The sequence below is a fragment of the Corynebacterium dentalis genome (genome assembly GCF_900232865.1).
Lineage (GTDB): Bacteria > Actinomycetota > Actinomycetes > Mycobacteriales > Mycobacteriaceae > Corynebacterium > Corynebacterium dentalis.
The window spans coordinates 115,344-173,014 of the sequence record NZ_OCTS01000004.1; the positions used below are offsets into that span (position 1 = coordinate 115,344).

The window sequence follows — 57,671 nt, forward strand, 5'->3', positions numbered from 1 at the left end:
CCCAGAAAGCGCAAGAATACGCCTCCACGCGCTCTACAGCGACTGGGAAAACACCCTCGCCACCCTCAGCCCCAGCAGCATCACAACACGCAAAAACACCTACAAAAACCACGTCAAACCACACTGGGGAAACCACGAAATCGGCTCCATTACAAAAGCCGACATAACTAACTGGGTAGCTGAACTAAAACGGAATGGCATAGGAACACCAACAATCAAGAACGCCGTAGTCGTACTACGCCAAATCCTCGGATACGCCGTAGACCACAACTACCTCCACGCAAACCCAGCCCAACAAATCAAAACCCCCAAAAACACCACAAGCAGACACATCTATCTCACCGTGGCACAAGTCGAACAACTCGCTAACAACATCACCTACCTACCCGACGCGATCCGCGTCCTGGCCTACACAGGCCTGCGTTGGGGCGAACTAGCAGCGCTCCAAGTGATGGACGTGGACACCATCACACGGACGCTCTACATCTCTAAATCAACCTCAGAGACAGCAGGGAAGGCATACAGCGGCTCCACCAAAACAGGTCACACTCGCATCGTGCACTACCCACACGTGCTCCACAACGCCCTCCTAGAGGCCGTCAAGGACAAAGCACAGCAAGACCTCGTGTTCACTTCCATTTACGGCTCAACGCTCCGAGGAGGTAACTACCGAAAGCGGATCTTTGTACCCGCCGTTGAAGCCTGCCAGCAACAAGCGAGCGACAACAACGCCCCCGAGTTCCCAACACTCACGCCACACGATCTACGCCACACTGCCGCGTCCCTAGCGATCAGCTCGGGAGCCAATGTGAAAGCTGTTCAAAGGATGCTAGGACACGCTAGCGCCGCCATGACGCTAGACACCTACGCAGACCTGTTCCCGAATGACCTTGAAGCGGTAGCCGTGTCGATGGACGCGAAAATCAGGGCGGAAATGAACAGTAGCGAACCCATAGCGGACTGAGAGCGGACTGGCACAAGAAAGACCACCTTCCCTACCGGAGAGAAAGTGGCCTTTACCTGGTCATTTAGTTGAGCCGCTTGCGAGAATCGAACTCGCGACCTTTTCATTACGAGTGAAACGCTCTGCCGACTGAGCTAAAGCGGCGCGCATCACGGGTACCCGAGATACAAGCGGCTATGTTACTCGACCCGCCCGTCCACTCACAAAACAGGCCCTTACCTGCATTGGACTAAAGGGCCACTGGGCACGGATACTGGTAGTCATGTTTGCACGCTCAGCCTGGACCCCGCCGGAAGGTTGGGCGCATGCCCTCACTGAGGCTTTGGGGATAGAGCTCTGGCGAATCCCCATCGTCATCCTTTCCGCCATGGGCATCTACCTGGCTTTCCTGGTGTTCGTCCGCTTCTTCGGCCCGCGCATCTTGGGGAAATTGGCCAGCTTCGATGCGGTGGTCATCATCATGTTCGGCGCCGTGGCGGGCCGTGTGATCATCGGCCACCCTCCTACGCTGGCCGCTGGAGCGATCGGTCTATTCACACTGATGTGTATGGAAGCTGCATTCGGTTCCGTTCAACATCTCCGCATGCTGCGACACACGCTCACGGGCTATCCCATCGTGTTAGTTGCCCACGGCGAGCTCATTCCCAATGCCATGCACAAAGCGCACATCACCCGCGTAGAGATCATCACCGCGGCGCGCAGGGCGGGCCTCGCCCGGCTCAGCCAGGCCAAATGCGTGATTCTGGAGCCCACGGGAGACCTCTCCGTCATCCGTGAAGGCACTCCCATGGAGCCGGAACTTCTAGAAGGCGTGATCGGCAAGGAGCTCATTCAGACCGATGAGTGCACCGAGCGCAGCAAACGCCCACGCAGCGAATAACCAGCCGCTCACACCACTCCGCAACACTCCCGCAGCCGTCCTGCCATGGCATCCAGCGCCACTTCCGGCCGCACGTTCAGCTTCAATGTCTCCCGGCACTCCGTCACCGCATCAATGCAGCGCACCATGGCCTCGCCCGAGTTCCTCCGCGCTAACTCGCGTGAGGTCGCGGCCATGTCCGGGTGCTGGAATCCGCCGATGGGCACACCGTCACCATCCACAGCCCCGGCAGAGATCATCATCGCGTCCCGATACAGCCCCGCTACGTCGATCAACGCCAAGTCCAGGCTGTCCCGCATCATGCGCTTGCGTCGCGCATCCTGCTCTTTCTCCAAGGCCTTGACCTGCCCGGCCGCTCCGCGCTGCGCCTTCGCCACTCCCCGGCCCTTCGACCCCATGCCCAGGGATGCCTCCAGCTCCGCCAGTTCGCGCTCGTCCCGCTCGGTCATCGAGGATGCTGCCTCGGCGGTAGCCTGCGCCACCAGCTCCGCAGTAAAGCGGTACACAGCACCAGGCTCGTAAACCATCTGCGGAAGCTTCAGCGCCGTGGCGCGCTTCGACCGCGAGGTCTCGTCTTGCGCTAACCGGCGCGCCCGCCCAATATGCCCGCCGGACACGCCAGCAGCCCAGGAAGCTTGTTCGGCGGATAGGCCCAGGGTGGCGTCGGAAAGAAGAACCCGCTCCACCTCTTGCCGGGAGGGCGTGGGCACGTAGATATGACGGCAACGAGACCGCAAAGTAATCGCGATATCGGAAGGATCCGTGGACGGGGTACACAGCAGAAACACGGTGTGCCGCGGCGGCTCCTCCACGGACTTCAACAGGGCGTTCGCACCAGACTCGTTGAGGCGATCCGCATCCTCGATGACCACCACACGCCACTGCGCCACGCCCGGCAACTTAGCCGCCTCCAGCACCACCTCGCGGACCTCGTGCACCGGAATCACCGATCCCGTGGTGGAGACCCACAAAATGTCCGGATGGGAACCGGCTGCAGCGCTCCGACACTGCTCACACTCCCCACAACCTCCGTTTGGGCACATCAAAGCGGTGGCAAACGCCTTGGCTGCCACGGAACGCCCAGACCCAGGAGGCCCGGTAAACAGCCACGAATGAGTCATCGCCGTGGGGTCTTCCACCGCGGCAAGCAACGCGGCACGCACCGATTCTGCGGTGACCTGCCGGAGGACCTTCGGAGTACGAGGCGCTGTTTCATTCACAACTCATCAGTCTATATACCCCGCAGACAGCGCTCAGTTAGGCTGTTATGCATGACTCAGTTCCTCCGCTACCTCGCATGGGCCGGCAAGACCGCTTGGCCCTTGTACGCAGCGTCGGTTCTGACCACCAACGTGATCGGTGCGCTGGGCGTGGCCACGTTCTTGCGCTTTTTGATTCCTCTCGACGAAGCGCAGGCGCTGACCAACCCGGACACCATCACGGCGGCTCTGTATTTGGGCTACTTCTTGTTCGCGATCATCGCGGGCATCACCGCCACACTCATTTTCTTCGCGCCGGTGCTGCGATGGCAGCGCTCGCCGAAAGCCTATGACCCCAACATGGTGCGGGATCTGGTGCTGCGCATTCCTGCGTTGCAGACGGTGACCGGCGCCGTGTTGTGGAGCATCGGTGTGGTGGTCTTTACGCTGGTCGCGCTGCAGGATTCCACCCGGTGGGCGATGGCTGTGGGCGTGACTGCGCTGATGGGCGGCCTGCTGGTGTGCCTGATGACGTACATGGAGGCCGAGCGCCTGGTGCGTCCTGTGGCTGCGCGCGCCCTGCAGCGTGGGGCGCCGGGGCATTCGCATCTGACACCCATGTCCCGCCGCCTGCTAGTGACGTGGATCCTGACCTCTGCGGTGCCTGTTGTGGGTATTTTGTTGTTGCTGTTTGCGGAGTCTGTGGATTTTTTTCCTGGCGACGCCAACTCCTTAATTCCCGCGCTGACCGCCCTGGCTCTAACGATGTTGCTGACCGGGTATGCGGGCACGCGGCTGTTTTCCATGGCGGTGGTGGATCCCATCCGCGAGCTGCAATACGCCATCAATCGGGTGCGCCGTGGCGAGAACGATACGACCGTGCGGATCTATGACTCCTCCGAGATCGGCGTTCTGCAGGCCGGTTTCAACGAGATGATGCGCGGGCTGCGGGAGCGCCAGCGCGTCTCTGACTTGTTCGGCCGCTACGTGGGCACGGAGGTGGCGCAGCGGGCGCTGGAGGAAAAGCCCGAGCTAGGTGGCGAGTCCCGCTATGTGGCGGTGCTGTTTGTGGACGTGATTGGCTCCACCGGCTTCGCCACGGAGCGCGATCCTGAGTACGTGGTCAAGGCGCTCAATGAGTTCTTCGACCGCGTGGTGGAGGGTGTGCACCGGAACAAGGGCATCATCAACAAGTTTGAGGGCGATGCAGCGCTGGCTGTGTTTGGCGCTCCGCTGCCCTTGGATGACGTTGCCGGGCACGCCCTTGCCGCAGCGCGCGAATTGCACGAGGAGCTCAAGGACCTGGAGTTCGAGGCGGGCATTGGCGTGGCAGCTGGCTCTGTGGTGGCCGGTCACATCGGCGCCCGCGACCGCTTTGAATACACGGTGATCGGGGACGCGGTAAACCAGGCAGCGCGCCTGACCGACTTGGCCAAAAAGACCCCGGGCCGCGTGCTCACCAGTGCTGCGACCGTGAAGCAGGCCAACGAGGCCGAGCAAGCCCGTTGGGCCATGCTGAAGTCCGTGGAGCTGCGCGGACGCCGCCAGATGACCCAGATCGCCCGCCCCGTGCGCAAGACTCTCGCGGAGGCTGAGGGCTCCTAGCCCTATTTAACCGCTTTACCGGAAGAAGTTTCACCCCTTCAGCGGCTCTCCGGCGGCATTGCTACGGTATCTGCATGTCCACTCTCCGCCACAGAGCCTTTACCCACCTGCGTCATATCGCCAGCCCTGAGCGCACGCGAGAAAACAACACCAGCCTGGCCGCAGGTTTGGCATTCACCGCCGGCATCCTCAACTCTGTGGGCTTTTTGGCCGTGGCGATGTACTCCTCGCACATGACGGGACTGACCGCCACCCTGGCCGATCAGCTGGTACTCGGCGAGTTCACAATCGTATTCTTGACGGCGATGGGAATCTTTTCCTTCATGACGGGCGCAGCCATGTGCTCGATCATCTTCAACTGGGGGCGCCGCCGCAATCTGCCGAGTCGCTTCGCCATCATCCTGGTCATCGAGGCCCTAGCCATGCTGCTGGTGGGCTTGATGGCGGAGAAAATCACGGACTAGGGTCTCGGCTGGTCCGTGCTGGCGGTGCTGTGCTGGACCATGGGCTTGCAAAAGGCCGTGATCACCAAGATCACCGGCTCCCAGATCCGCACCACGCACGTCACTGGCATGGTCACAGATCTCGGCATTGAAATTGGCAAGTTCTTCTACCGCAACAAGCCCGGCGACCCTGATCCGGTGGTGCACAACAAGCCGCAGATGCGGCTGCACACCTTGATTGTCCTAGCCTTTTTCTTCGGCGGGATCTGTGGCATGGCCACAGTACTATTGATCGGCTATTACACTGTGATCCCCGCGGCCACGATCCTGCTGGTGTTGGCTTCCTTCCCCATCATCGACGATCTCCGCGATCACTTCGGAAGCCAACCCGAGCTGATGCCTCACAGCTCCTAGGAGCGCTTCGTCGCCTTCAACGTGCGCTTGGTCAGGTTGCGGTTGCTGGCCTTTTTCGAGGCCTTCTTGGAAGCCTTCTTCGTGGTCTTCTTCGCGGTGGACTTCGTGGTCTTCTTCGACGCCTTCCGGTTAGACTTCGCCGCACCGTCACCGTCTGCCGCTTCCTTCGCCCGCCGCTCAGACAGCAGCTCGTTGGCGCGCGAATCCGTCAAGGTCTCCGGGGTATCGCCCTTGCGCAACGACGCATTGGTGGTGCCGTCCGTGACGTATGGACCAAAGCGACCGTCCTTGACGCTCATCGGCTTGCCGGAAACGTCGTTATCACCCAACTGCTTCAGTGGCGGCTTGGCAGCCGCCCGTCCACGGCGCTTCGGCTCCGCGTAAATACGGCGCGCCTCGTCCAAGGTGATATCGAAGATCTGCTCTTCGCTGTTCAGGGAACGAGAGTCGCTGCCCTTCTTCAGGTACGGACCATAGCGGCCATTCTGCGCCGTGATCATCTCTCCGTCGGAAGGGTCCTCGCCCACTTCGCGCGGCAAGCTCATCAGCTTCAGTGCTTCCTCGAGGGTCACCGAGGCGGGCTCCATGGACGCAAACAGGCTGGCGGTCTTTGGCTTGAGCGTCTCATCGACGATCTCCTTGACCCGCTTGGCCTTCTGGTTCTGTGCCGTCTTGGTCTCCCGGCTCAGCGGCTTCTTGCCTTCCTTGGCACGCTCCGCGTCCTGCTCGTCGCGCTCGGCCTCCCACACGGCCTCGGCCTTCGCCGCGGCCTTGGCTTCCTCGTCCTCACCCAGCTGCTCGGTGACGTACGGGCCAAAGCGTCCCTCGCGGGCCACGATGGCGCGCCCGGAATCGGGATTAACGCCCAGCTCGCGGCCGGATTGAGGAGTAGCGAACAGCTTCTCCGCAACCTCCAGGTTGAGCTCGTCGGGCGTCATAGACTCGGGCAGGTTGGCACGCTGAACTTCAGGCTCGGCATCGGGCTTGGCGTCGGAAGGAAGAGGAAGAATGCGCTCCAGATACGGGCCATAACGACCCACCCGGACCACAATCGGCACGCCGTTTTCGTCGTCGAACAGGTGCAGGGAGTTCACGCGGCGCGCGTCGATCTGCTCCAGATTCTGGCCGACGATGTTCCTCAGGCCACCCAGGCGGTGGACCTGCTTGCCATCGTTGGACTTTTCCGCAGAACCTGGCAGGTCATCGCCGAAGTAGAAGCCCTTGAGCCACTGGCCACGGCTTTCCTCGCCCGCAGCGATGCGGTCCAGCTCATCTTCCATGGCGGAGGTGAAGTCATAGTCCACCAGCGAGCCGAAGTTCTGCTCCAGCAGACCAACCACCGCGAAGGCCACCCACGAAGGAACCAGCGCGTTGCCGCGGGCGTAGACGTAGCCGCGGTCCTGGATGGTGCGGATGATCGAGGCGTAGGTAGACGGACGGCCAATACCCAGCTCCTCCATGCGCTTGACCAGGCTGGCCTCGTTGAAGCGGGCCGGTGGGTTGGTGGTGTGGCCGTCCGCGGTGACGTCCACGGCAGAGAGCTCGTCGCCCTCTGTCAGCACTGGCAGGCGCTTTTCCGCGTTATCTGCAACATTCTTGCCATCGGCGGTGGCAGAGACCTCCACGTAGGCCTTCAGGAAGCCCTGGAAGGTCACGGTGCGGCCGGTGGCGGTGAAATCACAGGTCTCGCCGCTGGAGGCCATTCCCGTGACGGTCAGCTTCATGGACGTTCCGCGAGCATCAGCCATCTGGGAGGCCACCGTGCGCTGCCAGATCAGCTCGTAGAGCTTGAACTCCTCAGCGTCCAGCTGGTTGGACAGCTGTCCTGGGGTGGAGAATTGCTCTCCAGCAGGGCGGATGGCCTCGTGGGCCTCCTGGGAGTTCTTCACCTTGCGGGTGTACTGACGTGGCGCATCCGCCACGAACTGCGCTCCGTAGAGCTCCTTGGCTTGAGCGCGGGCGGCCTTGATGCCTGCGTCGGACAAGGTCGTGGAGTCCGTACGCATATAAGTAATGTGGCCGTTTTCGTACAAACGCTGCGCGATGCGCATGGTGCGCTCAGAGGTAAAGCGCAGCTTGCGGCCGGCTTCCTGCTGCAGCGTGGAGGTCATAAACGGCGGGTAAGGGCGGCGCGTGTACGGCTTTTCCTCAACCCCGGTGACCTTCATGCTGGTGCCGATCAGACCGTCGGCCAAGTGCTCGGCGCGCTGCTTGTCCAGCACGATCGCCGAGCCCACCAGCTCGCCGGCGTCAGAGAAATCGCGACCTTGCGCGACCTTCTTGCCGTCGATGGCAGCCAACTTCGTAGAGAACTTGTCCGGCTGGCTATCCGGCGCGTACATCTCCGCAGCTAGATCCCAGTATTCGGCGGAGACGAACGCCATGCGCTCGCGCTCGCGCTCCACGATCACGCGGGTGGCCACGGACTGCACACGTCCGGCGGACAGGCGTGGCATGACCTTCTTCCACAGTACGGGCGAAACCTCGTAGCCGTACAGGCGGTCCAGCACGCGACGGGCTTCCTGCGCATCCACCAGGTCCTGGTCCAACTCGCGGGTGTCCTCCGCTGCGGCCAGGATGGCGGGCTTGGTGATCTCGTGGAAGACCATGCGGCGCACGGGAACCTTGGGCTTGAGCACCTCGAGCAGGTGCCAGGCAATGGCCTCACCTTCGCGGTCGGGGTCTGTTGCCAAGTAGAGCTCGTCGACTTCCTTGAGCTTGGACTTGAGGTCAGAGACCTTCTTTTTTTTGTCCGGGCTGACCACGTACAGCGGCGCGAAGTCTTCGTCCACGTTCACGCCGAGGCGCGCCCATGGCTCTTTCTTGTACTTAGCTGGCACGTCTGCGGCGCCTCGAGGAAGGTCGCGGATATGTCCGACAGAAGCCTCAACAATGTAGTTGGGGCCCAAATAAGGAGCGATCTTTCGCGCTTTGGTCGCGGACTCCACGATCACCAAACGCTTGACGTCGCTTTTTGCCATCGGAGTTGATCACTCTTCCTTGATTCTTGTCAGTCATAGTTGCGGTGTACCGCAGGCGCGCTTGTGCGACCTTTTCTCGACAATCTGGTTTATATCACCAATGTGTGGAGACTCTACATAATTCCTACAGACCGGCTGCGTTAAACGGAGAGTTGGGGGCACCGTAAGGCCCCTCGTTGCCCTCGATCTGTTGTTTTGTTTCGACGCCAACCTCGCACCGTGTGCCGCACATGCAAAAACCACCGGGAAGTACCTGTTGAAGAGCGCTTTCGCGGTGGTTTTTTAAAGCGTGCGAGGCGGTGAATTCACCGCCTTCTAGTCAGCACTCTTAGATAGCGATGACGTTCTGAGCCTGCAGGCCCTTATCGGACTCGCCGATCTCGAACTCAACCTTCTGGTTCTCCTCGAGGGAACGGAAACCGTTGCCCTTGATCTCAGAGTAGTGAACGAAGACATCGTTGGATCCGTCGTCTGGAGCGATGAAACCAAAGCCCTTTTCAGCGTTGAACCACTTCACAGTTCCCTGTGCCATATTCTTACTTCCTTAAATCTTGGTTCGTGCAGCGACTTTTTCACCACACTACTGGTGTATTTCAAAAGAGGTCCCCGTAATGGCGAAGCCTCCACCAGCTAAAAAAATGAAGCAAGTGGGCCCGACTGGAAACGCACGTTGGAAATTGCGACCAGTCACCAGTGTGCCACGAACCAACCCCAAATGACGAGAGATACCCAAAAATAGCCCACCCCGCCGAACACGATTGGGGGCTGTCTTTCGCCCGAGTATGCTCCAATACTTGCGATGACTCCCGCTGCTGACCTCCCCGAAAACGGCTCGCCTGCCGCTAGCTCTGCGCCCTCCCCCGCGCCAGGCTCTGGGCGGCGTGTCAGCCTGGGTGAAGAGCTCATCACAGAGCTCGCGGCCACCATGCCGCGCAGCAGCGTGACCCATATTCGGCACGAACCACCCCGGCATTCAGTCACCACTCCCTGGCCGGACTGGGCACATCCGGAGCTGGTCAGCCACCTAGCGGAACAAGGCCTGACCAGCCTGTGGGCACATCAAGCGCGCACCGCGGAGCATGCGCATGCGGGCGAAGATGTGATCGTTTCGACAGGCACGGCGTCGGGAAAGAGCCTGGGTTACCAGCTACCCATCCTCAGCGAACTGGCCCACGGTGGGAACACGGCCACCGCCCTGTACCTCTCGCCTACGAAGGCGCTCGCGCAAGACCAGCGCACCGCGATCGCGCAGATGTGCGCGGGGGTAGACGCGCTGAAAGATGTCATGGTCGCAACCTATGACGGTGATACCCCCGCTGAAGCGCGGAGGGTCATCCGCGAACAAGCGCGAATCGTGGTGACGAACCCGGATATGGTGCACGCGTCAATCCTGGGCAACTCCGGCTCGTGGACGCGGCTGCTGCGGACGCTGAAGTACGTGGTGATTGACGAGTGCCACGTTTACCGCGGGGTTTTTGGCGCGCACGTGTCCATGGTGTTGCGGCGGCTACTGCGCCTAGCTGCGGAGCCGCCTGTGGTGATTCTGGCCTCCGCGACCAGTGTGGATCCCGCCGCGCATGCTCAGCGATTGACGGGGAGGAAAAGCGTGCGCGCTGTGACGGAAGACGGCTCGCCCATGGGACAGCGGACCATCGCCCTATGGGAACCAGGCTTCTTGCCCGACGTCACCGGCGAGCACGGCGCGCCCGTGCGGAGGGCCGCCACCACCGAAGCCTCCGAGGTGATGGGGCGGATTATCGCCACGGGCGCGCGCACCCTGACGTTTGCGCGGACGCGACGCGGCGCGGAAACCATCGCGATGGGCGCGGCCGAGCAGCTCAGCGTGATGGGCAGGCCGCACGATGCGCAGCGGATCGCGGCATACCGGGCCGGCTATACCCCGGAGGACCGCCGAGCGTTGGAAAAGCGGCTGGACGACGGCGCATTGCTGGGGATGGCCAGCACCAACGCTCTGGAGCTGGGCATCGACGTAGGCGGATTGGATGCCGTGGTGGTCAGCGGATTCCCGGGCACTATCGCAAGCTTCCGTCAGCAGGCAGGGCGCGCTGGCCGCCGAGGTCAGGGCGCACTGGTGGTGATGGTGGGGGCCGATGATCCCATGGATACCTACTTGATTCGCCACCCGGAGGCGCTGCTGGACAAGCCGGTGGAAAACACGGTGTTCGATCCCGCGAATCCATATATCTTGGCTGATCACTTGGTGTGTGCGGCGGCGGAAAAGCCACTGTCCAGTGCCGAGGTTGATGCTTGGAGCGGGCGTTCCGTGGCCGAGTACTTGCTGCGCCGTGGGTCGCTGAAGCAGCGTCCACGGGGCATCTTCGCTGATTTGGGCGTGGCCCAGCAGGTGCATTCCCGGGTGAGCATCCGAGGCGGGGCCGCCTCTCACGTGGCGATCGTGGATAAGGGCGACGGACGCTTGCTTGGAACCGTGGACTCCTCGCGAGCAATCAGCGAAGTCCACACCGGGGCCGTATACGTGCATCAGGGCGAGACGTATGTGGTGGACGAGCTGGACCTGGGCGAATCCGTTGCCTGGGTGCACCCCGAGATGCCGCCGTACACCACTCGGGTGCGCCGCGATACGGACATCGAGGTGCGACGGACGCGAGGCACGCACGAGGTCATGGACGGCGTGTGGCTGGCGGATGTGGACGTGGAGGTGTCCCACACGGTGCATTCGTATACCAAGCGCCTGCCGGGCGGCGAAGTGTTGGAAACCGTCCCGTTGGATTACCCACCTGAGCAGCTGCGCACGCGCGCGGTGGCCTACACGATGGAACCGGATGTGCTGCTGGATCTGGGGTTGCCGGAGCCGACGTGGCCCGGCGCGCTGCACGCTGCGGAGCACGCGGCGATTGGACTGTTACCGCTGCTTGCCACCTGTGACCGGTGGGATATCGGTGGTGTATCCACGGTGCTGCATGGGGATACGGGACTGCCCACGGTGTTTGTCTACGACGGTTACATGGGTGGCGCGGGCTTTGCCGAGCAGGGTTTTCAGAACTTTGGACGATGGATGGAGGCCACTGCGGAGACGGTGGAACAGTGCGAGTGCGAGGCCGGTTGTCCCAGCTGCATTCAGTCACCGAAGTGTGGCAATGGCAACGATCCTCTGTTCAAGCAGGGCGCGATTGCAATTCTGCAGGCGTTGGCTGAGGCTTCGCGTTGATTGAATGCTGAGCTGGCCAGGCGGTTTCGCTAGACGGTTTCGCCGGGTTGATTCGCCAGGGCTCAAAATTCTCGTTTCGCTGACACGTCGCAGCCTTCCTCCATAAACTTTCCTTAAGGAAACTTTTTGGAGGTCCCATGCTCTCGTCCGCTCGCCCTGCTTATCACGCTCCTGCCCGCACGCTTCGTCGCCGAGTGGCCGCTTCACTGTGCGCTTCCTCGCTGCTAGCAGCTGGAATCACGGCCATCGGCACCCCGGTCGCTACGGCGCAATCTTCGCAGGCGTTTGGCTCGATTGCGGATATCACTCCGGAATCTGCGGTGCAGTTGGGAACATCGCCGAAGCCGCTGCCTCCACACGCCAATTCCACCGTTGATAGTGGCCTGCCAGTTGCCGCACCTACCGCAGATCAACTGACTCCCGGCACTGTCCACGCGGAGGTTCCTCTGGATCCTTCAGTTGGTCTGCCCGCAGCCGCTACCCAGCAGCGCTTTGCATATACGACAATCGACCAGCACGGCCAGGCCGCCACCTCCACTGCCGCCATTTTCCTACCTGAGGGACCAGCCCCCGAGGGCGGCTATCCAGTCCTGGCGTGGGCGCACGGAACCACCGGCCTGGGCACCCAGTGCGCGCCGAGCATTAACCCGCGCTCAGAGCGAGATTCGCAGTACTTGAGCCATTGGTTGAATCAGGGCTATGCGATCGTCGCCTCGGACTATGCAGGGCTGGGCTCCCCCGGCCTGCACAGCTACCTCAACGGCAAGGTCACGGGCGCCAATGTCATCGATTCGGTGATCGCCGCGCAGAACCTGCCCGACGGTACCCAGCTGTCCAGGCAGTGGTCGGTCATCGGCCAATCCCAGGGTGGCGGTGCCGCGCTGCACGTTGCCCTGCAGGCCACCGAACGCAGCCAAGCGGCCGGTCTAGACTTCCGCGGAACCGTCGCCACGGGCGCTCCCGCCTACATCGAGGAGATCGTGCTCGCAGGCGGCCCCACGTTCCCACCGGTTCCTCTGCCCGAGGGGCTCACCGTGTACGCGCTCTACATCCTGGGCGCATTCCGGGAAGCCCGCCCGGATATTGACATCGATTCTGTGCTGACGGACGAGGGCAAACAGATGGTCGCCACCGCAGAGCAGTCCTGCTACGGGCAGCTCGCGCAGTCTATGGATGGGGTGAACCTGGCTCGCGCATTCAACAAGCCGCTGCGCAGTTTGCCGGGTCTCGAGCAGGCGCTACGCGACTACATGCAAACCCCCACCCGCGGCTACGACCGCCCGGTTTTCCTCGGTCACGGCATCACGGACATCGATGTTCCTAGCCCCATCGGCATCATCCTCAACTCGGAAATGTGGCTCAACCAGTTTGTTGGCGGTAACCGCAACAACCGCGTGGAAGTCCACTGGTACCCCACGGATCACGGCGGTACCGTGATGCGCTCGACCGTCGATTCCACCCCTTTCATGCGTTCCTTGTTTGTTTAAGTTCTCCATGCGCTCCCCGCCCCTACCCTCCCGCGGCGTCGGTGGGGCCGGCGGTCGCGGTTGCTGTTCTCCCTAATTTTTCGACGCCAACCCTCACCATCTCCCCATCATTGACGCAGCTCGACACGGTGACCCGGTTCGCTCGTGCGAAAGCTTCTGCCACCGCACAGGCCTCCCCATTCCCACTGGCCTGTGCCGCAGCTGCGGAGAGCGCGGCGAGATCGGCCGCGCTCTGCGTCTGCTGTTGCAGCAGTAGAGCCTGCGTACCCACGGAGACAACCCCCGCGGTCGCGATCACGGACAGGATGCACGAAACGCCCAATGCAGTGCTCATAGAAGTCCTTCAGTAATCGCTGGGCTCAACGGCGATGCTTGCCTGGCCTGTGACGTCGAAAAGGCGCGCGGGCACGTGAACGGACACGGTAACCGCGTCTTGTCCACCAATGGACGTCCGCTGCACGTCCACCTGAGCACCGGGATGCTTGGCTGCAACGAAACCTGCGCCGTTTCCTCCCAGCGCTTCCACGCGTGCGGCGTCTCGGGCTAAAGATTCAGCCGCCGAGCGGGAGGCCACGGTGCTGAAGCCGGCCAGCAACAGTCCCACGGTGACAGCCAGCGAGGTAAACACCATGGCTCCCTCGACGGTATTCACGGCTTCCTACTGGTTGAGAGCTCGGGTGAAGATGCCAGTCAGCGCTTGTTCCACCGCGTCCGAGGTCACGATGGTGTACAACAGCGCACCGAAGGCAGCGGCCGCGACTGTGCCGAGGGCGTACTCAACGGTGCTCATGCCGCGCTCGTCGCGATAGTGCTCGCCGAGCAGCTCCACGATGCGGTTGGCCACGCGCTGCAGCGCGGACTGCGAGTGGTGGATCATCACGTTGGCGTGACTGATTGGGCTAATGGTGGCGGTGTTCTGTTCGGTAATTGGTGTGGACATGATTTTTCCCCCTACTGGATTGGATGGAGTGGATTGGATTGAGCAGTTTGCTCGGTTGTTGTTAGAAACCCGCGAGTCCGATGACCAGCGGAATGAGGCCGACCACGATGAAGGCCGGTAGGAAGCACAGCGTCAACGGCGCAGCGATGGTGACCAGGATCTTTTCCGCGTTGGCAACCGCGTTGTCCTTGACGGTTTGGCGCAGCCGCTTGGCTTGCCTGTTGATCCCCCGCACCAGTTCCGACCCCGCCCTGGTTTGCTGTGCTGCTTGGCGCGCGACAGGACCGAAAAGCTCATGCTTTTCTAGCGTCTCCCATGCCTGTCTCCCCGCCCCCAGCTGGAGGAGCGCGGCGACAAGCACTGCTTCGGCTGGCCCGTGTGCGCTGGCGATCGCCCACGCGTGAGACGTAGGAAATCCAGCCGCAAGACCAGCAGAAAACACATCGAGGAGACACGCGACCTCCAGCGGATCTTCTCCCCTGGGACCAGCCCTGCCGCCCACTCCGCCGAGCGCCTTGACGGACAAGGCCTCTGTCCACCACACGCCCGCGCAGGCCATGAGCGCTCCCACCAGCAACAGCAGCGATCCCACGGGATTGAATAGCAGGAAGTATGCGCTGCCTATGCCCATGGATTCACCCATGACAACCGCTGCGGCAGGCAAAATCAACAGCACGATCACGGTCAACCGAGCACCGGCCATGGCACTGTACGCGGTGGAGCGCTGGGCCAAGCGAGTCTCCAGGTCCTCCAGCACCGTGTCGGACAACTTCCCGAAAGCCAGCCCGTAATTGTGAGCCAGAGACCACACAAGAAACAGCTTGCTCAATGCGGGATCTCCTGGAGTGGCGTGTTCCACCGAAACGCCCAGCCGGATGCCAGCCACCGCGAGCTTCAAATCCTCGCGCATCCCGGCGCGCTCCACCACAGTCAGTGCCTGCTCGGCCGCCTCGAGCTCTCGCGCGCCCGCGTAGACCTCCCGATTCATCGCGTCCACGAACTCTTTGACGCTGTTCAACGTGGCTAATTCCCGATTCGCCGCCATGATCCGCTGCACCACCAAGCGGACGGTAAACCCCGTCAACACACTCACTGCTACCCAGACGCCACACGTCAGCGGATTCATGCGCAATCCCCCACCACTGCAAGCCCCAGCTCTTCACAACACTGCGCCCAGTGCAGTGCCGGCCCGCAATCCCACACCATCTCGACGGCCAATTGTCCGCCTGAACTGCATAAACGCCCGATCTGCGCCAGCCGCCGCACACCATCAGCTCTCTCCAGGTGCAACACGTAGTCCACACCATCGCCAACTTGCTGCGCGATAGTCTCCGCGGACATCCCCGCCATCGCCCCGAGCGCCATCAACCGTCCGGCTACAGCCTGCGCGCTGTTGGCGTGCAGTGTTCCCGCACTGCCTGCATGCCCGGTGTTGAACGCCACCAGGAGGTCAGCAATCTCCGCTCCTCGCACCTCTCCCACCACGATCCTGTCCGGCCGCATGCGCAGGCACTGCTTCACCAGCTGCTGCATGTCCACCCCGCCGCGGCCGTCGGCGTTGTCCTTCCGCGTCACCAGTTTCACCAGGTTGCGGTGCGCGAGCATGAGCTCGGGTGTGTCCTCCACCACCACAATCCGTTGCGCCGGGTCCACCAGATCCATCAGGCTGGCCAGCAGCGTGGTCTTTCCGGTTCCCGTTCCGCCTGTGACCAGCACGTTCTTTCTTTTTCCGACGCAAGCCCGCAGAAATTCCGCCACCTGCCCCGGACACAAACCCGCCGTCGCCAGCTCGTCCAAGGACCATGCGCTCTGCCGGAGTGCACGCACGCTGATGCTGGTCCCACCTACAGCGGGTGGGGAGAGCACTGCGTGGATCCGCAGCCCATCTGCCGCCACACCGCGCGGCAGGGCGCTCAGCATCCCGTCCGCGAACGGACGGGCATCGTCCAACCTGGTTCCGCACCGATCGGCCAGCCCCACTGCGAGGTCCCGCACTTCAGCTACAGAAAACTCTCGGTAGGCGTATAGCTCCATACCGTCTCCGCGATCGCACCACACGTCTCCGGTGGGGTTAACCACCATGTCGGTGACTCGCGGATCCATAAGTGCCTCGGTGAGCCTGCCCACCCCGGATAGTTCCCGGTCGATGCGCCTGGCATCATCGACCAACGTTGCGGTGTCATAATCCGGAAGGCTCGTGAGCACATCAACGATGCCGCTCATTTCTGGGCTGGTCACACCTTGTTTCGCCAGCTCCCATCGCACCCGCGTGGTGGGATCTTGGGCCTTAGATTCCCCGCCACATGCGGCACGATCAACGGCCGATTTCCTACCGAACCGAGACAGAATTCCGGCCTTCATCACGCTCTTCATGTCCGGGATCCCTCGCCTAGGCCAGACGAGCCATCCATCAGCCTGGTGATCATCTCCACCACGATTGTTCGCGCGGCTTTGGCCAACTTGGAACCGTCCACGTCCAGCATTCCCCGATCCAAGCTGTTAGCGAGATCAGGATCGTAGTCCCAGGTCACATCCGGCTTCTCCCCCAGCAGAGCCACCGCCATCCCACTGCTACATCCGCCGTCTGGCATCCGGCGAACCACGCGCAAAACATCCGGCATTCGCTGATCACGGCAGCATTCCGCCAAATCCTTCATGGCAACCAGCCCAGATACGCACTGGGTAGAAACCACCAGCACGCAGTCCGGTGCGCACCCATTCCACTGCTGTTCCCACTGAATACTTCCGGGGATCATTCGCCCACAGTCCACAACTAGGTGTGTGCGCCGCAGCAATTGGTCCAACTGCTGAATATTCAACTCCTCCGCACAGGCATCCCCGAAGCAACGAGCCCGCGACACCCTCCCCAGGACGCTCACCTCCCCCAGATGCGCACAGTTTTGTAACAGCTCCCGTTCCTCGGTAGCCAACGAAGGATCCGTGGAGACCCATCCGGGCTGGTTCTCGATCCCCACGACAGTGGCCAAACCTTGGGAATGCGGATCCCTGTCCACCAGCAGCGCATCTTCTCCCCGTACCTTCTCCATCGCTGCTGCCAGCCCTGCCGCGAATATCGAGGTTCCGGCTCCCCCGTGCGCGCCCACCACGGCAATGCGTAGCGGATCAAACGTGCCAATCCGCTCCACCAGCTCCAAGGTGGCTTGACCCCCAAAGTCCCGCAGGTAGTGATCCACGCGCAGTACCCGGAACAGCGGATCACTCTCCACCTCCGGCAGCTCCTTGTCCGTCAGCACTATCACGCCGTTGCGCCCCCACCGCGGGTCCTTCCGCCATGCCTCGTCATCAGCCGTCAACACCACGTGTTTCCGCCCCGTGGCGGCGGCGACCAGCTTGGCTTCTTCCGCCCACCGTGGATCGTCGATTTCGATGGCGATGGGACGCGCGTGCACGAAATCCCGCGTCTGCCGCGTCTCGTGAGAGCGCCGACCAGCCATCCCCAGCTGTAATCCCCCGTGTTTTCCCATGCGTTCACTGTGCCAAGGCGGTAAAGAGAAAAGTAGAAGTCGTTGGTCAACTGTGGATAAGTAGCGAGTTGGCGTCGAAAAATGGCCGAATGTCTGTGGACAACTTCCCGCAACCTCGCAAAAACACGGTGACATTGTGAAACATGGGGCGTAAGGTGACTGATGTGACCAATGAGAATGGTCAAGGTCCAATACTGGCCATATTCGACCTCGATAAGACCATCATCGATACCAGCGCCTCGATGGCTTACGGGCGCCCCATGGCCGAACGCGGCCTGATCGGCACGCCCGAAGTCCTGCGCATGATGGCCCTGCTCGGCAACTACATGCTCACCACGCACACCGAGCAGAACATGAACGCCACCAAAGATGCCCTGCTGGGCATGATCCGCGACCGCGAAGAATCGGCCCTGCGGGATGTCGCCCAAGATGCGTTGCAGGAAGTCATCACCCCATATATCTATGCCGAGGCGCGCGAACTGATCATCAAGCATCGCGAGCAGGGCCACCACGTGGCCATCGTGACTGCCTCGCCTTCGGTGATCGTGAAACCGATCGTCAAGGAGCTGGGCGCAGACCTGCTCATCGCCACAGAACTCGAAGTCAAAGACGGCCTGTTCACCGGCCAAGTCACGCACTTCAACAAGGGTCAGGCCAAGGTAGACAAGATCCAACAGCTGGCCGATGAACACGGCTATGACCTGGACGGATCCTTCGCCTACTCGGATTCCTTCACCGACCTGCCCATGCTGCAGCTGGTCGGCAACCCCCACGCGGTCAACCCGGACCGACCGCTGCGGAAGTACGCCACGGAAAATGATTGGCCCATCAACCGCTTCGTCAAACCCGAACCGCTGTTCCCTCAAGGTGCCGTCCTGGCCGGCGCGGGAGCCACCCTTGCCCTCCTCGGAGCCGTCGCCACAGGCCTGGCGTTGTGGTTTCGCTCGCGCGACGAGGACGCATAAACCCACGTCTCCCACATCCCGGACCAGACCCTCCCGTTCAACGTAAAATTCACCCTTTCGCGCAATCTTCTCCCCGGTCTGGCAAACTAGGGAGAGTCAATCTGCTGAACAACTTATAAATTCTTGGAGTTTTCCCGTGAGTAACAAGCAAGGCGAAGGTCTCTACACCGACCGCGATTCGTTCAACCCCCAGGTGAACGCAATCCCACTGTCTGATGCAGACGCCCGCGCAAAGGGCGAAGGCAGCATCGGCGATCTGGTCAAGGATGCCTCCGCGCAGATCTCTTCCTTGGTTCGCTCGGAGATCGAACTCGCCAAGACTGAAGTTGCAACCTCCGCTAAGAAGGCCGGCATCGGCGGCGGCCTGTTCGCCGCAGCTGCGGTCATCTTGGCCTACAGCTCCTTCTTCCTGTTCTTCACCATCGCCGAGGCTCTGGATAACTTCCTGCCTCGCTGGCTGGCATTCCTGATCGTCTTCCTGTTCATGCTGGTTCTGGTTGGCGTTCTGGCTCTGGTTGGCCTCAAGCAGATCAAGGGCGTGAAGAAGCCCGAGAAGACCATCGCTTCGGTTAATGACCTGAAGACGGTCATCCCGTCCGGTTCTAACAACCGCACCTCTGCCAACACGCAGGATCCAGGTCTGTACACCTAGGATTTTCTCCTTACAGTGACAGCAGATAATTCTTCGCACGCCCCCGAGCCGGTGTATATCCACTCGCGGGGCGTGCGTATTCATGTCGAGGTACAAGGCCCGCGTAACGCGCCGTTAGTGCTGTTTGTGCACGGTTTTGGTGGCGGTTGTTTTGATTTTTATAGCGTCATGCAGGAGCTTTCTACCCACTCCTTGCGCATCGCCACGGTAGATTTGCGCGGCTATGGCCGTTCGGATAAGACTCCCCGTGGCTATGATCTCACCACCGCCGCCTCAGATATGGCGGGTGTCATCCGCGGACTTGGCTATAAGGACGCGCTGGTGGTGGGCCATGGGTATGGCGGTTTGGTGGCGTGGACTTTGGCCGCGCACGAGCCCGATCGCGTGCGTGGGCTAGTCACCTTGGCATCTGCGCACCCGGTGGTGCAGACCTCTCGGCTTTCCAGCAATCTGTGGAGCGATTGGGGCCGTGCGGGGCGGGTGTTAGGCGCGCAGGTTCCTCGTTGGCCGGAGTCTCGTTTGGTTAAGGACGACGCCGCCCTGGCCGAATCCATCTTCCGCGGTGGTGTGTCCCCTGGTTTCCGCGATACCGCGCCGTACCGCGCGATGGCTCGCAAGCGCCGGGATGCCATGCTGGCGGATAAGGTAGCGCACTTGAGCAGCGAGCATCAGCGTTGGCTGTTCCGCATGCGCCTACGCCCCGAGGGTTTCATTTTTGACCGCTCATTCCCCGCACAGATCAACATTCCGGTGCTACAGATCAACGGCAGCATGGATCCGAGCTATAGCGCCCGGGCGGCGGAGAAGTCCCTGCGCCGCACCGCGCACACTGATTCCGAGTCCGTGCTGCTCTACGGGGTGGGGCACTATCCGCACATCGAGGATCCTCCGGCTATTGCGGAGCTGATTGCCCCGCGCGTTTAGTGCAGCACGCAGGCTCCTGTAGCCACGGGATCAACCCAGTCTTCCGCATCCTGGATCTGGTTCATCACTTCTTCGCGGGACAGCGCGTAGCCGGTATCGGTCTGGTTGACGTCTGCTCCGAATATCAGCCCCAGCACTTCGCCTCGCTCGTTGAGCAGCGGACCACCGGAGTTGCCCTGCACCACGGTTCCGCGCACGGCATAAGCCTGGCGGTCCACGCGGGTATCGGCGTAGATGTCCGGGCCGCTGACGGTAAACAGCTGCCTAATGCGAGCTGGTGTGGCTTGGAAAGGGCCGCCTTGGGGGAAGCCCATGACGATGGAGTCATCGCCCGGAGCGCCGTTTTGCTCCGCCCACTGCAGCGCAGGCAGGGTCACTCTTTCTTCCACCTTCAGCAACGCCACATCGTGGGTGGGGTTGTAGTACGTCACGGTGGCATTCACCATGCCCTGCGTGGTGTCTAGTTTCACGCGGTCCGTTCCGGCGACCACGTGCGCATTGGTCATGATGGTGTCTGGGGTCACGGCAAAACCAGAGCCCTGGATGAGCCGACTGCACTGTTCAGCTTCGCCCACCACGCGCACGATGGAATCGCGGGTGGACTGCACCACGGAGGAGTTCTGCAGCTCCGGGTTGGGGGCGGCGATTTCCTGCTGCGGCAGGCTGTCCAGTGGGTCGGTAATGACGGGGAAGCCACTATCGCTGATGAATGTCGCCACGCGGGTGGGGAACTTTTGCAGGAATTCCGGAGCGGCAGATTCCACTGCATTGAGTACCTCGGAATCCTTCACGGAGCGGGCAAACTCGTTGTTTTTCGTGCCCACCAGTGGGACCAGGATTAGCCACACCACGGTCAACGTGGTGATGACCTGCACGATTGCGCCCACGGCTGATTCCGCCTTGAGCACCTGCCGGCTGCGGATATTATCCCGCAGGCGCATGCCGATGCTGGTGCCCACGGTGTATCCCAGCAGCACGCCCACCGTGATGAGCACCAGCGAGACCACAAAGCGGATCCCTTGGGACTCGTGCCCTTGCGAGGCGGCGAAGTCCAGCACGGTAGGAATGGCCAGAATGGCTAGGTATCCGCCGAGCAGCACGCCACCCAAGCTCAGCACTGCGGAAAGTCCGCCCTGGCGCCATCCCGAGGCCATCGCGCTCAGGGCGACGATCACCAGCACAATATCGACTAGTAGTGATCCGCTCATGGCGCTCCTCCGCTATCTCCTGCTTGGCGGAAACTCTCTTTGAGAGTTCCCATGGCTTCCTTATTTGCTGAGTTCTTCAGCGCCTCGAATAGTTCGACGGGCTCCGAATCTTCGCCCCACGGACGCGACCATCCGGCGATGTCCAGCAGGGCTGTGACTACTGCGCCGGTAAAGCCCCACAGCACCATGCCGTGCACATCGAATGCGGGGCCTTTCCACTGGCTAAACGTCAGCCAGTAGCGCAGCGCTGGGTCTGTCAGCTGCTCGATCGGAACCATCGCCACCCAGTCATTTTCCGAGCTGGCGGGATACACCGTGCTGGGTTCAGCCAAGTAGGCCAGCACCGGCACCACGGCAAAGTTCGAGCGGTCAATGTAGATCGGCTCCATCACCGCCAGCGGCTGCACGTGGTCCGGATTCAACCCGGTCTCTTCCTGAGCTTCGCGCAGCGCGGTCATCACGGGTCCGCTGTCTTGCGGCTCGCGCTGACCGCCGGGGAAGGCGATCTGTCCGGAGTGCTGCCGCATGCTCGGCGCGCGGTGCGTCAGCAGCATCGCCGCATCCTTGGGGTACGGCAAAACTTCCTTCGCCACGAACGTGGATTCGCCTTTCACCAGCACCAACACCGCCGAGTACCGTGGCGGGTTGCCCTTGGCATCCCGGTCTGGAACGGCGCGGGATTCGTCGCCGATTGCGTCTTGAATCCGCCCCGTCCGAGCGATCGTAGTGAAATCGCGCAGCCATGCGGGTAGTTCGCTGGGCAGCTCTGGTTGCTCGGCGGCCTTGTCCAACCACTGTTGTTGGGAATACTCGGTCATATCGCGCCTTTCGTGCACTGTGTGAGCCTATCCCGCGAGGGCTTCGTTGATTTTCTGTTGCATCTCGGCGCTGTCGTCGAACGTCCGCACAAAGGTTGCCGCGCGTATACCGTCAGCCCGGTAGACCAGCGTCACGGGCACCACCTTGGGGATGCTGGTGGCGGTATCGAAAGTGTGGTTGGCGTCCTGGTAGCTGGGCAGATTGTCCACGCCCAGTTCCTCAAGGAAATCCACTCCGGCCTGTCCACGCGCGTCCAGGTGCACGCCCACGACGTTCCACTGCGGGTTGCTGTCCGCCACCTGCTGCATCACGGGCAGCTCCTTGCGGCACGGCCCGCACCACCAGGCCCACACGTTGACCACGGTGGGCGTTCCGGCGAATTGTTCCGCCAGACTCTGGCTGCTTTGTTCTCCGCCATCGGTCAGGCAGGGCAGGTGTACGTCGGCGAGTTCGGCGCCGTCAGCAAGTGCGGTGTTTTGTTTTTCCGACGCCAACTCCTCCCCCTTCGGCTCCACGCAAGGCACCACGTTGTCCACGGTCACGCGGGTATCCGCAGGTGCATTCTGATCATCGGTTGCAGAATCATCCGCTGGTTCTGCGCCAGTGGAGCTGGGCGCTGCAGCTGGCGGCGTGCTGGGCTCAGAGAAAATCGACGCCATGAGGGGAATAGATGCCACGGTGAGCCCCACCACCACTGCGAGCAGCAGCAACAGGAGGCGCGCGCGATCCGGCTTTTCAGGCATGTCCGTCATTGTTACCTTGTCTCATCCGCGGAAACAAAGGCATCGCCGCCTGCGTCAGGAACCTCAAAGCCAGCCAACTGCAGCAGGTGCCCGCGATCCTCCGAGGTGATCAAGCGAGCTGCTTCTTCTGGATCAGCTGGGCCTGCCAGGCCAAAGCTAGGGCACTGGCGTGCCAACAAGCAGGCCCCACACGCAGCCTTGCGGGAGTGACACACGCGGCGGCCGTGGAAGATGCTCCGGTGCGAGAACATGGTCCATTCTTTGCGCGGAATCAGCTCCATGAGGTCCTTTTCTACCTTGACGGCATCCTCCTGCTCTGTGAGCTTCCACCGGCGGGCGAGACGACCCAGATGGGTGTCCACGGTGATGCCGGGAACGTCGAACGCATTGCCCAGGACCACGTTGGCGGTTTTGCGCCCCACCCCGGGCAGCGAGGTGAGCTCCTCCAGAGTTCCTGGTACTTCTCCGCCGAAGTCCTCGGAGATCTTCTTTCCTAGCCCCACCAGAGATTTGGCCTTGGAGTGGTAGAAACCGGTGGGCTTGATGATGCTTTCCAGCTCCTCCATGTCGGCTGCTGCATACTCGGCAGCCGATGGGTAGCGAGCAAACAAATCAGGAGTGACGGAATTGACGCGCACATCCGTGGTTTGTGCAGAAAGCACGGTGGCCACCAGTAATTCCAGCGCGTTTGAAAAGTCCAGCTCCGCGTGTGCAGCCGGGTAGGCCTCTGCCAGCATCCGGTTGATCTTCCGCGCCCGGCGGGTGGTACCGAGCTCAGTTTCTTTCCCCCGGGCAGCGATATGAGAGCCGGGGCGAGGAAGGGAAGCACTGGTGTGAGCGGACATGGTGAACACTCTAACTGGCGGGCGAGACAGGCCCCCGAAGAATTGGGCGTTAAAACCGCATAAGTTGCTGGGAATTCGGCGTTAGAATGAATGCTGTGTGTCTCACGGCACTGTGGCGTTGTACGGTTAGAAGTTAAAGTACCTCGAATGTGCAGCAACGAGATCCGTTGCGATCTCGTTCAACCGCGAGCCACCTGAAACATCACACAAGTGGAAGAGAAACTATAACGATGTCTGAAGTAACTGAGATTCTGTCCCGAGCTGGAATTTTCCAGGGCGTGGACCCCAGTGCAGTGCGCTTCCTCATCGAGCAGCTAGACAGCGTGACCTTCCCGCGAGGGACCACCATCTTTGACGAGGGTGAGCCCGGCGACCGCTTGTACATCATCATTTCCGGCAAGGTGAAGCTGGCTCGCCACTCTGTGGACGGCCGCGAGAACCTGCTGACCGTCATGGGTCCTTCGGACATGTTTGGCGAGCTGTCCATCTTCGATCCCGGACCGCGCACCTCTTCAGCGATCTGCGTCACCGAGGTCACCGCGGCAACGATGGATTCCGGAATGCTGCAGCAGTGGATCACGGAGCACCCGGAGATCCCGCAGCAGTTGCTCCGTGTTTTGGCCCGACGTCTCCGCCGCACCAATAATTCACTCGCCGACCTGATTTTCACGGATGTCCCCGGCCGCGTGGCCAAGGCGTTGCTGCAGCTGGCGAACCGTTTCGGCACCCAAGAAAGTGGCGCGCTGCGCGTGCACCACGATCTCACGCAGGAAGAGATCGCCCAGCTGGTGGGCGCATCCCGCGAGACGGTGAACAAGGCGCTGGCGGAATTCGCGCATCGCGGTTGGATCCGCTTGGAGGGCAAGTCCGTGCTGATCTCCGATACCGAGCGCCTGGCCAAGCGCGCCCGTTAAGCCGCTCCCCGAAAAGGGGAGAGCGCTAGCTGTTCTGGTCTTGCAGGTAGCGCAGGGTCACGCGCGTGGACTGCTCTGCAGCATCGCGGAGCACAGGATCCACATCGGTGTAGACGTGATTGACGATGTCATTGACCGATGCGTCCTCGCCCAGCTCGTCGAGAGCTTCCCGCACCTGCTTGAGGCGCAGCTCGCGACGGTCAATGTACTTGTTGGCGAACTCCGCAGTGCTCTCCAAGTTAGGGCCGTGGCCCGGCAGCATGGGGACGTTTTCTCCCCGGTCTCGCAGCATCGCCAGCGTGTCTAGGTAAGCACCCAGATCGCCGTCCGTTTCGGAGATCATGGTGGTGTGGCGGCCGGCGATGGTATCGCCGGTGATGATTGCCTCGACGTCAGAATGGTCCTCTCCGCCTTGAGAGTGAATGAAGAAGCAGACGGAATCAGCGGTGTGACCCGGGGTTCCCACAACCTCGATGGTGGGAGTCAAGCCCTCGATACGGATGACCTCGCCCGGCTGGAGTGGCTCCGCGCCGTAGCAGTAGTGAGAATCCACTGCGCGCACTGGAGCTCCAGTGATCTGACGGAAGCGCAGCGCGCCCCCAGCGTGATCGCCGTGGCGATGTGTAAGCAACACCAAGGCGATCTCCACCGGCGCTTCGGCGGTGCCCGTGGCCTTGGTGTTCAGGACGTTGAGGTGTCCCTCATCTTCCGGTCCGGGATCAACGATCACACACACGCGATCATTTTCGCCGCGGATAACCCACGAGTTAGTGCCCTCCAAGGAGGAGTAGCTGGGGTTCGGTGCCAAGACCACACCGGCATTGTCGGTAACAGGACGAAGTTGGCTGTAGGCGGGATGCTCCATGCCCATAGTGTACGTCGGACAAACCGGTTATCGCGCCCCTAATGAGCAAACATTAACCCCAAATTCGTGCTGGTCGGCACTGGGGCGAAAGGCTAGTCACGCACCCGAACGACGATATCTACCTCAACTGGTGAATTCAGAGGTAGCTCAGCCACGCCAACGGCGGCACGAGCGTGGACGCCTGCGTCGGCGAAAATTTCCTGCAACACCGTGGACGCACCATTGATTACGCCGGGCTGACCACCGAAATCCTGGGCAGAGGCAACGAAACCGTTGACCTTTACCACCTGTTCGATGTTGTCCAATCCCACCAGATCGGCCGCAGCGGCAACGGCATTAAGGGCGGCGATTCGGGCCAGCTCAGTTGCTTGATCCGGATCCACGTCCGCCCCGACCTTGCCTGTGGCCGGCAATTGTCCGTCAACAAAGGGCAGCTGGCCAGAGGTGTAGACATGATCGCCAGAACGAACGGCGGGGACGTACGCGGCAACTGGAGCAGCCACGGGCGGCAGTTCAATGCCCAGCTCAGAAAGACGCTGGCTGTGCATTACGCTTCCCGCTTCATGTACGCGACGTGCTGTTCGCCGGTTGGCCCGGGGAGCACGGAGACGAGTTCCCAGCCATCTTCACCCCAGTTATCGAGGATCTGCTTGGTGGCGTGGGTGAGCAGTGGCACGGTGACATATTCCCATTTGGTCATGGGTCACAGTGTATCGAACGCAAAGACTATAAGGAGAGAGACTAGCTCTCAGAGGCGGTTGCCAGCTGCCCGGCGAAGAAATCTGCCCAGCTATCGATTTCTGGGTGCTTGCGCAGCAAGGCGCGACGCTGACGCTCGGTCATTCCGCCCCATACGCCGAATTCCACGCGGTTATCGAGGGCATCGGCGCGGCACTGCAGAACCACTGGGCAGTGGCGGCAGATGGCCACAGCCTTGCGCTGTGCGGCGCCCTTGACGAACAGTTCTTCTGGGTCGATGTCCCGGCAGTGTGCCTGAGTGACCCAATCGCCACGGTTATTGAAGGACTCACGGCTCGTTACCTGCTCAGATGGCTGGCACACGGTATGTGCGGAAGCGGTTGGGCGAGCAAGAGATGCGGTCATCGGTTAAATCCTCCGAATTGGGCCTTTAAGCAGGCCGTTGGGTCGAACGTCACTGTCACGATGGCCGTAATTTTATTCACACGATTTTAGAAGTGTCGAATGGATCACACTGTGGGGGTGAGTGACGGCTGCGCCACCAAAACGCTGCCCACTTCCTTAGAGTTGGCTGATAATTCACTATTGATATCTAATTAGAAAGGGTATTTACCTGCGGATTTTCCATTAGCCGTCACGACATGACGCAGGTCACACACGGGTTTACCCATTTTGCGACGGCAACATGGAGGGGCGATTATCCTACGAAGATCTCGTTGATTAGTTCGGCAAATTAACTCACTTCCCGTCGGAAGTAATTATGTAGACAGCACAAACTACATACCCCCGTGCAAACTTTTTGCGGTCAGATGCACAAGCGCATCTTCGCCACCATCCTTATCCCACTACATGCAACGGTCTATTCACTGTCTGCGTGGTCAGCTAATGTGAGACGGGTGAATTCCCCGAGCACCTCGACCCTCCCGACGCTCAGCCGCTTGCTGGCCACACTCATCGTGGGCGGAATCCTGTGCGCTCTCGCCCTTTCCCCCATCGCCCTGGCTGGCGGCTGGCTGGTCAATTCCGGCGCGGAAACCATGAACTCCAACTTGGAGGACATGTCGGAGAACCAAAAGCTTCCCCTCACCACCACGATCACCGATCGTAACGGCAAGCCTTTGGCATATATATACGACCAACGTCGTTATGAAGTCACCTCGGATGAGATCTCCCAAGAGATGAAGGACTCGATCGTCGCCATCGAGGACCGTCGGTTCTACGAGCACAATGGCGTGGACCTGCGAGGCACGGCACGCGCCGCAGTATCGAACCTCACCAGCGGTGGGGTAGCAGAAGGCGCATCCACCCTCAATCAGCAGTACGTCAAGAACTACCTTTACCTCATCGAGGCAGACTCACCCGATGAGCGCGAGGCTGCCATCGAGACCTCCATTCCCCGCAAGCTGCGTGAAATGCGGATGGCCAGCGACCTCAACGATCAGCTGTCCAAGGATGAGATCCTCACCCGCTACCTCAACCTCGTGTCCTATGGACACGGTGCATACGGCATCGAAGCTGCGGCACGCACCTACTTCAATACGCACGCCTCCAAGCTCAATGCGGCGCAATCCGCTTTTCTGGCCGGAGTAGTGCAGTCCACCACCACATTGGATCCTTACACCAACCCGGAAGCTGCAAAGGCCCGGCGCGATACGGTGCTGCAGTCTCGCGTCACCGCTGGCACACTCACCCAGGCACAGGCTGATGCGGCGGCAGCGGAGCCTCTTGGCGTCGGAAAATCACCACACGGTGAGGCCAACGGATGTATCGGCGCTGGAAACGCGGGCTTTTTCTGCGACTACGTCCTGGAGTGGCTGCAGGGCAAGGGCATGTCGATGGATGACATCGCCGGTGGCGGTTACACCATCAAGACCACGCTAGACCCGCAGGCACAGGAAGCAGCCCACAACGCGGCAACGCAGTACGTCGATCCTCAGGCTGCAGGAGTTTCCCAAGCGATCAACTTCATCGCGCCGCGAGATAAGTCCCACGAAGTCGTCGCCATGGCTTCCTCGCGTACCTATGGACTGGACTCGGACAAGATGGAGACCGTCAACCCGGTCACTCATTCCCTGCAGGGCCACGGTGCGGGCTCCATTTTCAAGCTCTTCCCAGCAGCGCTGGCCATTGAAGACGGCATGGGACTGGATACCGTGCTGGACGTTCCTAATCGTGTTGAGGTCGACGGCCTGGGCGATGGCGGCGCGGATGATTGCCCTCCCGGCAAGTACTGCGTGGAAAACTCCGCCGATTACAAGCCCACCATGACCCTGCGGGAAGCACTGTCTACCTCGCCAAACACTCCGTTCATTTCCATGCTGGAAGACGTCGGCGTGAAACGGACCATGGACTTGGCTGTGAAGCTGGGGCTGCGCAGCTACGAAGATGAGGGCACCCAAGATGCGGATAACTCCATCGCGGACTACGTCAAGGAAGCCAACCTGGGTTCCTTCGTTCTGGGCCCCACCCCGGTGAACCCACTGGAGCTGTCCAACGTTGCGGCATCCCTGGCGGACAACGGGCGCTGGTGTGAGCCGCGGCCGGTACTCAACGTGAAGGATCGCGACGGAAAGAAGTTGGATATCAAGCCTTCCCCATGTGAGCAGGCCTTGGACCCAGAAATTGCGCACGCTCTGGCCAACGGCATGGGTGGCGATTCCACCGGAGGAACCGCAGTCAATGCTGCTGCTTCCACGGGATGGTCCGGCCCCATCGCCGCAAAGACCGGTACCACCGAGACCAGCTTCTCCTCCGCGTTCCTGGGATTCACCCTAGGCTGGGCGGGCTCCAGCTACATCTTCAACGACGGCGGCACCCCAGCCAACCTCTGTACCGCTCCGGTCCGCCAATGTGGCGAGGGCAACCTGTACGGCGGCAATGAACCAGCGCAAACGTTCTTTACCGCAAGCAACGCGGTGATCGGCAACTACGGCGGACCAGGGCTCCCTCCTTATAACCAGAAGTACAACCGCGGAACCAACCCACCGCCTAGCGCTGCCCCCGCCGCGAACAGCGCACCGACACAGAGCAATCAGGCACCTTCTACCCCGCGCTCACCAACGCAGCCAGCGGCACCGAACGTGCCTGACCTCAACCAGTTACAACGAGACGCCGAATCATTCTTCAATGAACTCAACGGCGCGCTCCAACGTGCGAGGTAAATCGCCCAGCTAGAACCGGTGAACCGCGGTGCCCGGTGCTGTCTTGACCGTCGGTAGACTGAGTCACCGTGAGCACTAACGTCTTGAAGACCCTGATTGGCGCCGCGGCAGCTACCGCGGCCACCGGAATCGCCACCCTCGTGATGGCCAGCCGGGAGATTCGTCAGTTCGAGCTGAAGCAGGTCACCGCTCCTGTTTTGGACCCCGGCACGTTTGCCGATCCGCAGGATTCCTTCCATATCTTGCACGTCTCCGACCTCCACATGCTGGACAGCCAAAAGCTCAAGCAGAAGTGGGTCGCGGCGCTAAACAATCTGGACTTCGATCTAGTGATCAACACTGGCGATAACCTCGGCGAAGCCCGTGGCGTGCCCGGCGTATTGCATGCTTTGGATCCGCTGCTGAACCACCCCGGGGTGTTCGTATTCGGCTCCAACGATTACTTCGGCCCCAAGCCGGTCAACCCGTTGATTTACCTGCAGGGCAAAAAGCGCAAGCCCAGCGGAGAGAAACTGCCGTGGGAGGGCATGCGCGCCGCGTTTATCGAACATGGATGGAACGATGCCACCCACCAGCACGTGGAGTTCTCGATCCCGCCCCGGCCGGACGGGATGTGGGAGCGCAGTGAGAAGTTCAATGTGTCGATTGCTGGCGTCGACGATCCTCACCACGATCTCGATGATTTCAACGCCATCGCGGGCGGACCTCACCCCGATGCCGACCTCGCGATTGGCCTGACGCACTCACCCGAGCCATACATTCTGGATAAGTTTGCCGCCGAGGGCTACCAGTTGGTGCTGGCTGGGCATACGCACGGCGGGCAATTGTGCTTGCCGGGGAGCCGCACGATCGTCACTAACTGTGGCATCGATCGGGCACGGGCCAAGGGGCTATCGCGGTGGACGGAACGAATGTGGCTGCACGTCAGCAACGGTCTGGGCAACTCCAAATTCGTTCCGTTCCGCACGTTCTGCCGCCCTTCGGCGACGTTGATCCACGTGGTCGAGCGCGGAAACACGGAGGACTACCACCAGTTTTAACGCGTGGGAGGCCGGGTACTATAGTCGAACACCATCGCCCGATGCTTCCGGGCACAACGGGGTATGGCGCAGGTTGGTAGCGCGCTTCGTTCGGGACGAAGAGGTCGCAGGTTCAAATCCTGTTACCCCGACCATTTCCCTTTCACCGACGTGCGTGCACGGTCAGGTGGTCGATGGTGGTGTGGTTGCCTTTTCCCATGGTTCGACATCGCCGACGACGACATCAAATAGCGGATGAGCTTCGATATCTTCAGAACTCCCGCCTTTCACTGCAGCGCGCAGCGAAGTGAGATCCTGATACCAGTCAGCGTCGCGATCCTTAACCTTCTCAAGCAGCACGGCTGCCTCAAGAGTTAACTGGCCTTGGGTCACGGCAATTTTTTTGGGGACTGCCTACACTTTCAACAATGAGAGAACGGTTGAAGGAGTATCCGCGGGAATCTGCTTCATTCGCGAGGCCTGCGAGATACGCCCCGACGGAAGCCACCGGATCGTCTTGATCGCGAAAGCGGTCCAGCTGAGGATGATTCTTATATCCCACAGTCAGACCTTGCAAAACTTTCTGAGCCAGAAGCGCTTCCCTCCAGCAGGCAACCAATCCGCGTCTATCCAGCAAGGCGGGATCGAGAGACCATAAGCGCATAGGTAAATCCTCTCTTGTTGCCTGCGGTTTCACTACCCCAGTTTTGCACGACCGCGAACATACCCCCCCCGAAATGGTGGTCTTGCCGACTGATAGAATGAGCAACGTCGCATTACGTTTCGACCATGAAGATCGGGTGTTGTGAAAGCGTGGCAATTGTAGCCGTCCCCCTCATCGTGGCCGTGGCTCTACTTCTGACTCCGTTGCTGGTCAAGATTTTTGACCGTAATGCAGGGTGGCCACTTGCCCTTACGTTCATAGGTCTTGCTGGATACATCATTCAGCATGCCCGCCCCCTCATCGAGGGCGAGGTTTTCACGTGGTCCGTCCCGTGGATACGCGGTTTACTCGCGCGACCTGACGGCACTGAGGGCAACGTAGATTTGGCGTTGCGCATGGACGCGCTGTCCTTATTTTTCACCCTCCTCGCGCTGACCATCGGCGCGGTGGTGTTTATCTATTCCACGCGCTATCTGCACCACCGTGTGCAGGTCATGAGTTTTTATGTGCTGATGACGGCGTTCATGCTGGCGGTACTTTTGCTGGTACTTGCCGATGACGTGATGCTCTTGTTCGTCGGCTGGGAGCTGGTCACTCTTGCCTCCTTCTTCCTCATCGCACGCAGCGGTTCCAGCGGTGAGGCTGGTTCCTTCCGTACGTTGACGGTCACCTTCGTCGGTGGACAGTTCTTGCTCGCCGCCATCGGAGTTATGGTCGCCACCACCGGCACCACCCGCGTTTCGGAAATCATCGCTTCACCTGCGTGGGACGGCGATAGCACGCGCTTGGCCATCGTCGCCGTGCTGGTCGCACTCGCCGGGTTCTCCAAAGCCGCGCAGTTCCCCTTTCACTTCTGGCTTCCGGAGGCCATGGCCGCAGACACTCCCGTCTCTGCATTCCTGCACGCTGCAGCCGTGGTCAAGGCCGGTGTTTACCTGCTGATGCGCTTCTCCGGACTGTTTGAGTCCGTCATGGCATGGCACCTCACGCTGATCGTCGTGGGCATGGGCACCGCCGTGATGGGTGCCGTGTTCGCACTCCAGAAAACGGATCTGAAGAAGCTGACCGCCTACTCCACCGTGTCTCAGCTGGGTTGGATTGTAGCCACCATCGGCGTGGGCACCCCATTTGCCCTTGCAATGGCCCTAGTTCATACCGCCTCGCACGCGCTGTTCAAATCCTCGCTGTTCATGATCGCTGGCGTGGTTGATCACCAGGCGGGCAGCCGAGACATCAAGCGCCTCGGCCCATTGTGGCGTCGGATGCCTTTCACGTTCGGTGGTGCCGTGATCGCGGCGGCCTCGATGGCTGCCGTCCCACCCACCTTCGGCTTCGTTTCCAAGGAGGGCATGCTGGATGCCTTCACCGAATCGCCTTTGCCCGAGTGGGGCATCATCGTCCTGCTCGCAATCGCGGGCATCGGCGCTGTGTTCACCCTGCTGTACTCTGCGCGCTACATCACGGGCGCGTTCATTGACGGCCCGCGCGATGTCTCCGAGGTCAAGGAAGCAGAACCCCTGATGTGGCTGCCAGCCATTTTCCCAGGTGTCCTTTCCTTGCCTGTCGTCCTGTTCCTTAGCGCCTTCGATGAGCCGCTCGACGCCATGGTTGCCGCCACCGGGGCAGGTCACTCTCATTCCCACTTGGCTCTCTGGCACGGCCTGACTGTGCCTCTATACATTTCCATTGCGGTGCTGATCGTGGGTGCTATCGGCGTAGCGTTCCGTGCACGTATCTCTGCGCTGCTGGAAGGCCGCAGGCTCGCACCGCGCTCCGGCGCGGAATTCCTGAGCGGTTCCAACGAGCGCGCCACCAATATTGCGCGCCGCATGGCGACCATGGCCAACTCGCAGTCCCCGGACCGTCACGTGGCATGGATTCTGCTGTTGATCGTCGGTTTGGCCGTGGCATCGTTCGCGTTGCCGGGCACATCGAGCGGTCTGACCAGTGTGCCTCCGCGCATGCTCAACATCGATCGCCCCACGGATTTGATCGCCCTGGCACTGATAGCACTGCCTGTCATCGGTATCATCTCCACGCGCTCCCGCATGGCCTCGGTAGTCTTGCTGGGCATCGTCGGTGTGGGTGTGTCCTGGCTGATGCTGACCTTGGGCGCACCCGATGTGGCCACCACCAACCTGCTAGTGGAGTTCTTGGTTGTGGTGCTCATGATGCTGGTGCTGCGCCACCAACCGCGCCTGTACCTGCGCGAAGGTGAGCACCGGGCCAAGGGAGCCACGGCAATTTCCGTGATCATCGGCCTCATCACTTTCTTCGGTGTGTACTTCTTGCTTGGCCGTCACGATAAGCCACGGATCGCCCAGTGGTACCTGGAAAACACCCCAGAGATCACCGGCGGCAATAACGTGGTTGCCTCCATCCTCGTGGAATTCCGTGCTTTCGATACTTTGGGAGAGCTGATCGTGTTGGGCATGGCGGGCATCGTCATCGCCGCCGTCATCCAGTCGATCCCCCGCTCCCCACTGCCCGGCTACGGTCCCGGCTCCACCTCAGAGCTGTTCCGCGCGGAAGGATCCACCCGCTTCCCGGACGTACATAAGGTCCCCGAGCTGGCACCGTTCTACTCGAAGTACCTGCGTTCCACGTACCTCAACTCCATCCTCAGCCGCCAGGCACTGCCGTATGTGCTGCCGATGATCGGCACCCTGTCCGCCGTGACCTTCTGGCGCGGCCACCAGGCTCCGGGCGGCGCTTTCATCGCCGCGCTGATCGCCGCCGGTGGCATTCTCCTGTGGTACGTCGGCCAACCTTTTGCCCGCAAGATCGGCAAGGGAGAACTGGGCTACTGGTTCATCGCGGGCGGCATGGCAACCGCCCTGCTCACAGGCCTGGTCGGCCTGCTGCTCAAGGGCAGCTTCCTGGCTCCCATCCATGGCGAGTTCCTCGGCCAGCACCTGACCACTTCGCTGCTGTTCGACCTCGGCGTGTACTTAGCGGTGATCGGGCTGATCGTGGTGTGCGTCAACGAGCTCGGCGGTCGCGACCGCCCTGGAGCTGAACCGCCATCCCGCAAGACCGAGGAAAAGATGCTGGGAGAATCCGGGGTGGCGTCGAAAAAGAAAAAGGGCACGGACACACTGCGCCGCGTTCTGGAACAACCAACCCGGCACCCCGCACCCGTGGAAGTTCCCACCAAGAAGAGTGCGGCGGACAACGATGTGGCCGTGCATGCAGGCGGATCCACCATCGTGCTCAACCCCTCGGAAGTCGATGCCGAACGCAAACGTACTGCAGAGCTGCACAAACAGGAACGCGAAGCCGCTCGTAAACACCGGCCGACTCCGGACAAGCAGGGTACGAAACAACAAGATACCAACACACAAGACGGGAAGGCATAGATCATGATCATTGCAGCGATCGTCGCCATTCTCATCGGCGGAGGTGTCTACATGGTGCTACAGCGCGGCATGGTGCGCATCATCGTTGGCATCACCCTGCTCAGCCACGGAGTCAACCTCTTGATCCTGGCGGCGGGAATCGGCACATGGCGCCAAGAACCCCTCATGGACCGCGCTACTCCGGATGTCGCGGCGGATCCACTACCGCAGGCTTTTGTGCTGACCGCCATCGTGATCTCCATGGCCTCCACGGCGGTGATGCTCACGCTGGCAGCGCTCGGCCGAGACGATGACACCCGCACCGTCGAGTCCCCCGAACGCACCGCACGCAAGCTGCGTTCCCTGGAGACACTGGGCAAAGCGACCAAAACCGTAGAGCAGCCGGAACGTACTCCGGCGCCCACCACACCCACTAACCCCGCAGATGAGAAGAAGGGAGCTACCAACTCATGACCATTGGCGCTTCCCTTTCCCTCTTCCTGCTGGTTCCCCTCCTATCCTCCGCAGTCGCTGCGGTGGTTCCGTCCCTCCTCGTGCGACGCTTCCTCATGCTCGCCGTGCCGTTGGCAGGCGTCATCGGCTCCGCGTACCTGCTCTACTACCTGACCATCGGCGCAGGTAGCGACCCTGGAGTGGTCGCGGATAACGTCGGCGGCTTTGTGGGCGGCATTTCCATCCCACTGGTCGCTGATTCACTGGCAGCGATGATGGTCCTCGCCACCTCCGTGGTCGCGCTGACCGCCAGCTGGTTCGCGGACATCGTGGGTGAATCCACCACTCGTTTCTTCCCCTCGCTGGCGATCCTCGTGCAGGCCGGCACGTGGGGCGCACTGCTCACGGCAGACCTGTTCAACCTGTTCGTGTTCATCGAGGTCATGCTCATGCCGTCCTTCGGCCTGCTGGCCATGACGGGCACGTGGGCCCGCCTGTCTGCGGCCCGCATGTTCATCGTGGTGAACCTAGTGACCTCGCTGATGCTGCTCGCGGGCGTGGCCACCACCTACGGCGTCATCGGCACCACGAACATCGCCGCGCTGGCAGGCGCTGCCGGACCTCGCGGCACCGAGTTCGCCGAGGGCGTGGGTGGCAACCAATGGCAGTTAATAGCGGCACTGGGCATGGTGCTGATCGCCCTGTGCATCAAGGCTGGTCTAGCGCCGGTACACACTTGGCTGCCGCGCGCCTACCCTTCCACCTCCGCGGCGGTGATGGCTCTGTTCTCTGGCATCCACACCAAGATCGGCGTGTACGCCATCTTCCGTGTCTTCCTCACCATCTTCGAGGGCGACCCTGCATATGCCTGGGGAGTGGTCGGATTCATGGTCGCGGGCATGGTGATCGGTGCCTACACCGGACTCTCCGAGCCCACTGTGCGTGGCGCGTTGGCCTACCAGATGGTCAATGGTATTCCGTTCTTCTTGATCGCACTCGCTTTTTTGCAGGACGACGCCATACTCATGCTCTCCGCAGCGCTGTACTACATGCTGCACCATATGGTCGTAGTTTCTTCGCTGATCATGGCCTCCGGAGCAATTGAAGAGACCTACCGCACCGGGCGCATCCGCCCGCTGTCCGGCCTGCTGCGACGCGATCCGTTTGTGGCGATTGTCTTTGCCATGGGTTCACTGGCGATCATCGGCTTCCCTCCATTTTCTGGCGTGATGGGCAAGCTGGGGCTGGTCATGGGCATGGCCACCGATGGCTCTTGGCTGTCCTGGGTGGCTATTGGCGCGGTCATCGTGGCCGCCTACGGCACCTTGCTGACCATGCTTTATGTGTGGCGTGAGGTGTTCTTGGGCCGCGATATGAATGACAACGAGTGCGATCCGAAGCTGCGGATCCGTCCGCGCTTCGTACTTCCATCCGCCACCATGATTGGCCTGTCCGTCGCTATGTTCCTGCTGGCCGGGCCGATGTTTGCCATCACAGAGTCTGCTGCGAAAAACCTGACGGATACTACTGCGTACGTCGATAGCGTGCTGGGTGACTCGAACAACACGATCGGTCGAGTTCTGGATGCTGGACCGTCCGGCCTGGAACATGTTCCGGACGGCGCATTGAATTCCATCCAGGAAGAAGCTCGCAATGAGGATGCGCTGCGCTCACACGAAGATCCTCAACCAGCACCAGAGGAGAAGCACTGATGAAATACCTTCGCATGTTCTTTCATTCCCTGGGCTACGGCGTGTGGCTGACCGGGCAGATCATTAAAGAATCCACGGTCATGGCGGTAGACACCCTGGGCACGGGCCGCAAGATCGCCCCTGTGGTGCTGTACTACCCGCTGCGCGTCACCAAGGAGCGGGACATCGCGGCGTTCATTGCGTCGATCACGATGACCCCGGGCACTCTGGCACTCGGAATAACGGGGCCCAAGGAGGTAGACCGAGACGTCGCCAGCGGCAAATGGAGCCGGAAGGATACGTCCGCGGTCGGGGAAAACGAGTTCAAGACCCACGGTCTCTCCAACGTGCAACGCTTCCTCGCGGTTCACGCAATGTATGGCTCCGACCCCCAGGAACTTTTGGAATCACTCGAGCACATGGAAGAAAAGCTGGTGCCGAGCGTGAAGTCCCAGGAGATCACTGTGGACGTCAAACTGCTGGTAGAGCGCGGACGCCCGGGGCCTCGCGGATTCCGCGGCAGCCGCGGTGGACGTCAGAACAACGAAACGGTCTTTGACGCAGAGAAGCTGGACTCCACCCCGCACGCCGCAGCGTTCGTGGCGGCGATCCTCGCCCAAGATGACGAGGAGCGCAATCCCGAGGACCTACCCAACATGAACCGGCAGGAGCGCTATGAAGTAGCTCGCCGAAACGCAGAGCGCGCTCGCACACGGAATGACCAGTCGCCTAAGACCGGCCACATGCAGCAGCGAGAAGATCCAGATCAGACTGGCGAGACGAAACCAGAAGAGACTATGTACGATCCGCTATACCCCAAGGAAAATCTCAACCGGAAGAACAGGAGGAAGCGCTGATGACCCCGCAGGAATTTCTCAACATCATCATGATCATCGTCACGGTCATCGTAGTGGCGGCGCTACTGATGGTGCTGTGGCGTGCCGTGACCACCCACAACGATGCGCGGCGCGCGGTGCTTTCCGATGCCATCTTCCTCTGCATGGCGGCACTGTTCATGTGTTACGGCATTTACGATCGTTCCGCCGTGACGTTTGAAGTGGCCGTCTACGCCGGGTTCTTCGGCGCTCTCAGCACGGCAGCGTACGCGCGGATCATTTCTCGAGGGAGGCGCTAAGCATCATGAACCTCACTTTTGTTGCTGCCGGGGCCGGCGAGCTCATCGAATTCCACGAGCCCACCTGGCCCATCGCGATCCTCGCTGGTGCTCTGGCACTCGCGGGTGCGGTGTACGTATTCGTCTCCGCCCGCGCCATGTACTTAGCACCAGATGCCATATCCCAGATCAACATGATCGGCCCCGCTGCGGGCGTGGGTTTGCCACTGCTGATTCTGTCCAACCTGGTGTATTCTTGGGGAGAAATCGGGTTTGACTTCGGCGTATTCCTACGCGCCATCGCGGCTATCTTCACCCTGCTGGTGATCCAGGCCGTGGGCTCCTACATCATGGGCCGTGCGTTGCACGCTACCCACTGGGACCACACTGTTCCGCTTTCGGGCGGCGAAAGGGCCAAAGAGCCGAAGTAATCTTCAGCGCCTTGGCCCCTTCGGGGAAGGTCGTAATTAGGCTGCGTTAGCCGTGACCTTGGCGTCCACATTGCCGCGCATTGCCTTGGAGTAAGGGCAGAATTCGTGCGCCTTGTTGACCAGCTCGGTGGCCTTGTCTTGATCCACATCAAAGACGGTGGCGTTGATGGTGGCGGTCAGGAACATGCCGTCATCGCCCTTGTTGAGAGTCATGGTGACCTCAACCTCAGGGGTCTGATCAGAGTTCACGCCGTCCTGCTTCATCATCAGCTGCAATGCGCCGTTAAAGCAGGCTGCCCAACCGGAAGCCACCAGCTGCTCTGGGTTGGTGCCTTCGCCGCTGCCGCCCAGTTCCTTGGGTGGGCGAACGTCGAGATCCAGGGTCCGATCGTGGGTGGCCACGTGTCCATCGCGACCTCCGCCGGTGGACAGGGACTTTGCTGTGTAAAGAGCATCGCTCATCTCTTAGTTCTCCTTAACTCTGTTGCGTGATGGCCGTTACTTGGACTGTGCTTCGGTGAAGATTTCCTTCACGCGGTCGCGCAGGTTTTCGTCCACGTTACCCCAGTAGACCCAGCACTGTTCGGCAACCTGGTCAGAGACACCGTCCATGGCGCCGGCGATGTTGTTTGCTAGGCGCTCGCGAGCTGCATCGTCCAACACCTCGCGGACGAGGATGCCTGCCTGCATGAAGTCATCGTCATCCTCGTGGCGGATGTACGCTCCGCGGGTCAGGTCGCGACCATGCAGGTCATCGAAGAGACCCAGATCGTAGGCAATGCCCGTGCCAGATTCTTGGCCGCGGCCGAAGCCGTACTGGGACTGACCTGGCTCCACACCCTTTTGCACGGCGCCAGATCCGTCAGACACATCGTCCGTGCCCTCGCCGCGTTCGAAGCGGTTCGGGGAGTAGACCGGAGTGCCAGCTGGTGGGAACTCTTGGTTACCAGCGCCATCCTTGGCGGTGTAGTAGTTCTTGTCCTTGACCACGGAACGGTTAGAAGGCAGCTGGTGGTGATTCACTCCGAGGCGGTAGCGCTGGGTATCCGCGTACGCGAACGCGCGGGCCAGCAGCATCTTGTCTGGGGAAAAGCCCACACCAGGCACGATGTTGGACGGCGCGAATGCTGCCGTCTCGATCTGTGCGAAGAAGTTCTGTGGGTTCTGGTTCAGAGTGAAGTGACCCACTGGGATGAGTGGGTAATCCTTCTGCGACCAGGTCTTGGTCAGATCGAATGGGTTCCATCTGTAGCCCTCGGCTTCATCGATGGGCATGATCTGCACCTTGACGTCCCACGTTGGGTAGTCGCCGCGCTCGATTGCTTCGTAGAGGTCGCGACGGCTGGAATCGAAATCGCCAGAAGCCACAACCTGTGCAGCTTCATCGTCAGTCAGAGTTTCCCAGCCCTGGCGGGTCTTGAAGTGGTACTTGACCCAAAAACGCTCGTTGTTTTCGTTGATCCACTGGTAGGTGTGGGAGCTGAATCCGTCCATGTTGCGGAAGCTCTTAGGGATGCCGCGGTCTCCCATCAAGTAAGTCACCTGGTGAGCAGACTCCGGGGAGCGGGTCCAGAAATCCCACTGCATATCTGCAGAGTGCAAGCCGGTATCAGCCAGACGCTTCTGAGAGCGGATAAAGTCTGGGAACTTCACACCATCGCGCAGGAAGAACACTGGAGTGTTGTTGCCGACGATGTCGTAGTTGCCCTCTTGGGTGTAGAACTTCAGCGAGAATCCGCGAACGTCGCGCACGGCATCAGGGAAGCCCTGCTCGCCGGCAACGGTAGAGAAACGCGCTAGCATTGGGGTCACGCGACCCGGCTGGAACAGATCTGCCTTGGTGTACTTGGATACGTCCTCGGTGACGGTCAGTTCACCGAAGGCGCCGGAGCCCTTGGCGTGGACGTTGCGCTCGGGGATGCGCTCGCGATTGAAATGCGCGTGCTTCTCAGTGAGGTGAACGTCGCTGAGTAGGAGGGGGCCCTGCTCGCCAACGGTTGCGGAGTGCTCTTCGGTGTGAACGGGTGCACCGTTGACGTTGGTGGATGGGCCGGAGTAAGGGCAGACGCCTCGCTCGGCGATGTCCTTGGAAGTGTGTTGCTGGTCTTGAGTAAACATAGGTGATACCTCCTTGTGGTCTCCCTCTCGAGCTTGCCAGCAAGATTTTTAGATTTTTTCGCACACCGTATTTACTAACCCCATTTGGGGGATGTGTTAAGCTACCTTCATGAAATCCCCGCCTGACCGAGGCACGCACAGCGAAAACGCGGTATCTGCTCGCGACGCGTCCGTAACGGATCTGGCTCTCCGCGCCGCCCGAGGGGATCGGGCGGCTTTGACGAAGTTCATCGCGGAGACCCACGATGACGTGTGGCGTCTGCTGGCGCACTTGGCGGATGCCGATCGCGCCGATGACCTCACCCAGGAGACCTACCTGCGCGTGCTGGGCGCGCTTCCTCGTTTCGCGGCTAGGTCTACGGCTCGCACCTGGATTTTGTCCTTGGCTCGTCGCGTATGGGTGGATTCCGTCCGCCACGATATGGCCCGCCCGCGCAAAACAGCTGGCGATTGGGACGAGCAAGCCAATGGCACTCCCGCCACGGAGACCACGGGCGGCCAGACCTGGGCGGAGTGGGTGGACACTCGCGCTCTGATCGACAGGTTGGAGCCGGAGCGGCGCGAGGCGTTGATCCTCACGCAGATGCTCGGTTATACCTACGCCGAGGCCGCCGGGATCGCGGGTGTGCGCGTGGGAACTATTCGTTCGCGAGTCGCCCGTGCACGTGCGGATCTGGTGGACATGCAAGGTCGACGCCAAACCTCCCCCGATCAGGCACATCGTTTCGGATAGAAACTCATCCTGTCTCGGGCATGGCTACAGTATGCACCATGAGCACCACAGCATTTTCCCAGACACTCACCCACCCCTTAAGCGACCTTTGGAACTATCACGCCTCACCTGGCGCGGTCACTCGGCTGACCCCGGGCTTTAGCCGTATTTCTATCTTGCAAGAGGCGGATAATCTCAAGAGCGGCAAGACCCGCATGAAGTTTCCCGGCGGGATCGTTTGGGAAGGGCAGCATGATCCTGACTACTTTGTGCCCCTCGGCACAGCGGGCTCGGCGCAGTTCTCCGATTACTGCACCACCCGCGGCCTAGGCAAAGCGATGGGCTGGCGCCACATACACAAGTTCGAAGAGGGCGCGGAGCCTAACCAGAGTGTCCTGCGGGATGAAATCACCACGAACGCCCCACATATCTTCTCCGCCAAGGCGTTGTCCGGCGTGTGGGGATTCCGCCAGGAGCAGCTGAAACAGGATCTCAACCACTTGGCTCACGCTCGTCTGTGGGCGGGCAGCACTACCCAGTCCATGACTGTGGCTGTTACGGGAGCCTCCGGGCTGGTGGGCACCCAGCTGTGCGCACTGTTGCGGGTGGCGGGGCACAAGGTTATTCGTATTACCCGTTCCGCCACTGAGGATGACCAGCGGCAATGGGATCCGCAGGATCCTCCGGAAAACCTCTTGGACGGGGTGGATGCCGTGGTGCACCTGGCAGGCCATCCCATCGCCGGGCGCTTTACGGATGAGCACATCGAAAAGGTTCGCGATTCGCGCGTAGGCCCTACGAAGAAGCTCGCGGAACTGGCTGCGCGCACTGAAAGCGTGCATACCTTCGTGTGTGCTTCTGCGGTGGGATTCTACGGTCATGATCGCCCGGAAGCAGTCGACGAGCAGGCAGAATACGGGCGCGAGGGAGTGATTGGTGGCGTCGTAAAACAATGGGAGGATGCCACCCAACCAGCCCGAGATGCCGGACTTCGTGTCACCAACGTGCGCACCGGGCTGGTGCTCGCGGGCGGCTCGCCGATGCTGGACATGCTGACTGCCTCGGTGAGGGTGGGCGGCGGCCCGCTAGGCGATGGTTCGCAGCACTTTGCATGGATCAGCCTGCAGGACTTGGTAAGCATCTATCACCGCGCGCTGATCGACCCTCTGATGCAGGGCCCGGTCAACGCCGTGGCGCCGAACATTGTCACGAATGCGGAGTTCACTGAGGTTCTAGCGGACGTCGGCGGTTCCCCACTGTCCAAGCTCAAGATTCCCGTGCCGGAGTTGGGTCCCAAAGCACTTCTGGGCGAACGCGGCGCGGAGGAATTGGCATTGGCCGACCAAAACGTGGTGCCCGGCGCGCTAAACCGGCTGGAGCACCCTTTCCGCTACCCACATGTGCGGGATGCGCTGCTCCACGAGCTGGGAAAGAACAGCCCGTCAATGGGTGAACCGGCAACTGACTACTAAGGTTGGAACTATGACTAGCTCCTCACAGGCACTGCTGCTCCTATCCTTCGGCGGACCGAATAAGTCCGAGGATGTCGTTCCTTTTTTGGAGAACGTCACCCGCGGGCGAGGCATCCCGCGCGAGCGTTTGGAACAGGTTGGCGAGCACTATTTCACGTTGGGCGGAAAGTCCCCGATCAACGAGCAAAACCTCCAGGTCATCGCGAACATTGAGGCGGAGCTCACCGAGCGTGGCATCGATCTGCCCGTCTACTTCGGCAACCGTAACTGGGAGCCGTTCGTGGAAGAGGCCACCGTCCAGATGGCCAAGGACGGCATTACCCACGCTTATGTGTTCGTCACCAGCGCTTGGGGTGGCTATTCAGGCTGCTCGCAGTACCAAGAGGACATCCAGAGAGCCATCGCTGCCTGCGAAAAGGCCGGGGTGAAGGCACCGACGATGGAACGCCTCCCTCACTTCCACGACAACCCCGCCTTCATCGCGGAGTTCGCTGCGGGCGTGGACGCAGCTCGCGCGCAACTGTCCGACGAGGATCAGAAAAATGCCGAGCTCATCTTCACCGCCCACTCGGTGCCGAATGTTGCCGACGACCAGGCCGGACCGCACAGCTTCGGCGGCAATCTCTACTCCCAGCAGGTCTTGGACTCGGCTCGCTTAGTCCAGCAAGCCAGCTCCTTTGCCGGCCAACCCGGAACGGGGGCCAGCTATGCGTGGACGGGCCGCCTGGCAGAGCACGAGCCAGTGGGTGGGCGCGGCGATGGACCCGCCAACACGGGTGAATCCGTGGGCGTGGATCTCGGTGTAGGTACGGAATACGACGTTGAGCTCGTGTGGCAGTCCCGCTCCGGTTCTCCTCACACGCCGTGGCTGGAGCCAGATGTCTGTGATCACATCGAGTCGCGCGCCGAGCATGGCAATACGCACCCCATCGTGCTGTGCCCCATCGGCTTCATCACCGATCACATTGAGGTCAAGTGGGATCTGGACACCGAGGCCAAGGATGCTGCAGACGAGGCAGGCATTTCCTTCGTGCGCTCCGCCACTCCGGGGCTCAGCAAGTCCTTCGCCGCGATGGTGGTGGACATGATCGCCGAGGATCCCCAGCCGTTGACTGAGGAGCAGCAAGCCGCAAAGCAGATCGCGGAGAAGTTCGGCACGGTGCCGAACTTCGGCCACACCAAGAACGGAAACTTCTGCGCCCCTGGCTGCTGCGGCTCTTAAAAGGAGCTAGACCAGCAGTTCTGCGATCTGGATGGTGTTCAGCGCGGCACCCTTGCGCAGGTTGTCGCCACTGACCACCAGCACCAGTCCGCGGCCGCCGTCGACGGACTGATCCTGGCGAATGCGTCCCACCAGTGAGTTGTCCTTGCCTGCTGCCTCCAATGGCGTGGGGACGTCCACGACCTCCACACCGGGAGCATCGGCGAGAATCTCGCGCGCCCGCTCCGGGGTGATGGACTTGTCGAACTCTGCGTGCACCGTCATGGTGTGGCCGGTCAGCACAGGCACGCGCACGCAGGTGCCCGCCACCAGCAAGTTAGGGATACCCAAGATCTTGCGGGACTCGTTGCGCAGCTTCTGTTCTTCGTCGGTCTCCTCGGAGCCGTCGTCCACGAGGTTGCCGGCCATCGGCAGTGCGTTGAACGCGATGGGAGCCACGTAAGGATCGGTGCTGTCCACGTTCAGCGCGGAACCATCGTGCACCAACTCCTCCAGGTTGTCAGCGTTGGCACGCGTCTGATCGATTAGCGCGGACACGCCGGACAGGCCGGAACCAGATACTGCCTGGTAGGAACTGACGCGCAGGCGCTGCAAGCCGGCTTCCGCATGCAGTGGACCCAGCACGGGCATAGCTGCCATGGTGGTGCAGTTCGGGTTGGCGATGATGCCCTTGGTGGTGTTCTTGGCGTCGCCGGGGTTGACCTCGGAAACCACGAGGGGAACATTCTCATCCTTGCGCCATGCGGAAGAGTTGTCCACCACCACGGCACCTGCCTCGGCGAAGCGTGGGGCGTGCTCGCGGGAGGTACCGCCACCAGCGGAGAACAGCGCGATATCGATGCCGCGGAGGTCCTCGGTGGAGGTGGCTGCCACGTCTTCCACGACGATCTTCTTGTCCCCAAACTCCAGCTCAGTTCCGGCGGAGCGGGAGGAGGCGAAGAAGCGGACGGTATCTGCTGGGAAGTTACGTTCCTGCAGGATAGAGCGCATCACGCGACCAACTTGGCCGGTGGCGCCCACGACGGCGATGGTGGTCATGAGAAATCAGTGTCCTTTCGAGGGGAAAGTTGAAAGAGGTTTAGCGGCCGGTCCCCGCGTACACGGTGACCTCTTCTTCGCCGCCCAATTGGAAGCGATCGTGCAGTGCGACGACAGCCTTATCCAGTTCAGACTCGCGAACCAGCACGGAGATGCGGATCTCGGAGGTGGAGATCAGTTCGATATTGACTCCTGCATCGCGCAGTGCCTCGCAGAAGTCTGCGGTCACTCCGGGGTGGGACTTCATGCCGGCTCCCACCAGGGAGACCTTGCCGATCTGATCGTCATAGAGGACGTCCTGCCACTCGGCGGCTTCCTTCATGGACTTCAGCATCTGCACGGCGCGGCGTCCGTCTTCGCGCGGGCAGGTGAACGTGATGTCCGTCCGGTTGTTGTCCAGCTTGGAGACGTTCTGCAGAACCATGTCCAGGTTGATCTCGGCATCTGCGATGGCGCGGAACACCTTCGCGGCCTCCCCTGGGGTGTCTGGGATGCCCAGGACGGTGATCTTTGCTTCGGAGCGGTCGTGTGCCACGCCGGTGAGTACTGCCTCTTCCACGGGAATATCCTCCATTGATCCGGAAACTAGGGTGCCAATATCGCTGCTGTACGAGGAGCGCACGCGCAGGGGAACGTTGAATGCGCGGGCATATTCCACGCTGCGGAGCATGAGCACCTTGGCACCCACGGCCGCCATTTCCAGCATTTCTTCGAAGCTGATTTTGTCCAGCTTGCGTGCGTTCTTCACGATGCGTGGGTCAGCGGTGTACACGCCGTCGACGTCCGAGTAGATCTCGCAGACGTCGGCCTGCAGGGCAGCGGCGAGGGCTACGGCGGTGGCGTCGGATCCACCACGACCCAGCGTGGTGACGTCCCGGGTTTCCCGGTTGACGCCCTGAAAGCCTGCGACCAGGCAGATCTTTCCGCCGTCGAGCGCTTCTTGCACGCGACCGGGGGTCACGCCCACGATGCGTGCGTTGCCGTGGCGCTCGGTGGTGAGCACGCCGGCTTGGGAGCCTGTGAAGGACTGTGCTTCGGCTCCGAGGGATTCGATGGCCATGGCCACTAGGGCATTGGAGATGCGCTCGCCTGCGGTGAGCAACATGTCCATCTCACGGGCTGGGGGAACTGGGTTGACTTGCTCGGCGAGGTCGAGCAGCTCATCGGTGGTGTCTCCCATGGCGGAGCAGACCACGACAACGTCGTTGCCCTGCTTCTTAGTTTCCACGATGCGCTCAGCCACGCGCCGGATGCGGTCGGCGCTTTCCAACGACGATCCGCCGTATTTCTGGACGATGAGTGCCACGTGGCGTTCACCCCTTCGTGCACGCCAATTGATCAGACGCGCTTGTTCGTGAGTCTTAACGTCCAGATTCTACCCCAGCGTGCTGGTCTGTTGAACCGCTCGGTGCAGTTTCGCGCATTGTCGTGGGCTAGAGTTTGGGATCGATGAATGAAAACAATCTGCTGGCGATCTTCTTTGCCCTGCTCTCCGCGCTGACGATCGCGTGGGGCACGGTGATCCGCCATCGGGTTGCATCTACCTCTGAGGACAATGACGTCCCGCTGCTCAATGCAGTGCGTTCTCCCTGGTGGTGGGGTGGTTTGCTCGGCGCGATGGCGGGTTATGGCTTGCAGATTGTGGCGCTGAATTTTGGCACGTTGCTGATCGTGCAGCCGATTTTGGTGCTGAGTTTGATGTTCACGTTGCCGCTCAGCGCACGCATGGATGGTCGCCGCATATCCAAGTCGGAAACCACGTGGGCTTTGCTGTTGACCGTTGCGGTGGCGGTGCTGGTAGTTCTTGGTCGTCCGACGTCAGGAGATTCGCATCCGCCTCTGAAAATATGGCTGCTCGTCTTGGGCATCGGGGTGGTGGTGATTGGCGCGATTCTGCTGTTCGCCGCGACTCGGGGCAAGGAGATGCAGGCGCTGCTTTATGGCGCGATGACTGGCTCGATCATGGGTTATTTGGCGCTGATGTCCAAGGCCGTGGTGGATACTTTCCGACTGCGCGGCATGGAAGGTCTGGTCACCGGATGGGAGCTCTACGCTCTGTTGGCGCTGGCTGGGATCGGAACTGCCGTGCAACAGCTGAGCTTTAATGCGGGAGCGTTGAAGAACTCTCTGCCCGCGATGACCATCGTGGAGCCTCTGGTGGCGTTCTCGCTGGGCTATGCGGTGTTGGGCGAGCGTTTTCAAGTCACCACGAGCGTCGGTTGGTTCTCGATGGGCGTGGCACTGACCGTCATGATTGGCGCGACTGTTGCACTTAGCCGGATGAGCGTGACGGAGAAAGTGAGTTAACGCCCCCGGGCAGGCTCTGCGCCTGGAGGCCTCGGCGGGATAGCTGCTCGCCGTAGTTTTCCACGAAGCGTGCACTGCGCACGCCGGCGGCACACGCCACCACCAGGTCTTTGTCGAACTCCGGCAGATCATCGATGCTGCTGATCTCACTTCCGGGAAGCAGCACGGGCTCGGCATCGGGCCAGGGGTTGAGAAGCACCTCGTGTGGCTCGCGGATGTCCACTGCCACGGCCCGCCCGTCGCGGATCAGCCCCAGCAGCCGTTGCCGTTCGGCTTCCTCGGCCGCGGCTTCACCGGGCATTGCGCAGCCCACGTCGTAGCCCTGCTCCAGCTCCGAAACCAACTCGCGGCCCGGATCTGCCTGTACTTCCAGCGTGCGCATGCGCGCGCTGAGCGCCTCGTAGCTAGTCAGGCGCCCCGGCTGGCCCGCACCCGGCAGCTGCGCGAGATGCGCTACCGCCTGGGTCACCATCAGGCCCGCCACCACCGACGTGGTCACGCCCAACACACCCGCGGTCGCGCAATCGGGCACAAAACCGCCACCGGGTTGGACCGGGAAGATGTCCCGCAGTCCTACTCCGCGCCCGTCCTCGGTCTCGGTTCCGGAGTGCCACAGCGCCACGTCGCCCCGGTATTGCAGCACTGTTCCCCATACGAGAGGCGTGGAGGTGATCTCCGTGGCGTCGGCAACAAGGTACTTGGTCCCAAACGAATCCGAACCATCCAGCACCAGGTCCACCCCGCCCACGATCTCCACGGCGTTCTCGGAATCGAGACGTCGCCGCAGCTCGCAGACCTCGATCCCCGGTTGCAAGCCACGGATCCGCGCGGCAGCCACCTCCACTTTGGGCTTGCCTACGTCGACTGCGGTGAACAGGATCTGGCGGTGGATGTTTGTGAGGTCAACGGTGTCATCGTCGATGATTGTAATTTTTCCGACGCCAACCGCCGCCAGCTGCTGCAACGCCGGACAGCCGAGCCCACCGGCTCCCACCACCAGGACGTGCGCTGCGCGCAGCCTGCGCTGCTGTTCGATCCCGAACCCAGGCAAGTTCAGGTGCCGCGCTGTGCGGCGCAGCTCCTCGCGCGGCAGTTCTCTATCTGCACTCATCACAGAACCTCGTCGGCCCAGTTCGCGAGGCCTTCAAACGTGGACGATGCCTGCGCGTGGGTGCGTGTGGGGATCCGGCCAGCGCCGCGCGCGAGGCGCCCGGCTTCCACGGCATACCGCATTGCTTCAGCCATCGCCACTGGGTCCTGACATCGGTTGACGGCGCTGGCCAGCAGTACGCCGGAACAGCCCAGTTCCATGGCCAGCGCAGCGTCTGATGCAGTACCCACGCCCGCGTCAATCAAGATGGGAATATCTGTGTTTGCGCAGATCAGCTCAATATTGTGCGGGTTCAGTATGCCCAGGCCTGTGCCGATGGGCGAGCCCAGCGGCATCACGGTTGATGCTCCCGCGTCCTCTAGCCGCTTGGCGGCGATTGGATCGTCGGAGGTGTAGGCCATCACGGTAAAACCTTCGTTGACCAGCTGCTCGGTGGCGTCGATGGTCTCCACCACATCCGGCAACAGGGTGCGGTCGTCGTGGATGACCTCTACCTTGACCCAGTTGGTGCCCAAGGCCTCTTGGGCTAGCCGGGCGGTGATCACGGCATCTCGCGCGGTGCGGCAACCTGCGGTATTTGGCAGCGGCGCGATATTCAGGCGTTGCAGCAGGTCAAAAACGCTTTCACCCTCACCCTTGGCAGCAGCACGGAACCGACGCATGGCCACGGTGGTTAACTGCGTTCCAGAAGCCACCAGTGCCTGCTCCAGCATGGACTGCGAAGTGGCCCCGCCCGTGCCCATGATGAGGTGGGATTCGAACTGCTTGTCCGCGATGTTCAACAACGGTGTTAGCCCCCTTGGACTGCGGTGAGGACGTCCACGCGGGCACCGTCCTCGAGGGTGGTTTCTTGCCATGCGGAACGGAAAACTACGCGACCTTCCACGGCCACGGCCACTCCGGCTTCTGCTACTTCGCCGGTGAGGTGCTCCACGAGGTCCGCGACGGTTGCTCCGTCGGCAAGTTCGGTCTTTTCCTCGTTAACGATCACGTTCATGGTTTATTCCTTCTCTCGTGTGGCGTTCTGGCGAGCACGCGACAATATCCACACTAGGCTGAACGCCTTCGATGATCTCCCGCGTGACCTTCGCAGCCAGCGCTGTCAGCAGGATTCCGTGGCGGAAGTAACCGGTGGATACCACCACGTGTTCGTTGACTCTTCCCAGGTAGGGCAGGTCATCTGGGGTGCCCGGGCGGGCTCCGGCGCTGGCTTCCACAAGGTCGCACTCTTCCACTCCGGGCACCACGCGAATGGCATCCCGCAGCAATTCGTGCACTCCGCTTACTCGGGGCTCGGCGCGCCCGTCCTCACGGGAGGTTGCGCCGATGGCCACGGTCCCGTCCTCGCGCGGGATCACGTAGATGGGCCGGTCTTCCACGAACCCGCGGATGACCTTGGTCACCAGCGGCTGCAGTGGCTTCGGCACGCTCAGCCGCAAGATATCGCCGTACACCGGGCGTAGCTGCAGCGGCATGCGATCTTCGTACCAGCCACGCACGGACGCTGCGCCCAGCCCATTAGCCAGCACGATCTGCTCGGCATCTACGGTCTCCCCGGAGCCCAGAACCACCGAGGCTCCCGCAATCTCTTCGGCTGTCTCCGTGATGAAACGCACTCCCAGGTTCCCCGCCGCATCCTGCATCGCCGCAGCAAACTGACGCGGAAACACCTGGTGATCCCCCGGAATGCTCACTGCTCCGGCCAGACGTGGGCTCAGTGCGGGCTCTTGTGTACGCGCCTGCCGAGTGGTGATCTGCTCCACGGTCATCCCGTGGGCCACTTGATAGTCCATCAGCTCGCCCAAGTGCTGGGCATCGGCCCTATCAGCGGCCACCACGAGCGTGCCGTGAGCCTGATGCCCCGTGGGGACGTCCGTGTGCTGCGCCACCAGTTCCACCAGCTCTGGGTACCACTGCCCCGCCGCCTGCATCAGCGGAAACAGCGGATCCTGCTGGTAGACCACCTCTGCGGCAGGCGCGAGCATGCCGCCGGCGTGATACGTGGAGCCAGAAGCCGGAGCGGGGTCAATCACGGTCACCTCATGACCGCCAGCCGCCAACGTCACCGCCGTGGACAGGCCGATGGTCCCCGCTCCAATAACAGTCACCTTCACCGGACTCGCCCCGCCTCGAAGCCCGCAATCACACTGCGCACGTATTCCTCGGGATCTTGGGCGTGCATAATACCTCGCACAATCGCCAGCCCATCCACTCCCACGGCTGCGAGATCAGCGGCATCGTCTTTGGTGACGTCGCCAATTGCCACCACGGGAACCGCGCATTCCGCAACGATCGGCGCGAAACCCTGCAGACCCAACGGCGTGCGCCCGGAATCCTTGGTCGGCGTGGCGCGGAACGGGCCGCACCCCACGTAGTCCAGAACCTCGGCGTGCTGGTTGGCCGCCTCGATCAACTCCAAGGTGCCGGTGGTCAGGCCGATCACCGCATCCGGTCCCAGCAGCGCTCGGGCGGAGGGAACGGGCAGGTCGTCCTGACCAATGTGCACGCCGTGGACGTGGTGACCCTCGTTGATTAAGGCAGCCGCCACATCAACACGGTCGTCTACCAGCACCTTCGCCTCCGGCGCCACAGCGTGCACCTCCGCGGTCACGCGAGCGGTGAGCTCATAGAGTCCGCGCGCGGAGATCGGCTTGGAGCGGACCTGGATCATCCCCGCTCCGCCCATCGCAGCAGCGCGAGCGGTGTCCACAATCTGCTGTGGCTCTCCGCTGCCGGTCACGAAGTAGCAGCGGAGGTCAAGCTCAGTTGATCGAGGCATTTTCTCCTTCTGCCTGCTGAATTTCTTCTTCCACCTCGGCTTCGTCGAGGTAGAGCTGTCCGCCGTGCTCGCGGAACTTCTCTGACATCTCCTTCATACCTTCTTCCACCGCAGCCTGAACATCCGCATCCACCACGCGGTTCGGGCCGCCGGGCATGCCCAGCTGTGCAGGATAGGTATCGCGGATGTCCTGGGAGATGCGCATGGAGCAGAACTTAGGGCCACACATCGAGCAGAAGTGCGCGGTCTTGGCTGGCTCCGCGGGCAGGGTTTCATCGTGGTACTCCAGCGCGGTATCTGGATCCAGCGCCAGCGCGAACTGGTCATGCCAGCGGAACTCGAAACGAGCCTTGGACAGCGCATCGTCCCGCTCCTGCGCGCGTGGGTGGCTCTTGCCCAGGTCAGCGGCGTGAGCAGCGATCTTGTAGGTGATCACGCCCACCTTCACGTCATCGCGGTTCGGCAGTCCCAGGTGCTCCTTCGGCGTGACATAGCAGAGCATTGCCGTGCCGGCCTGGCCGATGATCGCCGCACCGATGGCGGAAGTGATGTGGTCATAGCCCGGCGCGATGTCCGTGGCCAGTGGGCCCAGCGTGTAGAACGGCGCACCGTCACACCAGTTTTCTTCCCACTCCACGTTGATGGGGATCTTGTGCATCGGAATGTGTCCGGGGCCTTCGATCATCACCTGGGCGCCGCGCGACTTCGCAATGCGGGTCAGCTCACCCAAGGTCTTGAGCTCTGACAATTGAGCCTCATCGTTGGCGTCGGCAATAGAACCAGGACGCAGACCATCGCCGAGGGAGAAGGTGACGTCATAGCTCGCCAAGATGTCGCACAGTTCCTCGAAGTGCGTGTACAGGAAGGACTCGCGGTGACCATCCAAGCACCACGCCGCCATGATGGAACCGCCACGAGAAACGATGCCGGTGACGCGCTCGGTAGTTAGCGGGACGTAGCGCAGCAGCACGCCAGCGTGGATGGTCATGTAGTCCACGCCCTGCTCGCACTGTTCGATGACGGTGTCGCGGTAGATCTCCCACGTCAGCTTCGTTGGGTCGCCGTTGACCTTCTCCAGTGCCTGGTAGATGGGCACGGTGCCCACGGGAACAGGGGAGTTACGCAGGATCCACTCACGGGTCTCGTGGATGTCATTGCCGGTGGACAAGTCCATGATCGTGTCCGCACCCCAGCGCGCGGCCCACACCATCTTTTCCACCTCTTCCGCGATGGAGCTGGTCACGGCAGAGTTACCCATGTTGGCGTTGATCTTCACCGCGAAGTTGCGACCGATGATCATCGGCTCGATCTCTGGGTGCTTGTGGTTGGCGGTGATCACCGCGCGGCCGGAGGCGACTTCCCGCCGGACGAACTCCGGCTCAAAGCCCTCGCGGTGGGCGATGAAGGTCATTTCCGGGGTGATTATTCCGGCGCGTGCCCAGGCCAGCTGGGTCTTGACCTTGAGCTCTGGGTGCTCGTCGCTGGCGGGTGCGGCTTCTGGCTTCTCCCACTCGTCGCGGGTCTTGGCCAGGCCGGTCTTGAGGTCCAGCTGTGGGTTTTCTTCGGTGTAGATGCCGGAGGTGTCGTAGACCTCGAAGTCCTCACCGGTGGTGAGCTCGATGGCTCGGGCGGGGATGCGCAGATCCGTGGTGGAGCCGTCCGTGTTGGTGTGAGTGACGGTGTTGTAGACCTTGCGGCTGCGGTAGATAGGACCGGTGGTGACCTGGCCCTCTTCCGGAGGTGCAGATTTCTCAGTTAGACGTGTGCCCATGATGGGTTTTCCTTCCTTCGCCGGCATTACCCGGTCAGGTTCAAGCGGTCGGCCCTTATGTCCTAGGACCCTCTCAGCGCACTGGTTCACGGCTAAGTGCCTTGAGGTGTACGCTCCCGCGGAGATGTGCGAGTTATGAAGTTGTCTTGCCCAGTGTAACCACCGCGGAGACAATCATCAGCAACTCCCCCATCTCACGCAGTGAGACAAGCTCTCCCATGGAAATACCCCCTTTTCGCCACAGTCATTGTGATGCGCGCTATAGTGATCTGCATGTTCTCATTCCGCGTCTGCGCTCTCCTTCTGCGCCGCGGCGGGGCTCAGGTCTAAATTTTCTTTCCGACCGGCACCCCGTCGCGGAGTAAGTGCTGCCGGTCGGAAATCTTGAAACACCACAGACTTTCCAGGAGCCTCTTTTCTCATGAACGACACATTCATCTCCGCCCCCGCTGCCATCAACACTCCAGACGGCAACATCCCCGATGGCCAGCCCGCATGGAACAAGCAGCGCAATTCGCAGATGCGCGATGCCCGCTACCTGCCATTCTTCGAAGAAGTCGATCACATCACCCTGCCTGATCGCACCTGGCCAGATAAGGTCATCGACCGCGCTCCCCAGTGGTGTGCGGTGGATCTGCGCGATGGCAACCAGGCCTTGATTGATCCCATGAGCCCCGAGCGCAAGCGCCGGATGTTCGATCTGCTGGTGCAGATGGGCTACAAGGAAATCGAGGTGGGCTTCCCCTCCGCGTCCCAGACGGATTTCGATTTCGTCCGCGAGATCATCGAGGGTGGCCGCATCCCCGAGGACGTGACCATCCAGGTTCTGGTTCAGGCGCGCGAGCACCTCATCCGCCGCACATTCGAGGCGTGTGAAGGCGCGAAGAACGTCATCGTGCACTTCTACAATTCCACCTCTGAGCTGCAGCGCCGCGTGGTGTTCCGCAAGGATCGCGAGGCCATCAAGAAGCTGGCAACGGATGCAGCTGAGCTGATCAAGACCATCGCCGTGGATTACCCAGACACCAACTGGCGCTGGGAGTACTCCCCCGAGTCCTTCACGGGCACCGAGGTGGACTACGCCAAGGAAGTCTGCGACGCAGTGGTTTCCATCATGGAACCAACTCCAGAAAACCCGATGATTTTGAACCTGCCGTCGACGGTGGAGATGATCACCCCGAACGTCTACGCGGATTCCATCGAGTGGATGCACCGCAACCTGAACAACCGCGATTCCATCATCTTGTCCCTGCACCCCCACAACGACCGCGGCGAGGGCGTTGCCGCAGCTGAGCTGGGTTACATGGCCGGCGCAGACCGCATCGAGGGCTGCCTGTTCGGCAACGGCGAGCGCACCGGCAACGTCTGCCTGGTCACCTTGGGTCTGAACTTGCTGACCCAGGGCGTGGATCCGCAGATTGATTTTTCCGACATCGATCAGATCCGCCGCACGGTGGAGTACTGCAACCAGCTGCGCGTGCCGGAGCGTCACCCTTATGGCGGCGACTTGGTCTTCACCGCGTTCTCCGGTTCTCACCAGGACGCCATCAACAAGGGCCTGAACGCCATGCAGGACCGCACCGGCGATATCCGCGAGGCCACGTGGGAAGTTCCGTACCTGCCCATCGATCCGAAGGACATCGGCCGTACCTACGAGGCCGTGATCCGCGTGAATTCGCAGTCCGGCAAGGGCGGCGTGGCCTACATCATGAAGACGGATCACAACCTGGATCTGCCGCGCCCCATGCAGGTGGAGTTCTCCTCCGTGGTGCAGGCGGTCACGGATGCCGAGGGTGGCGAGGTCAATCCGAAGGCCATGTGGGATATCTTCGCGGGCGAGTACTTGGATCGCGTGGCTCCCATCGAAGCCATCTCCGTGACTGTCGACGGCGGCCAGGCTGAGGGCGAAGAAGCCAAGGTCACCGCGCAGATCGAGTACCGCGGCGAGCCGCAGACCATTAAGGGTCATGGCAACGGTCCGATCGCCGCCTATTGCAACGCCCTGGAGTCCTTGGGCATGGACGTGGAGGTTCAGGAGTACTCTCAGCATGCGCGCACCTCTGGTGACGACGCCGAAGCCGCCGCGTACGCCTTGGTCTCCGTCAATGGAACGAAGGTGTGGGGCGTGGGCATCGCTTCCTCCATCACTTACGCTTCCTTGAAGGCCATCACCTCGGCCGTCAACCGCGTTCAGGATGCGGGAGTGCCACAGGGCGCTTAGCTCGTGGACCTCTCTAGTAACATCTCCTTTCATGACTGATAGCAGAAGGCGCCCCCGTCGCACCGTTCATCGCCGTGCGGCCCCGCCTTCTCCTATTTCCGACGCCAACCCCGAGTCCACCCAGCGCACCCCACGTCCTGCCACGTTCCCCTCCCCTGAGCAGGCGCCGTACGCGGCCGTCAGCATCGTCACTTCGGGAATTCACCCCACGACGTCCCGTCTGGTGGCACTGTCCGTGGCTTTTTATTCCCCAGCTTTGGAGCCAGTCGAGGCGTGGACCCGGCACTTGAACCCTGGTGAGGATGCAGGGCCATGGCATTTGCACGGGTACCAGCCTGGGGATCTGGCGCAGGCTCTTGGTTTTGCCAGCTCCGCCGAGCTCATGCACGAAGCCCTTGATGGCCGCACCCTGGTCATGCATCAGGTGGGCTACACCTGGGGTTTCCTGGCCAACGAGTTCCGCCGCACCAAGCGTTCCGCGAACCGCGGTCGTCGCGGCCGGGGCCGCGGGCGCGGTGCGCGGAAGGTTCCGGTTCCTACTCCCGTGGAGATCATCGACACGCTCGGCACCGCACGGCGACAGTCCACCGAGTGTTATGACTTCCGTCTGCGGGCCATCGTGGAGTGTTATAACCAGGGCCCGTACGGCGTGGATGCCCCAGAGGAAGCTATCCCTGAGGTGGGGGCGGTGGCGTCGACCGAAAGGGGAAACATCGACCCAGATGCCCTCCTGGAGGCGGACGCCCACCTGACCATGCATCTCCACCTCGCCCAGCGGCGCGCGGCTGGTGCCGGCGCGGGGCTGATCGAGAAGCTGCAGCCAGCGGACCTGGTGGCAGATCAGTTTGGAATTCAGCGTTCGAAGATTCGCGTCGATGCGGCCAATGCACCCCGTCCGCACGAGAATCCCGGAAAGTGGGCACCGGGTATGAAGCTGGTCGAGGGCATGGAGTTTGTGGTCAGCCCGGATGTGATGAGCGATCCGGATGAGATCATCGGCAAGGGTGTTGCCGCGGGCCTGGTGTACTCGGAGAAGCTGAATCGCCGCAGCTCACTGGTGGTGTGCAACACGAACCACGAGCTGCGCGGCAAGGCGATGCACGCGGATCGGAAGAACATTCCGCTCGTCAGCGATCAGACGTTCCTTGAGCTGCTGGACGATGTGGACAAGGGCAAGCGCGCGCCGTCGCCCACCAGTCCGCAAGCGGGCGTGCGACCCGCTACGCAGGGCATTCCTCCTACGCGCGGCGGAAATCGGCGCTCCCGCAAGCGTCGGTAGCTGGAGCTGGAAGCGGACTCGACTAGTCTGGGGCGAGTGAACTCTAAGGACAGCAGAAGCAACATCCTGCAACGCGCCCGGAGTGCTGCCGCCGTCAGCGCGGCGGATCTCGCCACGTGGGCCAGCCGCAAGACGGGCCGTGGCTCCGGCGGCATGATCGGCGGCCTCATCGCGGGTGCCATCGATCCGCACCTGATGAACTCGCTGGCTAAGGGCCGGCCGGTTGCGCTGGTGACGGGCACCAACGGCAAGTCCACCACCACGCGCATGTTGGCGGGCGCCCTTCAGTCCGCGGGAACCGTGGCCACCAACGAGGGCGGCGACAACATGGACGCCGGCGTGATCTCCGCCCTGCTGGCGGGGCGCGATGCGGAGATCGTGGTGCTGGAAGTCGACGAGCTGTACGTGCCCAACATCGCCGAGAAACTGGATGCCTCCGTGTTGGTGCTGCTCAACCTGAGCCGTGACCAGCTGGACCGCGTGGGTGAGATCAACAAGATCGAGCGCACCTTGCGCGCTTGTGTGGATGCGCGGCCGGACATGACGGTGATCGCGAACTGCGATGACGTGGGCGTGACCTCCGTGGCGTGGGATTCCCCGAACGTGGTGTGGGTGTCTGCTGGCTTTGGCTGGGCGGGCGATTCCACCAGCTGCCCGCGCACCGGTGGCGCGATCGTGCATCAGGAGCGCGCGGACGGGATCATGGACTGGTTCGCGGTGAAGAAGCTTCCCGACGGTTCCGAGTTCCGTCGGCCGGAGCCGCAGTGGCGCATCACGGACGAGGGAATCGTGGATGCCTCCGGTTCTCTGCACCCTCTCAACCTGCGCCTTCCCGGCAACGCGAACCGCGGCAACGCTACCCAGGCCGTGGCCGCAGCTAAGACTCTGGGCGTGGACATCAGCGCCGCGATCTCCGCCGCCGAGCAGGTGGACAACGTGGCCGGCCGCTACTCCGTGGTGCCTTTCGAGGGGCGCGACGTGCGGCTGATGCTGGCGAAGAATCCCGCCGGTTGGCAAGAGGCGCTGTCCATGGTGGATCGCGACGCCGATTCCCTGGTCATCTCCGTCAACGGCCAGGTTGCCGACGGGCAGGATCTGTCTTGGCTATGGGATGTGCGCTTTGAGAACTTCGAGGATCTCAAGGTGGTCTCCGCAGGCGAACGCGGCACGGATCTTGCCGTGCGCTTGGGCTACGCGGGCGTGGAGCACACGCTGGTCAAGGACACAGTGGAGGCCATTCGTTCGTGCCCTCCGGGGCGCGTTGAGGTGTTGGCGAACTACACGGCGTTCCGTGATTTGAGGCGCGTTTTGGACCGCAACAATGAGGAGCAGCGATGAGCACACTGACTATTGGCCTGGTCCTTCCCGACGTTCTGGGCACCTACGGCGATGACGGAAACGCTCTGGTCCTGCGCCAGCGCGCCCGCATGCGTGGCTTGGACGCGGAGATTCACCGCATCACGCTGGGCGCCGCAATTCCCGAGACGCTGGACATGTACACCCTCGGCGGCGGCGAGGACGTGGCGCAGCGCTTGGCCACCGAGCACC

At 61.6% G+C, this 57,671-nt stretch carries 52 protein-coding genes, 2 tRNA genes, 2 pseudogenes and 1 riboswitch (2 of these 57 cut by a window edge); of the genes and pseudogenes, 27 read left to right on the forward strand and 29 right to left on the reverse strand.

Annotation, left to right across the window (positions count from 1 at the left end; genetic code table 11):
• Positions 1–964 carry the 3' portion of a tyrosine-type recombinase/integrase gene (locus tag CS919_RS04990; RefSeq protein WP_099298405.1) on the forward strand. The gene continues 221 nt to the left of window position 1, outside the view, so the window shows 964 of its 1,185 coding nt (coding positions 222–1,185); its start codon lies beyond the left edge, outside the window; the stop codon is at positions 962–964.
• 71 nt (positions 965–1,035) lie between these two features.
• Here the strand turns inward: CS919_RS04990 and CS919_RS04995 are convergent.
• A tRNA-Thr gene (locus CS919_RS04995) sits at positions 1,036–1,108 on the reverse strand.
• Between the two features lie 118 nt (positions 1,109–1,226).
• On the opposite strand from CS919_RS04995, the gene CS919_RS05000 reads away from it, so the two are divergent.
• Positions 1,227–1,844: a DUF421 domain-containing protein gene (locus CS919_RS05000; RefSeq protein ID WP_099298406.1), complete on the forward strand. Its 618-nt coding sequence runs from the start codon at positions 1,227–1,229 to the stop codon at positions 1,842–1,844.
• Between the two features lie 8 nt (positions 1,845–1,852).
• Here CS919_RS05000 and CS919_RS05005 read toward each other — a convergent pair whose 3' ends face one another.
• Positions 1,853–3,064 (reverse strand): DNA polymerase III subunit delta', encoded by a 1,212-nt coding sequence (locus tag CS919_RS05005; protein WP_234990822.1) that lies wholly within the window; start codon positions 3,062–3,064, stop codon positions 1,853–1,855.
• Between the two features lie 51 nt (positions 3,065–3,115).
• Here CS919_RS05005 and CS919_RS05010 point away from each other — a divergent pair, with 51 nt between their 5' ends.
• A complete protein-coding gene (locus CS919_RS05010) occupies positions 3,116–4,648 on the forward strand; it encodes an adenylate/guanylate cyclase domain-containing protein (RefSeq protein WP_099298407.1) in 1,533 nt (510 codons plus the stop codon).
• Positions 4,649–4,722: 74 nt separating this feature from the next.
• Positions 4,723–5,505, forward strand: a pseudogene (locus tag CS919_RS10830) (YoaK family protein).
• Here the strand turns inward: CS919_RS10830 and topA are convergent.
• Positions 5,502–8,486, reverse strand: a complete 2,985-nt coding sequence (gene topA / locus CS919_RS05025; protein WP_099298410.1) for a type I DNA topoisomerase — start codon at positions 8,484–8,486, stop codon at positions 5,502–5,504. The pseudogene CS919_RS10830 and the gene topA overlap by 4 nt on opposite strands.
• A gap of 328 nt (positions 8,487–8,814) precedes the next feature.
• Positions 8,815–9,018, reverse strand: coding sequence for a cold-shock protein (locus CS919_RS05030; RefSeq protein WP_099298411.1), 204 nt, complete (start codon positions 9,016–9,018; stop codon positions 8,815–8,817).
• Between the two features lie 267 nt (positions 9,019–9,285).
• Between CS919_RS05030 and CS919_RS05035 the strand changes: the two genes are divergently transcribed.
• Together CS919_RS05035 and CS919_RS05040 are read left to right on the forward strand one after the other, a co-directional pair.
• Positions 9,286–11,676: a DEAD/DEAH box helicase gene (locus tag CS919_RS05035; protein WP_099298412.1), complete on the forward strand. Its 2,391-nt coding sequence runs from the start codon at positions 9,286–9,288 to the stop codon at positions 11,674–11,676.
• A gap of 137 nt (positions 11,677–11,813) precedes the next feature.
• Complete coding sequence (locus CS919_RS05040; protein ID WP_099298413.1) at positions 11,814–13,163, forward strand: lipase family protein; 1,350 nt, start codon at positions 11,814–11,816, stop codon at positions 13,161–13,163.
• 22 nt (positions 13,164–13,185) lie between these two features.
• Here CS919_RS05040 and CS919_RS05045 read toward each other — a convergent pair whose 3' ends face one another.
• From CS919_RS05045 to CS919_RS05070, 6 genes are all read right to left on the reverse strand, one after another.
• Entirely contained in the window at positions 13,186–13,497 is a 312-nt protein-coding gene (locus CS919_RS05045) for an Rv3654c family TadE-like protein (protein ID WP_099298414.1), read from the reverse strand.
• Between the two features lie 9 nt (positions 13,498–13,506).
• Entirely contained in the window at positions 13,507–13,815 is a 309-nt protein-coding gene (locus CS919_RS05050) for a hypothetical protein (RefSeq protein ID WP_099298415.1), read from the reverse strand.
• A 6-nt stretch (positions 13,816–13,821) separates the two neighbouring features.
• Positions 13,822–14,040 carry a DUF4244 domain-containing protein gene (locus CS919_RS05055; RefSeq protein WP_099298573.1) on the reverse strand — a complete coding sequence of 73 codons (219 nt, stop codon included), beginning with the start codon at positions 14,038–14,040 and terminating at the stop codon, positions 13,822–13,824.
• 124 nt (positions 14,041–14,164) lie between these two features.
• The gene (locus tag CS919_RS05060; protein ID WP_234990823.1) at positions 14,165–15,229 is read right to left on the reverse strand and encodes a type II secretion system F family protein; all 1,065 of its coding nucleotides are present in this window, start codon (positions 15,227–15,229) and stop codon (positions 14,165–14,167) included.
• Entirely contained in the window at positions 15,226–16,476 is a 1,251-nt protein-coding gene (locus tag CS919_RS05065; protein WP_099298416.1) for a TadA family conjugal transfer-associated ATPase, read from the reverse strand. Before CS919_RS05065 ends, CS919_RS05060 begins: the two co-directional genes overlap by 4 nt.
• Entirely contained in the window at positions 16,473–17,588 is a 1,116-nt protein-coding gene (locus CS919_RS05070; protein WP_143341758.1) for a CpaE/TadZ family protein, read from the reverse strand. The genes CS919_RS05065 and CS919_RS05070 overlap by 4 nt, the downstream gene beginning before the upstream one ends.
• 164 nt (positions 17,589–17,752) lie before the next feature.
• Between CS919_RS05070 and CS919_RS05075 the strand changes: the two genes are divergently transcribed.
• The 3 genes from CS919_RS05075 to CS919_RS05085 all read left to right on the forward strand — a co-directional run bounded on the left by CS919_RS05075 (position 17,753) and on the right by CS919_RS05085 (position 20,129).
• Positions 17,753–18,553 carry an HAD family hydrolase gene (locus CS919_RS05075; RefSeq protein ID WP_234990824.1) on the forward strand — a complete coding sequence of 267 codons (801 nt, stop codon included), beginning with the start codon at positions 17,753–17,755 and terminating at the stop codon, positions 18,551–18,553.
• Between the two features lie 136 nt (positions 18,554–18,689).
• The gene (locus CS919_RS05080; protein ID WP_099298419.1) at positions 18,690–19,205 is read left to right on the forward strand and encodes a phage holin family protein; all 516 of its coding nucleotides are present in this window, start codon (positions 18,690–18,692) and stop codon (positions 19,203–19,205) included.
• 15 nt (positions 19,206–19,220) lie between these two features.
• On the forward strand, positions 19,221–20,129 hold the full coding sequence (locus CS919_RS05085; protein ID WP_234990825.1) for an alpha/beta fold hydrolase: 909 nt from the start codon (positions 19,221–19,223) through the stop codon (positions 20,127–20,129).
• On the opposite strand, the gene CS919_RS05090 is transcribed toward CS919_RS05085, so the two are convergent.
• From CS919_RS05090 to nth, 4 genes are read right to left on the reverse strand one after another with little or no spacing between them, the layout of a single operon-like run.
• Positions 20,126–21,337: a MarP family serine protease gene (locus tag CS919_RS05090; RefSeq protein ID WP_099298420.1), complete on the reverse strand. Its 1,212-nt coding sequence runs from the start codon at positions 21,335–21,337 to the stop codon at positions 20,126–20,128. The two genes, CS919_RS05085 and CS919_RS05090, sit on opposite strands and share 4 nt — an antisense overlap.
• Entirely contained in the window at positions 21,334–22,155 is an 822-nt protein-coding gene (locus CS919_RS05095; protein ID WP_099298421.1) for an NUDIX hydrolase, read from the reverse strand. The genes CS919_RS05090 and CS919_RS05095 overlap by 4 nt, the downstream gene beginning before the upstream one ends.
• A gap of 27 nt (positions 22,156–22,182) precedes the next feature.
• The gene (locus CS919_RS05100; RefSeq protein ID WP_234990826.1) at positions 22,183–22,899 is read right to left on the reverse strand and encodes a TlpA family protein disulfide reductase; all 717 of its coding nucleotides are present in this window, start codon (positions 22,897–22,899) and stop codon (positions 22,183–22,185) included.
• A gap of 11 nt (positions 22,900–22,910) precedes the next feature.
• Positions 22,911–23,744 carry an endonuclease III gene (nth, locus tag CS919_RS05105; protein ID WP_099298423.1) on the reverse strand — a complete coding sequence of 278 codons (834 nt, stop codon included), beginning with the start codon at positions 23,742–23,744 and terminating at the stop codon, positions 22,911–22,913.
• Between the two features lie 230 nt (positions 23,745–23,974).
• Here nth and glxR point away from each other — a divergent pair, with 230 nt between their 5' ends.
• On the forward strand, positions 23,975–24,658 hold the full coding sequence (gene glxR / locus CS919_RS05110) for a CRP-like cAMP-activated global transcriptional regulator GlxR (RefSeq protein ID WP_099298424.1): 684 nt from the start codon (positions 23,975–23,977) through the stop codon (positions 24,656–24,658).
• Between the two features lie 25 nt (positions 24,659–24,683).
• On the opposite strand, the gene CS919_RS05115 is transcribed toward glxR, so the two are convergent.
• The 4 genes from CS919_RS05115 to CS919_RS05130 all read right to left on the reverse strand — a co-directional run bounded on the left by CS919_RS05115 (position 24,684) and on the right by CS919_RS05130 (position 26,627).
• Complete coding sequence (locus CS919_RS05115) at positions 24,684–25,523, reverse strand: MBL fold metallo-hydrolase (RefSeq protein ID WP_099298576.1); 840 nt, start codon at positions 25,521–25,523, stop codon at positions 24,684–24,686.
• A 92-nt stretch (positions 25,524–25,615) separates the two neighbouring features.
• Positions 25,616–26,071: a RidA family protein gene (locus CS919_RS05120; RefSeq protein ID WP_099298425.1), complete on the reverse strand. Its 456-nt coding sequence runs from the start codon at positions 26,069–26,071 to the stop codon at positions 25,616–25,618.
• A complete protein-coding gene (gene sp36 / locus CS919_RS05125) occupies positions 26,071–26,223 on the reverse strand; it encodes a Sp36 family protein (RefSeq protein WP_099298426.1) in 153 nt (50 codons plus the stop codon). Before sp36 ends, CS919_RS05120 begins: the two co-directional genes overlap by 1 nt.
• 41 nt (positions 26,224–26,264) lie before the next feature.
• Positions 26,265–26,627: a WhiB family transcriptional regulator gene (locus tag CS919_RS05130; protein ID WP_099298427.1), complete on the reverse strand. Its 363-nt coding sequence runs from the start codon at positions 26,625–26,627 to the stop codon at positions 26,265–26,267.
• Between the two features lie 491 nt (positions 26,628–27,118).
• Between CS919_RS05130 and CS919_RS05135 the strand changes: the two genes are divergently transcribed.
• From CS919_RS05135 to CS919_RS05145, 3 genes are all read left to right on the forward strand, one after another.
• Entirely contained in the window at positions 27,119–29,383 is a 2,265-nt protein-coding gene (locus CS919_RS05135; protein WP_234990827.1) for a transglycosylase domain-containing protein, read from the forward strand.
• A 68-nt stretch (positions 29,384–29,451) separates the two neighbouring features.
• Complete coding sequence (locus tag CS919_RS05140) at positions 29,452–30,423, forward strand: metallophosphoesterase (protein WP_234990828.1); 972 nt, start codon at positions 29,452–29,454, stop codon at positions 30,421–30,423.
• Between the two features lie 57 nt (positions 30,424–30,480).
• A tRNA-Pro gene (locus CS919_RS05145) sits at positions 30,481–30,557 on the forward strand.
• Positions 30,558–30,585: 28 nt separating this feature from the next.
• Here CS919_RS05145 and CS919_RS05150 read toward each other — a convergent pair.
• Positions 30,586–31,066 (reverse strand): annotated as a pseudogene (locus CS919_RS05150) (pyrimidine dimer DNA glycosylase/endonuclease V).
• A 149-nt stretch (positions 31,067–31,215) separates the two neighbouring features.
• Between CS919_RS05150 and CS919_RS05155 the strand changes: the two are divergent.
• Genes CS919_RS05155 through CS919_RS05180 form a run of 6 tightly spaced genes read left to right on the forward strand, consistent with a single transcriptional unit; the run spans position 31,216 to position 38,093 of the window.
• The gene (locus CS919_RS05155) at positions 31,216–34,425 is read left to right on the forward strand and encodes a DUF4040 family protein (protein WP_099298429.1); all 3,210 of its coding nucleotides are present in this window, start codon (positions 31,216–31,218) and stop codon (positions 34,423–34,425) included.
• Between the two features lie 3 nt (positions 34,426–34,428).
• Positions 34,429–34,878, forward strand: coding sequence for a cation:proton antiporter subunit C (locus CS919_RS05160; protein ID WP_099298430.1), 450 nt, complete (start codon positions 34,429–34,431; stop codon positions 34,876–34,878).
• A complete protein-coding gene (locus tag CS919_RS05165; RefSeq protein WP_099298431.1) occupies positions 34,875–36,569 on the forward strand; it encodes a monovalent cation/H+ antiporter subunit D family protein in 1,695 nt (564 codons plus the stop codon). The genes CS919_RS05160 and CS919_RS05165 overlap by 4 nt, the downstream gene beginning before the upstream one ends.
• Positions 36,569–37,405, forward strand: a complete 837-nt coding sequence (locus CS919_RS05170; RefSeq protein ID WP_099298432.1) for a Na+/H+ antiporter subunit E — start codon at positions 36,569–36,571, stop codon at positions 37,403–37,405. The genes CS919_RS05165 and CS919_RS05170 overlap by 1 nt, the downstream gene beginning before the upstream one ends.
• Entirely contained in the window at positions 37,405–37,683 is a 279-nt protein-coding gene (locus CS919_RS05175; protein WP_099298433.1) for a monovalent cation/H+ antiporter complex subunit F, read from the forward strand. The genes CS919_RS05170 and CS919_RS05175 overlap by 1 nt, the downstream gene beginning before the upstream one ends.
• 5 nt (positions 37,684–37,688) lie before the next feature.
• Positions 37,689–38,093: a Na+/H+ antiporter subunit G gene (locus CS919_RS05180; protein WP_099298434.1), complete on the forward strand. Its 405-nt coding sequence runs from the start codon at positions 37,689–37,691 to the stop codon at positions 38,091–38,093.
• Positions 38,094–38,129: 36 nt separating this feature from the next.
• Here the strand turns inward: CS919_RS05180 and CS919_RS05185 are convergent, their stop codons facing one another.
• Together CS919_RS05185 and CS919_RS05190 are read right to left on the reverse strand one after the other, a co-directional pair.
• On the reverse strand, positions 38,130–38,555 hold the full coding sequence (locus CS919_RS05185; protein ID WP_099298435.1) for an organic hydroperoxide resistance protein: 426 nt from the start codon (positions 38,553–38,555) through the stop codon (positions 38,130–38,132).
• Positions 38,556–38,591: 36 nt separating this feature from the next.
• The gene (locus tag CS919_RS05190; RefSeq protein WP_099298436.1) at positions 38,592–40,211 is read right to left on the reverse strand and encodes a catalase; all 1,620 of its coding nucleotides are present in this window, start codon (positions 40,209–40,211) and stop codon (positions 38,592–38,594) included.
• Between the two features lie 109 nt (positions 40,212–40,320).
• Between CS919_RS05190 and CS919_RS05195 the strand changes: the two genes are divergently transcribed.
• The 3 genes from CS919_RS05195 to CS919_RS05205 are packed head-to-tail and all read left to right on the forward strand — an operon-like array spanning position 40,321 to position 43,617.
• Positions 40,321–40,944, forward strand: a complete 624-nt coding sequence (locus CS919_RS05195) for an RNA polymerase sigma factor (RefSeq protein WP_099298437.1) — start codon at positions 40,321–40,323, stop codon at positions 40,942–40,944.
• Between the two features lie 38 nt (positions 40,945–40,982).
• Complete coding sequence (locus CS919_RS05200; protein ID WP_099298578.1) at positions 40,983–42,395, forward strand: TIGR01777 family oxidoreductase; 1,413 nt, start codon at positions 40,983–40,985, stop codon at positions 42,393–42,395.
• Positions 42,396–42,405: 10 nt separating this feature from the next.
• Positions 42,406–43,617 (forward strand): ferrochelatase, encoded by a 1,212-nt coding sequence (locus CS919_RS05205; protein WP_099298438.1) that lies wholly within the window; start codon positions 42,406–42,408, stop codon positions 43,615–43,617.
• 6 nt (positions 43,618–43,623) lie between these two features.
• Here the strand turns inward: CS919_RS05205 and CS919_RS05210 are convergent, their stop codons facing one another.
• Both CS919_RS05210 and CS919_RS05215 read right to left on the reverse strand, forming a co-directional pair.
• Complete coding sequence (locus CS919_RS05210) at positions 43,624–44,655, reverse strand: aspartate-semialdehyde dehydrogenase (protein ID WP_099298439.1); 1,032 nt, start codon at positions 44,653–44,655, stop codon at positions 43,624–43,626.
• 40 nt (positions 44,656–44,695) lie between these two features.
• The gene (locus CS919_RS05215) at positions 44,696–45,961 is read right to left on the reverse strand and encodes an aspartate kinase (protein WP_099298440.1); all 1,266 of its coding nucleotides are present in this window, start codon (positions 45,959–45,961) and stop codon (positions 44,696–44,698) included.
• Between the two features lie 143 nt (positions 45,962–46,104).
• Here CS919_RS05215 and CS919_RS05220 point away from each other — a divergent pair, with 143 nt between their 5' ends.
• Positions 46,105–46,962, forward strand: coding sequence for a DMT family transporter (locus CS919_RS05220; protein WP_099298441.1), 858 nt, complete (start codon positions 46,105–46,107; stop codon positions 46,960–46,962).
• Here the strand turns inward: CS919_RS05220 and CS919_RS05225 are convergent.
• The 6 genes from CS919_RS05225 to thiC form a co-directional block, all read right to left on the reverse strand.
• Positions 46,928–48,073 carry a ThiF family adenylyltransferase gene (locus CS919_RS05225; protein ID WP_099298442.1) on the reverse strand — a complete coding sequence of 382 codons (1,146 nt, stop codon included), beginning with the start codon at positions 48,071–48,073 and terminating at the stop codon, positions 46,928–46,930. The genes CS919_RS05220 and CS919_RS05225 overlap by 35 nt on opposite strands.
• Complete coding sequence (locus tag CS919_RS05230) at positions 48,073–48,858, reverse strand: thiazole synthase (protein WP_099298443.1); 786 nt, start codon at positions 48,856–48,858, stop codon at positions 48,073–48,075. The genes CS919_RS05225 and CS919_RS05230 overlap by 1 nt, the downstream gene beginning before the upstream one ends.
• Positions 48,859–48,863: 5 nt before the next feature.
• A complete protein-coding gene (gene thiS / locus CS919_RS05235; RefSeq protein ID WP_099298444.1) occupies positions 48,864–49,070 on the reverse strand; it encodes a sulfur carrier protein ThiS in 207 nt (68 codons plus the stop codon).
• The gene (gene thiO, locus CS919_RS05240; RefSeq protein WP_370737750.1) at positions 49,054–50,181 is read right to left on the reverse strand and encodes a glycine oxidase ThiO; all 1,128 of its coding nucleotides are present in this window, start codon (positions 50,179–50,181) and stop codon (positions 49,054–49,056) included. The genes thiS and thiO overlap by 17 nt, the downstream gene beginning before the upstream one ends.
• 2 nt (positions 50,182–50,183) lie before the next feature.
• A complete protein-coding gene (locus tag CS919_RS05245) occupies positions 50,184–50,852 on the reverse strand; it encodes a thiamine phosphate synthase (protein WP_099298446.1) in 669 nt (222 codons plus the stop codon).
• A complete protein-coding gene (gene thiC, locus CS919_RS05250; RefSeq protein WP_099298447.1) occupies positions 50,836–52,623 on the reverse strand; it encodes a phosphomethylpyrimidine synthase ThiC in 1,788 nt (595 codons plus the stop codon). The genes CS919_RS05245 and thiC overlap by 17 nt, the downstream gene beginning before the upstream one ends.
• A riboswitch (TPP riboswitch) is annotated at positions 52,619–52,753 on the reverse strand. Its footprint overlaps the gene before it by 5 nt.
• Before the next feature lie 291 nt (positions 52,754–53,044).
• Between thiC and leuA the strand changes: the two genes are divergently transcribed.
• The 4 genes in view from leuA to CS919_RS05270 are tightly spaced (at most 36 nt apart) and all read left to right on the forward strand, a layout consistent with a single transcriptional unit that may run on beyond the window.
• Positions 53,045–54,844, forward strand: coding sequence for a 2-isopropylmalate synthase (leuA, locus tag CS919_RS05255; RefSeq protein WP_099298448.1), 1,800 nt, complete (start codon positions 53,045–53,047; stop codon positions 54,842–54,844).
• Between the two features lie 31 nt (positions 54,845–54,875).
• Positions 54,876–56,123: a BRCT domain-containing protein gene (locus CS919_RS05260; RefSeq protein ID WP_099298449.1), complete on the forward strand. Its 1,248-nt coding sequence runs from the start codon at positions 54,876–54,878 to the stop codon at positions 56,121–56,123.
• A 36-nt stretch (positions 56,124–56,159) separates the two neighbouring features.
• Complete coding sequence (locus CS919_RS05265; RefSeq protein WP_234990830.1) at positions 56,160–57,461, forward strand: Mur ligase family protein; 1,302 nt, start codon at positions 56,160–56,162, stop codon at positions 57,459–57,461.
• Positions 57,458–57,671: the beginning of a type 1 glutamine amidotransferase gene (locus tag CS919_RS05270; protein WP_099298451.1), read on the forward strand. 521 nt of this gene lie beyond the right edge of the window; only the first 214 of its 735 coding nucleotides appear in the window; it begins with the start codon at positions 57,458–57,460; its stop codon lies beyond the right edge, outside the window. The genes CS919_RS05265 and CS919_RS05270 overlap by 4 nt, the downstream gene beginning before the upstream one ends.

Coding starts and splice junctions, on each gene's coding strand:
- CS919_RS05115 (WP_099298576.1), bottom strand. CDS start 25,523: ATGGAGCATCCCGCCTACAGCCAACTTCGTCCTGTTACCGACAATGCC.
- CS919_RS05130 (WP_099298427.1), bottom strand. CDS start 26,627: ATGACCGCATCTCTTGCTCGCCCAACCGCTTCCGCACATACCGTGTGC.
- CS919_RS05045 (WP_099298414.1), bottom strand. CDS start 13,497: ATGAGCACTGCATTGGGCGTTTCGTGCATCCTGTCCGTGATCGCGACC.
- CS919_RS05165 (WP_099298431.1), top strand. CDS start 34,875: ATGACCATTGGCGCTTCCCTTTCCCTCTTCCTGCTGGTTCCCCTCCTA.
- nth (WP_099298423.1), bottom strand. CDS start 23,744: ATGTCCGCTCACACCAGTGCTTCCCTTCCTCGCCCCGGCTCTCATATC.
- CS919_RS05180 (WP_099298434.1), top strand. CDS start 37,689: ATGAACCTCACTTTTGTTGCTGCCGGGGCCGGCGAGCTCATCGAATTC.
- thiS (WP_099298444.1), bottom strand. CDS start 49,070: ATGAACGTGATCGTTAACGAGGAAAAGACCGAACTTGCCGACGGAGCA.
- CS919_RS05010 (WP_099298407.1), top strand. CDS start 3,116: ATGACTCAGTTCCTCCGCTACCTCGCATGGGCCGGCAAGACCGCTTGG.
- CS919_RS05035 (WP_099298412.1), top strand. CDS start 9,286: ATGACTCCCGCTGCTGACCTCCCCGAAAACGGCTCGCCTGCCGCTAGC.
- glxR (WP_099298424.1), top strand. CDS start 23,975: ATGTCTGAAGTAACTGAGATTCTGTCCCGAGCTGGAATTTTCCAGGGC.
- sp36 (WP_099298426.1), bottom strand. CDS start 26,223: ATGACCAAATGGGAATATGTCACCGTGCCACTGCTCACCCACGCCACC.
- CS919_RS05060 (WP_234990823.1), bottom strand. CDS start 15,229: ATGAATCCGCTGACGTGTGGCGTCTGGGTAGCAGTGAGTGTGTTGACG.
- CS919_RS05100 (WP_234990826.1), bottom strand. CDS start 22,899: ATGCCTGAAAAGCCGGATCGCGCGCGCCTCCTGTTGCTGCTGCTCGCA.
- CS919_RS05160 (WP_099298430.1), top strand. CDS start 34,429: ATGATCATTGCAGCGATCGTCGCCATTCTCATCGGCGGAGGTGTCTAC.
- topA (WP_099298410.1), bottom strand. CDS start 8,486: ATGGCAAAAAGCGACGTCAAGCGTTTGGTGATCGTGGAGTCCGCGACC.
- CS919_RS05090 (WP_099298420.1), bottom strand. CDS start 21,337: ATGAGCGGATCACTACTAGTCGATATTGTGCTGGTGATCGTCGCCCTG.
- CS919_RS05170 (WP_099298432.1), top strand. CDS start 36,569: ATGAAATACCTTCGCATGTTCTTTCATTCCCTGGGCTACGGCGTGTGG.
- thiC (WP_099298447.1), bottom strand. CDS start 52,623: ATGGGCACACGTCTAACTGAGAAATCTGCACCTCCGGAAGAGGGCCAG.
- CS919_RS05175 (WP_099298433.1), top strand. CDS start 37,405: ATGACCCCGCAGGAATTTCTCAACATCATCATGATCATCGTCACGGTC.
- CS919_RS05205 (WP_099298438.1), top strand. CDS start 42,406: ATGACTAGCTCCTCACAGGCACTGCTGCTCCTATCCTTCGGCGGACCG.
- CS919_RS05245 (WP_099298446.1), bottom strand. CDS start 50,852: ATGCCTCGATCAACTGAGCTTGACCTCCGCTGCTACTTCGTGACCGGC.
- CS919_RS05055 (WP_099298573.1), bottom strand. CDS start 14,040: ATGATCCACCACTCGCAGTCCGCGCTGCAGCGCGTGGCCAACCGCATC.
- CS919_RS05030 (WP_099298411.1), bottom strand. CDS start 9,018: ATGGCACAGGGAACTGTGAAGTGGTTCAACGCTGAAAAGGGCTTTGGT.
- CS919_RS05065 (WP_099298416.1), bottom strand. CDS start 16,476: ATGAAGAGCGTGATGAAGGCCGGAATTCTGTCTCGGTTCGGTAGGAAA.
- CS919_RS05190 (WP_099298436.1), bottom strand. CDS start 40,211: ATGTTTACTCAAGACCAGCAACACACTTCCAAGGACATCGCCGAGCGA.
- CS919_RS05195 (WP_099298437.1), top strand. CDS start 40,321: ATGAAATCCCCGCCTGACCGAGGCACGCACAGCGAAAACGCGGTATCT.
- CS919_RS05220 (WP_099298441.1), top strand. CDS start 46,105: ATGAATGAAAACAATCTGCTGGCGATCTTCTTTGCCCTGCTCTCCGCG.
- CS919_RS05040 (WP_099298413.1), top strand. CDS start 11,814: ATGCTCTCGTCCGCTCGCCCTGCTTATCACGCTCCTGCCCGCACGCTT.
- CS919_RS05210 (WP_099298439.1), bottom strand. CDS start 44,655: ATGACCACCATCGCCGTCGTGGGCGCCACCGGCCAAGTTGGTCGCGTG.
- CS919_RS05225 (WP_099298442.1), bottom strand. CDS start 48,073: ATGAGTGCAGATAGAGAACTGCCGCGCGAGGAGCTGCGCCGCACAGCG.
- CS919_RS05070 (WP_143341758.1), bottom strand. CDS start 17,588: ATGGGAAAACACGGGGGATTACAGCTGGGGATGGCTGGTCGGCGCTCT.
- CS919_RS05185 (WP_099298435.1), bottom strand. CDS start 38,555: ATGAGCGATGCTCTTTACACAGCAAAGTCCCTGTCCACCGGCGGAGGT.
- CS919_RS05120 (WP_099298425.1), bottom strand. CDS start 26,071: ATGCACAGCCAGCGTCTTTCTGAGCTGGGCATTGAACTGCCGCCCGTG.
- CS919_RS05095 (WP_099298421.1), bottom strand. CDS start 22,155: ATGACCGAGTATTCCCAACAACAGTGGTTGGACAAGGCCGCCGAGCAA.
- leuA (WP_099298448.1), top strand. CDS start 53,045: ATGAACGACACATTCATCTCCGCCCCCGCTGCCATCAACACTCCAGAC.
- CS919_RS05200 (WP_099298578.1), top strand. CDS start 40,983: ATGAGCACCACAGCATTTTCCCAGACACTCACCCACCCCTTAAGCGAC.
- CS919_RS05000 (WP_099298406.1), top strand. CDS start 1,227: ATGTTTGCACGCTCAGCCTGGACCCCGCCGGAAGGTTGGGCGCATGCC.
- CS919_RS05260 (WP_099298449.1), top strand. CDS start 54,876: ATGACTGATAGCAGAAGGCGCCCCCGTCGCACCGTTCATCGCCGTGCG.